Source organism: Paraburkholderia sp. BR10141 (assembly GCF_056155635.1).
Window position 1 is genome coordinate 113,248 of record NZ_JBMIQH010000018.1, and the last position, 57,384, is coordinate 170,631.

A 57,384-nucleotide genomic window follows, 5' to 3' on the forward strand; every position below is an offset into this window, starting at 1 on the left:
CTGCACGACAAGCGCGAAACCGAGAAGAAACGCGATTGGGAGCGCGAAAAGGCGCGCCTGATGCGCTCGGCCACCTGATTCCTCCGGAAGTTCAGATGGACAACGGGCCGCTCATGCGGCCCGTTGTCATTTGCAGCGGCCTGAGCGCTTATGCGCCCTTCGCCGCCCCGGCCCCGCTGATCTGCCCCTCGCGCAGGCCTGCCCGGTTCACGATCGTCAGCGCTGAAGCGATCATCGAGCTTAAGTCGCCCATGTTGCCCGGCACGATCAGCGTATTGCCCTGCTTCGCCAGATTGGCGAAAGCATTCACGTACTGTTCGGCCACCTTGAGGTTGACGGCGTCCATCCCGCCCTGCGCCTGGATCGAGTTGCCGATCTTCTGGATGGCCTGCGCGTTGGCCTCGGCCACTGCGAGAATGGCGGCCGCCTGACCCTGCGCCTGGTTGATCGCCGCCTGACGCTCGCCTTCCGACTTCTGGATCGCTGCTTCGCGCGCGCCGGCTGCCAGGTTGATCTGCTCCTGCTTGCGGCCTTCCGAGGCCGCGATGAGCGCGCGCTTTTCGCGCTCGGCGGTGATCTGCGCCTGCATGGCGTGCAGGATTTCCTTCGGCGGCGTGAGATCCTTGATTTCGTAACGCAGCACCTTCACGCCCCAGTTCGATGCGGCTTCATCGAGCGCCGACACGACGCTATGGTTGATGAAGTCGCGTTCCTCGAAGGTCTTGTCGAGTTCGAGCTTGCCGATCACCGAGCGCAGCGTGGTCTGCGAAAGCTGCGTAATCGCGAACACGAAATTGCTCGAGCCGTACGACGCCTTCATCGGATCGGTCACCTGGAAGTACAGCACGCCATCCACCTGAAGCTGCGTGTTGTCTCGCGTGATGCAGACCTGGCTCGGCACGTCGAGCGGAATCTCCTTGAGCACGTGCTTGTACGCCACGCGATCCACGAACGGCAGCACGATCGTCAGCCCCGGCGTAAGCGTGGCGTGGTAGCGCCCAAGCCGTTCGAGCACCCAGGCATGCTGTTGCGGCACGATCTTGATAGTCTGCGCGATCAGCACGACGACGATCACGAGCAGAATCAGGCCGACGACTGGGACTTGCATACGGGACCTCCGTTCGCTTCTGTGTGGTGTGTTGGTGTGAGGTGAATTCGGCCGGTCACGCGTGGCGCGCGTCGTCGCGAGTGGCGCCGGGCGCATTGGCATCGCGCCGCTCGCGCTTCGCCGCCACGACGAGGCAACTGCCGCGCACTGCCTTGATTTCATAGAGCGGCGCGTCTTCGGGCTCGCCGGGCGCGAGTTCGACGTCCCATTCGGCGCCGCGATACATCGTGCGCGCGCGGCCGTCGTGCCATGCGGCGACAGCAAGCGTCGCGCCAATATCGAGGTTCACGCCCGGATCCGTCGAGGCGTCGGTCATGCGCCGGCGGCGGCCAAAACGCGAGCGCCGCAGCGTGACCACGGCCGCGAGCCCGACCGCCGCCGCGACGAGCAGCTGCCCGTCGAGCGGCCAGCCAAGCTCATAGCTGAGCGCGCCGGCGAGAAAGCCGAGCGCGATCATCAACAAGTAGAAGGTGCCGGTCATCAGCTCGGCGACGATGAGCACGCCAGCGGCAATCCACCAGAACAAACCATGCGGACCCACGACGACCTCCCAAAGTAAAACACCCCGGATAGACCGGGGTGTTATAGCACGAAGCTGACACTTTTTTCCGCAGCGTGCAGTGACGCAGGGGAAGCTGCATCAAGCTCCGTATGTGCCGAAGATTGACGCCCTCGGCACCGCGCTTACTTCGACTGCGACTTCGCCAGCTGCTGCCACGTCTCGACAACCGAGTCCGGGTTCAGCGAGATCGAAGCGATGCCTTCTTCCGCGAGCCACTGGGCGAAATCCGGGTGATCGGACGGCCCCTGACCGCAGATGCCGACGTACTTGTTCAGACGGCGGCAGGTTTCGATCGCGCGCTTGAGCATGAACTTCACGGCCGGATCGCGCTCGTCGAAGTCGACGGCCAGCAGTTCCATGCCCGAGTCCCGGTCGAGGCCGAGCGTGAGCTGCGTAAGGTCGTTCGAGCCGATCGAGAAGCCGTCGAAGTACTGCAGGAACTCTTCGGCGAGAATCGCGTTCGACGGCACTTCGCACATCATGATCAGCTTGAGGTCGTTCACGCCGCGCTTGAGGCCGAACTTCTCGAGCAGACCGACCACGCGCTCGGCCTGCTTGAGCGTGCGCACGAACGGCACCATGATCTCGACGTTCGCGAGACCCATTTCTTCACGCACGCGCTTGAGCGCCAGGCACTCCATTTCGAACGCCTGCGCGAAGTCCTCGGCGATGTAACGCGACGCGCCGCGGAAACCCAGCATCGGGTTTTCTTCGTCCGGCTCGTAGCGCGAACCGCCGATCAGCTTCTTGTACTCGTTCGACTTGAAGTCCGACAGGCGCACGATCACGGGCTTCGGATAGAACGCCGCCGCGATCGTGGCGATGCCTTCCGTGAGCTTGTCGACGTAGAACGCGCGCGGCGAGGCGTGGCCGCGTGCCACGCTTTCCACGGCCTTCTTCAGGTCCGCGTCGACATTCGGGTACTCGAGAATCGCCTTCGGGTGCACGCCGATGTTGTTGTTGATGATGAACTCGAGACGCGCGAGGCCAACACCCGCGTTCGGCAGCTGCGAGAAGTCGAACGCGAGCTGCGGGTTGCCGACGTTCATCATGATCTTGACCGGAATGGCCGGCAGATCGCCACGCTGGACTTCGCTGACTTCGGTTTCCAGCAAACCGTCGTAGATGCGGCCTTCGTCGCCTTCCGCGCACGAAACCGTCACGAGCGCGCCGTCCTTCAGCACGTCGGTCGCGTCGCCGCAGCCCACCACGGCCGGCACGCCCAGCTCGCGCGCGATGATCGCCGCGTGGCAGGTACGGCCGCCACGGTTCGTGACGATCGCCGAAGCGCGCTTCATCACCGGCTCCCAGTTCGGGTCGGTCATGTCGGCGACGAGCACGTCGCCCGGCTGCACGCGTTCCATTTCGGACGGGTCGTGAATCACCTTCACGCGGCCCGCGCCGATCTTCTGGCCGATCGCGCGGCCCGTTGCGAGCACCTGCGACTGGCCCTTGAGCTTGAAGCGCTGCTCGACCTTGCCGGCGGCCTGGCTCTTAACGGTCTCCGGACGCGCCTGGAGAATGAAGATCTTGCCGTCGAGACCGTCCTTGCCCCACTCGATGTCCATCGGACGCTGGTAGTGCTTCTCGATGATGACGGCGTACTTCGCCAGCTCGATCACGTCTTCGTCGGTGATCGAGAAGCGGTTGCGCTGTTCGTGCGAGACGTCGACCGTCTTCACGCGACCCGGCTCGCCCGGCTGCGTGAATTCCATCTTGATGAGCTTCGAGCCGATCGAGCGGCGGATGATCGGAGCCTTGCCCTGCGCGAGCGTGGTCTTGAAGACGTAGAACTCGTCCGGATTCACGGCGCCCTGCACGACCGTTTCACCGAGGCCGTAGCTCGACGTGATGAAGACGGCGTCCTTGAAGCCCGATTCCGTGTCCAGCGTGAACATCACGCCTGCGGCGCCGCGGTCCGAGCGGACCATGCGCTGCACGCCAGCCGACAGCGCGACTTCGGCGTGGGTGAAGCCCTTGTGGACGCGATAGGAAATGGCGCGGTCGTTGTAGAGCGACGCGAACACGTGCTTGAGGCGATCGAGCACGTCTTCGATGCCGACCACGTTGAGGTAGCTTTCCTGCTGACCGGCAAACGATGCGTCGGGCAGGTCTTCCGCCGTTGCCGACGAACGTACGGCGAACGAGAGCTCGGACGGCGAACCGTTTTGCAGCGTCTCGAAACCGGCGCGGATGTCCGCTTCGAGTTTCGGCTGCAGCGGCGCGTCGATGATCCACTGACGGATCTCCTTGCCAGCTTCGGCCAGCGCCTTCACGTCGTCGACGTCGAACGTCTCCAGACGAGCCGCGATCCGTTCGGTCAGGTTGTTATGTTTCAGGAAGTCGCGGAAGGCGAGCGCCGTCGTCGCGAAACCCGTGGGCACTCGCACGCCTGCCTCAGCCAACTGGCTGATCATTTCGCCGAGCGAGGCGTTCTTGCCGCCCACGATCTCGACATCGGTCATCCGCAACTGCTCGAAAGGCACTACATACGCCTGATCCTTGGCAACGGTGTTAGTCATACAAGCCCCTAAGTGTGAAAAAAATTCACGATTGCGCAAGTGGGCTCGAACGCGGTCCGCCCATTGGAGGCGGATTCACGTCTTGCGCAACCTGTTGGAGAAGCAATCGCTCAAGAGCCGAGCGAATTTCCTTTCAATGGAAAAGCACGAAGATGCACGCGATTTCATGCAGTTAGACGGAATCGCTGCAAATTGACACCAGAATGCACCGCGATAGGCGGCGGTTTGGCGCGGTTGCACTGCAATTGCTTATCCAACAGGTTGCCGCTATTCTACCGTGCCGACTCTCGAATTTGTGCCAGTCGGCGAGAATTGCCCCTCGGTCCCGCCGGACGGGGCTTTCCGGGCGCCCAAGCCTGTCCCGAGCGGCCCTGCAGCTCACGTACCCAGCCTCAACCGATGCCGCCTACCGTATTCATCGTCTCCGACGGTACCGGGATCACTGCCGAAACTTTCGCGCATTCGATCCTGTCGCAGTTCGACCAGAAATTCCGCCTCGTGCGCGTGCCCTTCGTCGATTCGTCCGAAAAGGCCTACTCGACCGCCGAGAAGATCAACGAAGCCGCCGTGCAGGAAGGCCGCCGTCCGATCGTGTTCACGACGCTCGTGGACAGCAACTCGAACGAGATCGTCAAGCGCGCGAATGCGCTCGTGATGGACATGTTCCAGACCTTCGTGGAACCGCTCGAGCAGGAGCTGGAGCTCAAGTCGAGCCACGCCATGGGCCGCGGCCACCAGAACGCCGACACCGACGAATACAAGAACCGTATCGAGGCGATCAACTTCTCCCTCGCGCACGACGACGGGCAGTCCGACCGCAATCTCGCCGACGCCGACGTCATCCTCGTGGGCGTGTCGCGCAGCGGCAAGACGCCGACGAGCCTGTATCTCGCGATGCAGTACGGTGTGAAGGCCGCGAACTACCCGCTCATCCCCGACGATTTCGAGCGCGGCAAGCTGCCGAATGCGCTGCTTTCGCATCGCACGAAGATTTTCGGCCTCTCGATCGATCCGCAGCGCCTGACCGAGATCCGCAACGAGCGGCGCCCGGGCAGCAAGTACGCCGCGCTGGAAAATTGCCGCTACGAGGTCAACGAAGCCGAGGCGATGATGCGGCGCGAAGGCATCAAGTGGCTCTCGTCGACGCACAAGTCGATCGAGGAAATCGCCACCACGATCCTGCAGGAAATCCGCATCGACAAGCCGTCGTATTGAAACGCCCGGCCAGAAACGAAAAGGCCCGCATCTGAGCGGGCTTTTTTATTGCTCTCCGGCGCGAGTGTCAACGTGCGTGACGCTGCTGCCGGCATTGCTCGAACACGCACACCGCCGCCGCCGCCGCGACGTTGAGCGACTCCATGCCGCCCGGCTGCGGGATGGTCACGCGCAGCGCGGCCGCGTCGCGCCAAACCTGCGAGACGCCCGCTCCTTCGTTGCCGAACACCCACGCGAGCTGGCCCGTCAGATCGGCCTCGTCGATCGCCTGCGCGCCGTGCGAATCGGTGATGACGACCGGCACGCCGAGCATCTCGACGAGCGCTTCGGCCTCCACGTTCTCGAACACCTGCAAGAGGAAATGCGCGCCCATTGCCGAGCGCAGCACCTTCGACGACCACACATAGGCCGTACCCGGCGTGCAGAACACCGTGTCGATGCCGGCCGCCGCCGCGCTGCGCAGGATCGAGCCGACGTTGCCGGCGTCCTGCAATCCGTCGAGCACGAGGCAGGTCGATGCAACGCGTTCGGGCAACGGCGCTTCAGGCATATCGACGAGCAGTAGCAGCCCTACGCCGTGCACGACGTTCGAGAGCTGCCCGAAGAGTGCATCGGGCAGTGTGATGACGCGGCGCTCGTCGACGCGGGCAACGATCGCCTGCGCTTCTTCGTGCGCGAGCGCGCCTTCGGTCACGACGCAGTACTCGGGCTGTGTGCCGCCGTCGAGCCACGCGCTCGCGAGATGGAAGCCTTCGAGCAAGGCCTGATGGCTGCGCCGCTGTTGATGCGTCGAGCCGGCGAGCGCCTTCAGACGCTTGTAGAGCGGATTGTCGCGCGAGGTAATGGCTTTCACGGGCGGCTCAGGCGTGTCAAATGAGAATCGGGAGATAGAAAAACGGCTGCGCCGGCACCGTGCGAGACGGCGCCGGCTCGCGCGAGACGCCGTCAGCGGCGGCTCAAGGCAGCGGCGCGAAGGCGTCGTCTTCTTGGAGGCCGGCGGCGTCGCTGACCACGGTCGAAGCGTCGGGCAGGACGATGCCGTGCAGCACGTAGGCGTCGCGCACGGGAGCGAACGAGCGCCGGTGATGCTCGCACGGACCATGTACGCGCAACGCTTCGAGGTGCTGCGGCGTGCCGTAGCCCACATGGGCGTCGAAACCGTAATACGGATGGCGTTGGTGCAGATCGATCAGCATGCGGTCGCGCGTAACCTTGGCGACGATCGACGCCGCCGAAATGCTCGGCACGAGCGCGTCGCCGCCGATCACTGCCTCGCTGCGCACCGGCATCACCGGGCAGCGATTGCCGTCGATCTTCGCGAGCGTCGGCACGAGGCTCAAGCCCTCGACCGCGCGCCGCATCGCCAGCATCGTCGCGTGCAGGATGTTGAGCGTGTCGATTTCCTCGACGCTCGCCGATGCGACGCACCACGCGAGCGAGCGTTCGACGATGCGCTCGTAGAGCGTTTCCCGCGCCTGTGCCGTCAGCACCTTCGAATCGTTGAGCCCGCGAATCGGCCGGGCCGGATCGAGAATCACGGCCGCGGCAACCACGGGCCCGGCGAGTGGCCCGCGGCCGGCCTCGTCCACGCCGCAGATCACATCGTCCGGCGATTCGAACAGCAGTCCGGCCTGGCGCGCCGCCTTGCGACGCGCGGCGAGCTTGAGCGCCGCCTGCGACGGCGGTTTTTTCTCCGCCGGCGCTGTCGTGCGCCTGGCCGTGCGCTTGATCGTGCCCTCGCTCATGCCCGCCCCTTTCGGCCTTCGACGATGCTCGCGACCACCTCGGCCGCGCGCTCCGCTGTGTTCTGGCGCAGGGTCAGATGCATCTGCGTGAACACCTCGGTCAGCGTGCGCCGGTTTGCTTCGTCCTGCAACTGCGTGAGCGTCGCGTCGGCAAGCGCGTCTGGCGTCGCGAAGTGCTGCAGAATTTCCGGCACGACGAAGCGCCCCGCGAGAATGTTCGGCAGGCCGACATACGGCAGGTAAGCCTGACGGCGCATGATCTGCCCCGTGAGCCAGGGCACCTTATAGGAGATGACCATCGGCTTCTTGAGCAGCGCCGCTTCGAGCGTGACCGTGCCGCTCTTCACGAGGATTGCGTCGGCGGCCGTCATGGCGAGTTGCGACTGGCCGTCGATGATCGTGAGCGCGAGACCCTGATGCGCGTTCGCGAGTTCCTGCAGCTGCGCGTGGATGGCCGGCGTTGCCGCCGGCATCACGAAACGCAGCGCCGGCTCGCGCCGCTGCATGATCTGCATCGCGTCGAAGAAGGTCGGCCCGATCAGGTTGATTTCCGAGCGGCGGCTGCCCGGCAGCACCGCGATCACCGGGCCGCTTTCCGGCAGGCCCAGCGTGCGGCGCGCACCGGGCATGTCCGGTTCGAGCGGAATCTCGTCGGCGAGCGGATGGCCCACGTACGATGCCGCCACCCCGGCCTTCTCGAGGAGCGCCGTTTCGAACGGAAACACGCAGAGCATGTGATCCACAGCCTTCTGGATCTTCTTGATGCGACCGCCGCGCCACGCCCAGATCGACGGGCAGACGAAGTGGATGGTCGGAATACCCGCGTCGCGCAGCGCGTGCTCGAGGCCGAAGTTGAAGTCAGGCGCGTCCACGCCGATGAAGGCGTCAGGCGGCTCGGCCAGCAGCTGATGCTTGAGCTCGTTGCGGATGCGCAGAATCTCGGGAATGTGCCGCAACGCCTCGACGTAGCCGCGCACCGAAAGTTTTTCCATCGGCCAGTGCGCATCGAAGCCGGCGGCCATCATACGCGGCCCGCCGATTCCGTAGTACTGCGTAGTGTCGGGCAAGCGGGCTTTGAGACCTGCAAGCAGCGACGACGCAAGCAGGTCGCCGGACGGCTCGCCGGCGACCATTGCGAGGCGCAGCGGACGCGTTTGCAGCGCCATCGATCAGCGAATGATGCCGCGTTGCGACTGCTCGACGAAGTCGAGCAGCGCCTTCACGTGCACGTCGCCGTCGCCGCCCGCCTGCGCGAGGTCGGCGAGCTGCACCTTCGCCTCTTCGAGCGAGAGCCCGTTCTTGTAGAGCGTGCGATACGCCGAGCGCAGCGCGGAAATCGCGTCAGCCGAAAAGCCGCGACGGCGCAGACCTTCGACGTTGATGCCGTGCGGCACCGCCTTGTTGCCGGCGGCGATCACGAACGGCGGCACGTCCTGCACGAGCGCCGAGGCGCCGCCGACCATCGAATGCGCGCCGATGCGCACGAACTGGTGCACGCCGGTCATGCCGCCGACGATCGCGTGGTCTTCGACGAACACGTGGCCCGCGAGCTGCGCGTTGCTCGACATGATGACGTTGTTGCCCAGACGGCAGTCGTGGCCGACGTGAACGTAGGCCATGATCCAGTTGTCGTCGCCGATGATCGTGACGCCGGTGTCCTGCACCGTGCCCGTATGCAGCGTCGTGAACTCGCGGATGGTGTTGCGGCTGCCGATTACGAGCTTGGTGGGCTCGCCCTTGTACTTCATGTCCTGCGGACGGCCGCCGATCGACGCGTAGTGGCCGATCGTGTTGTCTTCGCCAATCGTCGTGTGGCCTTCCAGCACGCTATGCGAACCGACCTTCGTGCGTGCACCGATGGTGACGTTCGCACCGATGACCGCGAACGGTCCGATTTCGACCGATTCGTCGATCTGCGCGCCCGACTCGACGACCGCAGTGGGATGGATCCTGCTCATTCGTCCTCGCTCTCCGATTCTGTTTCCGTGCGCCGGCGCCTCGAGGTCAAGGCGCGCTGCGGCATGCGGCGGCGCTGCTTATTGCGCCGCGTCCATTTTCTTGACGGTGCACATGAGTTCCGCCTCGCAGGCCACGGAGCCTTCCACTTCGGCCACCGCCTTGAACTTCCAGATGCCGCGCATGTAGCGCTCGAACGTCACGTTGAGGATGAGCTGGTCGCCCGGCTCGACCACGCGCTTGAAGCGCGCGCCGTCGATGCCCACGAAGTAGTACAGCGTATTCTCGAAGTCCTGCTCTTCCTCCGAGAACGTGAGCAGCGCGGCGGTTTGCGCCAGCGCCTCGAGAATCATCACGCCGGGCATGACCGGACGCTGCGGGAAGTGTCCCGTGAAAAAGGGCTCGTTGACCGTCACGTTCTTCAACGCCTTGATGCTCTTGTGCGGCTCGAGCTCGATGACCCGGTCCACCATCAGGAACGGATAGCGGTGCGGCAGCAGCGTGAGAATCTTGTGGATGTCGAAGTTGAGTTTTTCGATGTTCATGGTGGTTCTGCTCACGCAGGAATTGCGCGTGTGACTTTCGATTTCGATATTCGAGGCGCCGGACCAAACACGCCCGCGCTGACGCGAAGTATGCGCCACGCCCGGGCTCCCGTGCATGCGTATTGCCCCGGGCGGAGGGCCCCCTGCGGGGAACCCCCAGGCGAGCAGCTTTGGCCGTCCGCGACGCAAAGCGGCGCGCCGCTCCCGCGACACGCCGCCCGCTACCTCGATACTGCTTTCTTATTCGCCCTGCGGCTTCTGGGCTACCGCCGCCTCGAGCGCCTTGATACGGTCGCGCAGCTTGTCGATGTTACGCAACAGCGCGGCGCTCTTGTTCCAGTCGGCATGATCGACCGCCGGGAAAGCGCTCGTGTAGATGCCAGCCTTCGGCAACGACTTCGAGACACCCGACTTCGCGGTGACGATCACGTAGTCGCCCAACGTGACGTGCCCCGCGATGCCCACCGCGCCGCCAATCATGCAATGACGCCCGATCGTCGTGCTGCCCGCAATGCCGGCGCAGCCCGCGATGACCGTGTACGCGCCGATCCGGCAGTTGTGGCCGATCTGCACGAGGTTATCGATCTTCACGCATTCTTCGATGATCGTATCGGCCATCGCGCCACGGTCGATCGTGGTGTTCGCGCCGATCTCGACGTCCGGCCCGATGGCCACGCCGCCCACCTGCGGAATCTTGACCCAGCTACCCGTGCGCGCGGCGCCCTCGCCCGTGAAATCGGGGGCGAAACCAAAGCCGTCCGAACCGATCACGGCGCCGGCATGCACGATGGCGCGCGGGCCAAGCTTGCAGCTGTGGTAGACGGTCACGCCCGGATACAGGTGCGAGCCCTCGTCCACCTGGGTGCCGCGGCCGATGAAGACGTTCGCGTCGAGCCGTACGTTTTCCCCGATCACTGCGCCCGCTTCGACCGTGACGTTCGGGCCGATCACCGCGCTCGCGGCAACCTGGGCCTTCGCGTCGACGTGGGCGCTGGCGTGGATGCCCGGCTGCACCTTCGGCGCGGCGAGGTCGATATACGCCTGCGCGACACGCGCGAAGTAAGCATACGGATTCGGTGTGACGATGAAGTTGCGTCCTTCGCGCGATGCGAGCTTCTCGAGGTCGCCGGGGCTGATGAGCACCGCGCCCGCGCGGGTCGTCTCGACCTGCGCGAGATACTTCGGATTGGCGAGGAACGCGAGCTGTTGCGGACCAGCCTGGTCGAGCGGCGCCAGCGAACTGACGCGTTGCGTCGCATCGCCCACCACCTCGCCGCCGAACCGCCCGACGATGTCCTCAAGCGTAAATGCCATGCGCGTGCTGCTCCTGCCTTAGTTGCTTTTCGTTGCCTTAGTTGCTGCTGCTACCACCCGCGCTATTCGCTGCGAGCGCCTTCAGCACCTGGTCGGTGATGTCGATGCGCGGGCTCACGTACACCGCTTCCTGCACGATCAGGTCGTAATGCTGCTGCTCGGCGATCTGCTTGATCACCTTGTTCGCGCGATCGAGCACCCCAGCCAGTTCCTCATTGCGGCGCTGGTTCAGGTCTTCGCGGAATTCGCGCTGCTTGCGCTGGAAGTCGCTGTCGAGCGCGGACAGGTCGCGCTGCTTCGACGCGCGATCGGTCGGCGCCATCGATGGGCCGTTCTTGTCGAGCGAATCCGACATCGACTTCAGGCGCTGCGCCATGTCCTGCAGATCCTTGTCGCGCTTGGCGAACTCGGCTTCGAGCTTGGTCTGCGCGGCCTTCGCGGGAGCGGATTCGCGCAGGATGCGATCGGAGTTCACCGCCGCGATCCTGGCTTCCTGCGCCTGCGCCACGCCCATGCCAAAACCGAGGAGCGCCAGCGACACGGTCATCGCCCCGATCGTCCGTCTGGAAAACATACCCGTTAGCAAAGTCATCCTCTCGTTTCCTGGATTCCGGCGCTGTGCGCTGCGCGCGCAACCATCGCCGGGCAAAACATACGTCAGAACGCCGTCCCGATCTGGAACTGGAACTTCTGGTACTGGTCGCCCGTGTGCTTGGTCACCGGGAAGCCCAGGCTCAACTTCAGCGGGCCGATCGGCGAAATCCACGCGAGACCGAAACCGTAGCTGTAACGCAGGCCGTTGGCGCCAATGCTGTTGCCTTCCGTGCCCCAGACGTTACCACCATCGACGAACGTGAAGACGCGCAGCGTGCGGTCATAGCCCGTACCCGGCAGCGGGAAGGTCAGCTCGATGTTGCCGACCAGCATCTTCGAGCCGCCGATCGGGTCGTTCGTCGTCTTGTCGCGCGGACCCAGCGAGCTCGGCTCGTAGCCACGCACCGAACCGATACCACCGGCGTAGTAGTTCTTGAAGATCGGGTACGGCTTGCCGCTGAGGCCGTTACCGTAGCCGCCCTGGAAGTTCAGGCCCAGCACGAAGCCGCGCGCGAACGAGTAGTAGTACTGCGCCTGAATATCGGCCTTGTAGTACTGCGTACCGCCAACCGGCGTGCCGTACTCGGCGTTCGCCTGCGTGAAGTAGCCCTTGCTCGGTACGAGCGCGCTGTCACGCGCGTCGCGCGACCAGCCCACCGTGAGCGGCACGTTGTTCGACACGCGGCCAAACTGGTTCACGTAGTCGATATAGCTCTGCGGCGTGTTCGAGTCGATGTCGAGCGTGTCCTGCTCGAAGCCGGCGCCGAAGTAGACCGTGTCGACTTCCGAGAACGGGATGCCGAACTTGAGGTCGCCGCCCATCGTGATGATGCGGAAGCTCGAATCGGTCGAGTAGTACAGCGGCTGGTACGTGCGGTAGTAGACGTCGGTAATGCGCTTGATGCCGTCCACCGTGAAGTACGGGTCCACCTGCGTGAGGGCCAGCGTGCGGTACGTCTTCGCGGTGTTCACGTTCAGCGAGAGCGAGGTGCCCGAACCGAATACGTTGTCCTGCGACACGCCCGCCGAGAGCACCACCTTGTCCGTGGACGAGAAGCCCGCACCCAGCGTGATCGCGCCGGTCGGCTTTTCAGCGACCTTCACGTTCACGTCCACCTGGTCGGCCGTGCCTTCCACGGGCACCGTGGTCACGTCGACGTCGGTGAAGTAGCCCAGACGGTTGATACGGTCCTTCGAGAGCGCGAGGCGGTTCGAATCGAACCAAGAGCTTTCGAGCTGGCGCATTTCGCGGCGCACGACTTCGTCGCGTGTGCGCGTGTTGCCCACCACGTTGATGCGGCGCACGTACACGCGGCGGCTCGGATCGACCTGCAGCGTGAGGTTGACCGTGTGGTTCGCCTGATCGATCTGCGGCAGCGCATTGACGGTCGCGAACGCGTAACCGTATTCGCCGAGCTTGTCGACGATGGCCTTGGTCGTGGCCTGCAGCTTCTCAGCCGAGAAGGTGTCGCCCGGCTTGATCTTGATGAGCTTCTTGAGCTCGGCCTCACGGTCGAGCAGATTGCCCGACAGCTGGATGCCCGACACCTTGTACGGCTCACCTTCGTGAATGCCGATGGTGAGGTACATGTCCTTCTTGTCGGGCGAGATCGAGACCTGCGTCGAGTCGATGTTGAACTCGAGGTAGCCGTGGTTCAGGTAGTACGAGCGCACGTTCTCGAGGTCGCCCGTAAGCTTTTCCTTCGAGTACAGGTCGTTCTTCGTGTACCACGAGAACCAGTTCGGCGTGGACAGCTGCATCTCCGAGAGAAGCGTGCCGCTGCTGTACGTCTTGTTGCCGATGAAGTTGATCTGGCGGATCTTCGCGCTCGGACCTTCGACCACCGAGAACAGCAGACCGACGCGATTGCGGTCGATCGGCGTGACCGTGGTCGTGACCTCGGCGGCATAGAAGCCGCGCGTGAGGTACTGGCGCTTGAGCTCCTGCTCGGCCTTGTCGACGAGCGCCTTGTCGTAGTAGCGGCCTTGCGAGAGACCCACCGCGCGCAGCGCCTTCGTGAGGTTGTCCTTGTCGAATTCCTTGATGCCCGCGAAGTCGATCGTGCCGATGGCCGGGCGCTCCTGCACCTGCACCACCACTACGCCGCCTTCGGTGGCGATCTTCACGTCATTGAAGAAGCCCGTCGCATACAGTGCGCGGATGGCCTCGGACGCCTTGTCGTCGGTGAACGTGTCGCCCTGCTTGATCGGCAGGTAGGCGAACACCGTGCCCGGCTCGACGCGTTGCAGCCCTTCGATGCGGATGTCCTGAACCACGAAAGGCGTCGTTGCTGCGTGGGCAACGAGTCCATGTGCGGCGATCGCCGCGGCCGCAACCGTTTTTGGAACCAAGCGATGAGGTCTAAACAACGTGCTTCCCCAATTATGTATAGCTGCATCAGGTCAGGCGGCCCGCCCACGGACGCCGCCAGACATCTTTAAAAATGGATTAACCGAGCCAGATCGTTGAACAACGCGATCGCCGACAGTGCGACGATGCAGGCAAGTCCCGCGCGCTGCAGTACGAGCTGCCAGCGGTCCGAGACGGCTTTGCCCGTTACGGCTTCAACCGCATAATATAACAGATGCCCCCCGTCCAATACCGGAATTGGGAGCAGATTCAATACGCCGAGGCTGATGCTCACGAGAGCGAGGAACGACAGGAACGCCGAGGGACCGAGTCTCGCGCTCTTGCCGGCATAGTCGGCAATCGTCACCGGGCCCGACAGATTCTTCAGCGAGGCTTCGCCCGTGATCATGCGGCCGAACATCCTCAGCGAATACACGGCAATGTCCCACGTGCGATACGCACCGAGCCGCACGCTCTCGAGCGGCCCGTAACGCACGTCCACGGAAGGCGCCTGCGCCGAGAGCGCCGCGCCGATTCGGCCCACTTCCTCACCGGTCTGCGCGTCGCGCTGCAGGGCGGGAGTGACCGTGAGCATGAGCGTCTGCTGCGCGTGCTGGGAAGCGTCGCCGCGCGCGACCGTGAGCCGCACGGGCTTGCCCGCACGCGCCTTCACCCAGGCGATGAAAGTGCTTGCGCTGTCCACGGGCCGGCCATCGACGGCGCGCAACTGATCGCCCGCCTGCAGCCCGGCATGTTGCGCCGCACTACCCGCCTCCACCGCCGCCACCTTGAGCGTGTTGCCGCCCGCCTCGAGGCCGAGCTTCGCCATGAAGTCGTCGTCGATATCCTTGCTGGTCAGTTGCGAGAGATCGAGCGGAAAATCGTAGGTGCCCTCGCCATCGCGCGCGGCAAGGACGACATGGCCCTGGTCGAACGCCGTGGCGAGCAGTTTCCAGCGCAGGTCCGACCACGATCGCACGGGCTCGGTGCGGCTGCCGTTTGCATCGCTCACCGAAAGAATCGTTTCGCCGCCCTGGAAGCCGGCACGCGCCGCTGCCGTTTGCGCGGGCGGCGCCGCGACAATCGCCTTCTGCTCGGTCACCCCGCTCGCGTAGACCACGGAAAAGAGCGCAATGGCCAGCACGAAATTGGCGATCGGCCCCGCCGCGACGATCGCAATGCGCTTGCCAACCGACTGGCGGTTGAATGCATGTGGCAAATCGCTTGCGGGAATCTGATCGGCCGATTCGCGCTCGTCGAGCATCTTCACGTAGCCGCCGAGCGGCAGCGCTGCGATGGTCCACTCGGTGCCGCTCTTTTTGCTGACCCACTGGACGAGCGGCCGGCCAAAGCCGATCGAGAAACGCAGGACCTTCACGCCGCACAGACGCGCGACGCTGTAGTGCCCGTATTCGTGCACGACGACCAGAACGCCGATCGCCACGACGAATGCGACCAGTTCGGTAAGCAGGTTCATGAGCGCCTCCTGGGCTGGAAGCAGCGCACCGGTGCGGGAGCGGCCCCGAGGTCAGGCTCGCGTGCCTGAGGGGCCGCCAGGGCCCTTCCGCAAGCCCCTCGCTGACCTGTCAGGCCGGCACCGGCAGGCTGTCGATGATGGTGTGAGCCGCGCGGCGAGCCGCCGCGTCGGCTTCGAGCACGACTTCGAGACTCGACGCATTGCGGTTCTCGAGCGCGTTCAGTACGGCATCCACCGTCTGGGCGATGGCCATGAAGCCGATGCGCCGGTTCAAAAATGCCTCCACTGCCACTTCGTTCGCGGCGTTCAGTGCCGCGCTCGCCACGCCGCCGGCGGCCAATGCCTGCATCGCGAGTGCGAGACACGGGAAGCGCGCGTAGTCGGGTTTTTCGAACGTGAGCGTCGCGATTTGCGCGAGATCCAGCTGCGCGACGCCGGAATCGACACGGTCCGGATACGCCAGCGCGTGCGCGATCGGCGTGCGCATGTCGGGGTTGCCTAGTTGCGCGAGCACCGAACCATCGGCGTACGAAACCATCGAGTGGATCACGCTCTGCGGGTGAATCAGCACGTCGATGCGCTCGCCCGGCAGGTCGAACAGGTAGTGCGCCTCGATCACTTCGAGGCCCTTGTTCATCATCGTGGCCGAATCGACGGAGATCTTGCGGCCCATCGACCAGTTCGGGTGCTTGCAGGCCTCGTCGGGCGTCACATTCACGAGCGTCGAGGGCTCGCGGGTGCGGAACGGGCCGCCGGAGGCGGTCAGGATGATCTTCGTGACGCCGTCGCGCTCGGCGTTTTCGCGCGGGAAGCACTGGAACACGGCGTTGTGCTCGCTGTCGAGCGGCAGCAGAACGGCGCCGCTGTCGCACACGGCATCGATGAAGATGTCGCCCGACATCACGAGCGCTTCCTTGTTGGCGAGCAGGATCTGCTTGCCGGCCTTCGCCGCTGCGAGCGTGGGCGCGAGACCCGCCGCACCGACGATGGCCGCGACCACGGTGTCGCAGCCGTCGCTCTTCGAGACTTCGACGAGCGCCTGCGGCCCGTAGGTCACGACGGTCTTCGAGCCGGCCGCGCGCAGCTTGCGCTCGACCTGTGCGGCGGTGTCGGCGTCGCCGACCACGGCCACTTCGGGGGCGAAGCGCAGGCATTGTTCGACGAGCTTCTCGCCGTTGCGATGCGCAGTGAGCGCATAGACCGAGAAGCGTTGCGGATGACGCGCGACGACGTCGAGCGTGCTGTCTCCAATCGAGCCCGTGGAACCGAGCAGTGTGAGTCGTTTTTGCATATTCAAATCTCTAACCTGGCGTCCCGGCCAGACGCCTTTAGCCGAGCAGCAGCATGGCGAGCGGCAGCACGGGCAGCAGTGCGTCGATGCGGTCGAGGACTCCGCCGTGGCCCGGCAGAAGCCCGCTCGAATCCTTCACGCCGGCCTGGCGCTTCATCATCGACTCGAACAGATCGCCGATCACGCTGAACGCGACCAGCACGGTAAGTACGAAAAGCGCACGGCCGAGCCCGATCTGGGCGGCGAGCGCGGAATACAGCGTGGGTTCGAACGCGTGCAGCGCGATTGCCGCTCCGGACACCACCATCACGGCGGCCCAGCCGCCCACGGCGCCCTCCCAGGTCTTGCCGGGGCTGATCGCAGGCGCAAGCTTATGCCTTCCGAATGCCTTACCTGCAAAGTATGCGCCGATATCGGCCAGCCAGACCACGAGCAACAGGGACAGAACAAACGCCACGCCGGCCGTGCGCGCGGCCACCAGGGCGTGCCAGCAGGCCGCGAAAACGACGAGCCCGGCGGCCAGCAGGAAGGCGCGCCAGGCGCCGGCGGCGAGCACCGGCTTGCGCAGCAGCACGTAAGGGCCGGCAATGATCCAGAACACGCCCGCCGCCTGAAAGAGCGGCCGGGGCGCCGGCAGGCGCGTACTGAGCGCCACGGCGGCCGCCGCGATCACGGCGTAGACGATCGAGCCGGTCGCGCCCGCCTTCAGCAGACGCGCCCACTCCCATGCGGCGAAGACGACCACGACGCCGATCAGCGCACCGAACGCCGCCACAGGCGCGAACAGCGTGATCGGCAGGAAGACTGCCAGCAGGACGAGCGCCGTAATGACGCGGGTCTTCAGCATGAAAGCGAATCGGCGTTCTGGGCGACGACCTGCGCGCTCGTGCGGCCGAAGCGGCGCTCGCGCTCCGCATACGAGGCAATGGCGCGGCTGAGCGCTTCGGCGTCGAAATCCGGCCAGAACGTATCGGTGAAATAGAACTCCGCGTAGGCGAGTTGCCAGAGCAGGAAGTTGCTCACCCGCTGCTCGCCGCCCGTGCGAATGAAGAGATCCGGTTCGGGCGCGTACGCCATGGCCAGATGCTGGGACAGCGTGTCTTCGGTGACGGGAACCGGCTGGCCCGTGGCCGCGGCTTCCTCGACCAGCTTGCGCGTGGCCTGCAGGATATCCCAGCGGCCGCCGTAGTTCGCGGCGATCGTGAGGGTGAGACGGGTGTTGCGCGCGGTTTTGGTTTCCGCGCGGCGAATCAGGTCCTGGATGCGCTCATTGAACATCGACAGGTCGCCGACCACGCGCAGGCGGATGCCGTTCGCGTGCAGGCGCGCCACCTCGCGCTCGAGCGCAGTGACGAAGAGGCGCATGAGGAACGACACTTCGTCGGTCGGGCGGCGCCAGTTCTCGGAGCTGAACGCGAAGAGCGTTACGTATTCGACGCCGCGCTGCACGCACGATTCGACGACCGAGCGCACGGCGTCGACGCCACGCGTGTGGCCCGCGACGCGCGGCAGGCGCCGCTGGGTTGCCCAACGGCCATTGCCGTCCATGATGATCGCGATGTGGCGCGGCACGGCCGCCACGTCGGGCACGCGAACGGTTGAGCTGGTATAGGTCATGGCCGTCGGACTGTAACTGCGATAAGAAAGGGAAACCGCCTGGAATCTGGCGAATCTGGAGGCCTGAGGCCTCAGACCGTCATGATCTCGGCTTCCTTCGTCTGGACGAGCTTTTCGATCTCGGTCACGAAGCGGTCGGTCAGCTTCTGGACTTCGTCGCCGCCGCGGCGCTCGTCGTCTTCGGAAATTTCCTTGTCCTTCACGAGCTTCTTGAGCTGCTCGTTGGCATCGCGACGCAGGTTGCGCACGGCGACCTTCGCCGTTTCACCTTCATTCTTGACGACCTTCGTGAGCTCCTTGCGGCGTTCTTCGGTCAGCGCGGGCATCGGCACGCGGATCAGGTCGCCGTGCGTGGCCGGGTTCAGGCCGAGATCCGACTCGCGGATCGCCTTTTCGATGACCGGCACCATCTTCTTTTCCCACGCCTGCACGCCGATCGTGCGCGCGTCGACAAGCGTGAGGTTCGCGACCTGCGAGATGGGCACGGGCGAGCCGTAGTAGTCGACCTGGATGTGGTCGAGCAAACCGGTATGGGCGCGGCCCGTGCGGATTTTCGCCAGATCGCTCTTGAACGCTTCGATCGAGCGCTGCATTTTCTGCTCGGCGCCCTTCTTGATGTCAGCCACAGCCATTTTGATACCTCCGAACCTTCATAACGGAACGGGCCCGCCGGCGCGCTGATGGGCGGCGCGGCCCGTGTTCGAACCTCTCGTGAAACGAGAGTTTACACGTGGACGAGCGTACCTTCGTCTTCGCCCAGAACGATGCGCTTGAGCGCACCCGGCTTGACGATGGAAAAAACCCGGATCGGCAGCTTCTGGTCGCGGCACAGCGCGAACGCGGTGGCGTCCATCACCTGCAGATTGCGGCCAATTGCCTCATCGAAGCTGATCGTCGAGTAGCGCGTGGCGGTCGGGTCCTTCTTCGGGTCGGCCGAATAGACGCCGTCGACCTTGGTGGCCTTCAGCACGACTTCGGCGCCGACTTCCGAGCCACGCAGCGCAGCAGCCGTGTCGGTGGTGAAGAACGGGTTACCCGTGCCGGCGGCGAAGATCACGACCTTGCCTTCTTCGAGCTGGCGAATCGCGCGGGGGCGGATGTACGGCTCGACGACCTGGTCCATGCGCAGCGCCGACTGCACGCGCGCCTCGATGCCCGCGTGACGCATGGCGTCCTGCAGCGCGAGCGCGTTCATCATCGTGGCCAGCATGCCCATATAGTCGGCCGTGGCGCGGTCCATACCGGCTGCGCCGCCCGCGACACCGCGGAAAATGTTGCCGCCGCCGATCACGACTGCGAGCTGGGTGCCCAGACGCACCACCTCGGCCACGTCTGCCACCATACGTTCGATCGTGGCGCGATTGATGCCGAAGGCATCATCGCCCATCAGGGCTTCGCCGGAAAGTTTGAGCAGGACGCGTTTATAGGCGGGTGTGGGCATGGAGGTATCCAGGATCGCGCGCAAAGGGCAATAACTTGAAACTGTAGGGGTGAAATACGGCTTCGGGCAAGCGCCGCCAGAAATAGCGAAGATTTCCGACGCCGCGCACGGCGGGGGACTACCATGCGCGTCGCCGCTACGCTGCCCGCCACGGCGGATTGCTCCGCCACGGCTTACCACTGAACAAACTGCGGTGCTGCAACAACTGCAGTCGCCGCCTGCCGCGCTGGGCGCGGCGAGACGGGCTGACCGATCTTTATTGCTGCTTTGCAGCAGCGACTTGCGCGGCCACTTCGGCAGCGAAGTCGTCCTGGCGCTTCTCGATGCCTTCGCCGACCACGAAGAGGGCGAACTTCTGCACCGTCGTGCCAGCAGCCTTGAGCATCTGCTCGATCGTCTGCTTGTCGTTCTTAACGAACGGCTGGTTCAGCAGCGAGACTTCCTTCAGGTACTTCTGGACCGAACCTTCGACCATCTTCGCGACGATCTCAGCCGGCTTGCCCGATTCCGCAGCCTTCTGCTCGGCGATGCTGCGCTCCTTGGCGATCAGGTCGGCAGGCACGTCGTCCGACGACAGCGAGACCGGCTTCATCGCGGCGATGTGCATCGCGACGTCCTTGCCCACTTGCTCGTCGGCACCCGTGTACTCGACCAGCACGCCGATGCGCGTGCCGTGCAGGTACGCAGCCAGCTGGTTGGCGGTTTCGAAACGCGCGAAACGGCGGATCGAGAGGTTTTCGCCGATCTTGCCGACCAGTGCGAGGCGCACTGCGTCGACCGTCGAACCGTCCAGCGCCAGCGCCGACAGAGCGGCGACGTCAGCCGGGTTTTGCGTGGCGACGAGTTCGGCGATCTTCTTCGAGAAGCCGATGAAGTCATCGTTCTTCGAAACGAAGTCGGTTTCGCAGTTCAGTTCGACGATCGCGCCAGCGCCGCCGCCGATGAACGACGAGATCACGCCTTCAGCCGTGACGCGCGAAGCGGCCTTGCTGGCCTTGTTGCCGAGCTTCACGCGCAGCAGTTCTTCGGCACGCGCGAGGTCGCCGTCGGCTTCCGTCAGCGCCTTCTTGCATTCCATCATCGGCGCGTCGGTCTTCGCGCGCAGTTCTGCCACCATGCTTGCGGTAATTGCCGCCATCATTCGCTCCTTGAGTCTGTCTGGTACACGCCGCCCGCCTTTCGACGCGGCCGGCAGAAATTCGTTTCCGTTTCCGCCTGCGGTGAAACGCTTTTTTACAGCTGCTTCTACAGGGCTACGGTGCCGCTCATATGACGCGGCGACGAAAGTCGCGGCTTAAAAAAAAGGGGCCTATGGAAAGCCCCCTTTTCTTGCCGGACACGGGGCAGCTTACGCCTCCGGGTTGACCTCGACGAACTCGTCGTCGCCGTCGTTGCCGCGCGCAGCGACAACCACGTCGTTGACCGCGTTCGCACGGCCTTCGAGGATCGCGTCAGCCACGCCTTGCGTGTAGAGCGCAACGGCCTTGCTCGCGTCGTCGTTGCCCGGGATCACGTAATCGATGCCTTCCGGCGAGTGGTTCGTATCGACCACGGCGATCACGGGGATGCCCAGCTTGTTCGCTTCCGTCACGGCAATCTTGTGGTAGCCGACGTCGACCACGAAGATCGCGTCCGGAATGCCGCCCATGTCCTTCACGCCGCCGATCGACTTCTGCAGCTTGGCGATTTCGCGTTCGAACAGGAGCGCTTCCTTCTTGCTCATCTTCTCGAGCTCGCCCGCTTCCACGGCTGCTTCCATGTCCTTCAGGCGCTTGATCGAAACCTTCAGCGTCTTGAAGTTGGTCAGCATGCCGCCGAGCCAGCGTGCGTTCACGAACGGCATACCAGCGCGTTGTGCCTCTTCGGCGATCGTGTCGCGCGATTGACGCTTCGTGCCGACGAACAGGATCGTGCCGCGGTTCGCTGCCAGTTGACGCACGTACTTCAGCGCGTCGTTGTACATCGGCAGCGTCTTTTCGAGGTTGATGATGTGAATCTTGTTGCGATGACCGAAGATGAAGGGGGCCATCTTCGGGTTCCAGAAGCGCGTTTGGTGACCGAAGTGGACACCGGCTTCCAGCATTTGGCGCATGGTAACTGCCATGAGAAATTCTCCGCTAGGGTTTGGGTCTGAAGCCGGCTGCCGTATCGGTGCGCCCTCCCATTTCCGGAGATCGACGCGCCCGACACCCTGGGTGCGCCGGCTTGCGAGTGTGCTGCCTGAAGAAGATGCTTCCGAATGTTCTTCGCGCACCCGCCAAAATGCGTTTTTGGCAAAGCGCTCCGCGGCAACGGCGGATTCAGCCACTTCCACGAACTCCGAACGCGAATCCGAAAGATATGGGAAGCGACTTAGCCGAAGAGTATAGCACGCAAACTGCCCCTTACTCAAGACAGCTATTACCCGCGGAATACGGCGCCATCAATGGCAATGCGGCGCGCGCCGCATTTGCCATTGATGGCGCCCCGCCTTCTCAAAAGTCAGCGACCCCTGGCATTAGGTGCGATAATTCGATATTCGACTGCATTTCCGGGCGCATACCATGGCCATTTCGATCAAGAACGAACAAGACATCGCGCAAATGCGCGTCGCCTGCCGGCTGGCGAGCGAGGTGCTCGACTACATCACGCCGTTCGTCACCGCGGGTGTGACGACGGGTGAGCTCGACCGCCTTTGCCACGAGTACATGACCAACGTGCAGGGCACGGTGCCCGCGCCGCTGAACTATCAGCCGCCGGGCTATCCGCCCTACCCGAAGGCAATCTGCACCTCTGTGAACGACGTGATCTGTCACGGTATTCCCGGCGACAAGGCGCTGAAGAACGGCGACGCGCTCAATATCGACATCACCGTCATCAAGGAAGGCTATTTCGGCGACACGAGCCGCATGTTCATCGTCGGCGAAGGCTCGATCCTCGCGAAGCGCCTCGTGCAGACCACCTATGAATGCATGTGGCTCGGCATCGACCAGGTGCGTCCCGGCGGCCATCTGGGCGACATCGGCCACGCCATTCAGCGCTACGCCGAAAGCCAGGGCTACAGCGTGGTGCGCGAATACTGCGGCCACGGCATCGGCACGGTGTTCCACGAAGATCCGCAGGTCCTGCACTACGGCCGCCCCGGCACCGGCATCGAGCTCGTGCCCGGCATGATCTTCACCGTCGAGCCGATGATCAATGCCGGCCGCCGCGACATTCGCACCATGCCGGACCAGTGGACCGTCAAGACGAAGGACCGCAGCCTCTCGGCACAGTGGGAACACACGGTACTCGTGACGGAAACCGGCTACGAAGTCCTGACGGTCTCGGCGGGTACGCCCGCCAAGCCTGCCATCGTCGCGCAGATGGCGGGCACCGCGGCCTGAGCGCCCGAAAAAGTGCCGGAAAGCGCTTCGTGGCGCGATCCGGCGCAAAATGGATAGGCTCGTAGAACATCGGCCTGCGGCCTCGAGGCAGTACGTCCAGCGCGAGGATGCACCCAATGCGGACGCCGCCCGGCGCCAGCAGCACGATGAGGCAGCCCGCAAAGCAGCCGACGCATTAACCGACGAACCAACGCGGCCAGCCGCCATCGCGAGGCGCGCCGCGCGCACGACCAGCCGCCCGCCCAACCACGCCAGACACGACCCGAGCCCATGAGTGTTCCCGCTGTCGCCGTTCCCGATACGTCGTCGCTGAAGTCCGACTACAAGGCCGCCAAGGCCCAGTTGCTCGAGCGTTTCAAGACCGCGACCAATGTCGACTCGCTGATGCGCGCCCTCGCCCGCATCACCGACGACACCTTGCGCAGCGCCTGGGACCGGTGCGAGCTGCCGGCCACGCTGGCGCTCGTGGCGGTGGGCGGCTTCGGGCGCGGCGAGCTTGCGCCCTGGTCCGACGTCGACATCCTCGTGCTGCTGCCGGACGACGAGCCGCTCGCGCCGCTCGAAGAGCGCATCGAGCGTTTTATCGGCCTTGCATGGGATCTCGGACTCGATATCGGCAGCAGCGTGCGCAGCGTCTCGCAATGCCTCGAAGAAGCCGCCAATGACGTCACCGTGCGCACGTCGCTCCTCGAGGCGCGCCGCATCACGGGCAGCGCGACGCTGTTCGGCGACTTCGCGCAGCGCTATCGCGACGCCATGGACCCGCGCGCATTCTTCCAGGCGAAGGTGCTCGAAATGCGCCAGCGCCACGCGCGCTTCCAGGACACGCCCTATTCGCTCGAACCCAACGTCAAGGAAAGCCCCGGCGGCCTGCGCGACCTGCAGCTGATCCTCTGGATCACCGAGGCTGCCGCCTTCGGCAGCAGCTGGAAGGAGCTGGACCAGCGCGGCCTCATCACCGGGCGCGAGGCGCGCGAACTGCGCCGCAACGAGGCATTTCTCAAGGCGCTGCGCGCGCGCCTGCATGTGATCGCGGGCCGCCGCCAGGACATCCTCGTGTTCGACCTGCAGACGGCCGTGGCCGAAAGCTTCGGCTACAAGGCGAGCAGCGCGCGGCGCGCGAGCGAGCAGCTCATGCGCCGCTACTACTGGGCCGCGAAGGCGGTCACTCAGCTTTCTACCATCCTGATCCAGAACATCGAGGCGCAGCTCTTCCCGAGCACGAGCGGCATCACGCGCACGCTCTCGGAGCACTTCGTCGAGAAGCAGGGGATGCTGGAGATCGTCAGCGACGACGTGTTCGAGCGCGAGCCGCACGCAATCCTCGAGGCGTTCCTGCTCTACGAGCAGGTGCCCGGCGTGAAGGGCCTGTCGGCGCGCACGCTGCGCGCGCTCTACAACGCGCGCGAGACCATGGACCAGAACTGGCGCCGCGACCCGGAAAACCGCCGGCTCTTCATGGAGATCCTCAAGCAGCCGGCCGGGATTACGCACGCCATGCGCCTCATGAACCAGACGAGCGTGCTCGGGCGCTATCTGCTGAATTTCCGCCGCATCGTCGGGCAGATGCAGCACGACCTCTATCACGTCTATACGGTCGATCAGCACATCCTGATGGTGCTGCGCAATATGCGCCGCTTCGCCGTGGCCGAGCATGCGCACGAGTATCCGTTCTGCAGCCAGCTCATCGCCAACTTCGAGCGTCCGTGGGTGCTCTACGTCGCGGCGCTGTTCCACGACATCGCCAAGGGCCGCGGCGGCGACCACTCGCAGCTCGGCATGGCCGACGCGCGGCGCTTTTGCCGCGAGCACGACATCACCGGCGACGACGCGGACCTGGTCGTCTGGCTCGTCCAGCAGCACCTGACGATGAGCCAGGTCGCCCAGAAGCAGGACATCACCGACCCTGAGGTCGTGAAGCGCTTCGCGGAGCTCGTCGGTACGGAGCGGCGTCTTTCGGCGCTCTACCTGCTGACGGTCGCCGACATTCGCGGCACGAGCCCAAAGGTCTGGAACAACTGGAAAGGCAAGCTGCTCGAAGACCTCTACCGCTCGACGCTCGCCGTGCTCGGCGGCGCCAAGCCCGACGCGCACTCGGAGCTCAAGACGCGTCAGGAGCTGGCGCTTGCGCTGCTGCGTCTCGAGACCGTGCCGGAGCACGCGCACCGCGCGCTCTGGGACAAGCTCGACGTCGGCTACTTCCTGCGCCACGACGCCGCCGATATCGCCTGGCAAACGCGCGTGCTCTACCGCCACGTCGAGGCGCCGGAGCCGGTCGTGCGTGCGCGCCCGTCGCCGATCGGCGAGGCGCTGCAGGTGCTCGTCTACGCGCAGGACCGCCCCGACCTGTTCGCGACGATGTGCGCGTACTTCGACCGCAGCGGTCTTTCCGTGCTCGACGCGCGCGTGAGCACCACGCGCCACGGCTACGCGCTCGATAACTTCATCGTCGCCCACACCGAGGGCGACGTGCACTACCGCGACATCGCGAACCTCGTCGAGCAGGAACTCGCGGCGCGCCTGAAGGCGACGGGCAATGCACTGCCCGAGCCGTCGAAGGGCCGTCTCTCGCGCCTGTCACGCACCTTCCCGGTGACGCCGCGCGTCGACCTGCGGGCCGACGAGCGCGGCCAATACTACATCCTGTCCGTGTCGGCGAACGACCGGCCGGGCCTCCTCTATTCCATCGCGCGCGTGCTCGCGGAGCATCAGGTCGGCGTCCATGCGGCGCGGATCAATACGCTCGGCGAACGCGTGGAAGACGTGTTTCTGCTCGACGGCTCGGGGCTCTCCGACAACCGCCAGCAGATTCATGTCGAAACCGAATTGCTGCGCGCGATCGCAGTGTGAATGACCCAAGCGAAATACCAGATCCATGCGAGCCAAACTGACAGCCAAACATCCGCGCCCGACTACTCCGGAACGCGCCCCCGTCCGCCGCGGCAGTACGACCGCGCGTAAGCCGGTGCGGCCGGCGGAGGTGCGGGCGACGGACGCTCGGCCGACATCGGCCGCGAAGACTTCCGCCGGGAAGCCCGTGCGCGCCTCAACCGGACGCACCGCGCCTCGCACTGGCGATACGCGCCCGGCGCGGCCGGCTCGCGAAGGCGGATTCGGCGACGAGCGCCGCCCAGCCCGTCGCTCCGGCGATGAGGCGCGTGGATTTGCACGCGGCCGTGACGAAGGTGGTGCACGCCCCTTCGCGCGCCGCGCCGAGGGCGACGACCGCCGCCCGCCACGCAGCCGCGACGAAGGTGGCGCACGCCCCTTTGCACGCCGCCCCGAGGGTGATGATCGTCGTCCGCCGCGCAGCCGTGAAGAAGGTAGCGCACGCTCCTTCGCGCGCCGTGCCGAGGGTGATGATCGTCGTCCGCCGCGTAGCCGTGAAGAAGGTGGCGAGCGTCGCTTCGAACGACGCACCGAGGGCGATGATCGCCGCACCGCACGTGGCCGCGATGAAGGCGGCGCACGCCCCTTCGCGCGGCGTGCCGAGGGCGACGACCGACGCCCGCCGCGCAGCCGCGAAGATGGTGGCGACCGGCGCTTCGCGCGTCGTACCGAAGGCGATGACCGCCGCCCGCCGCACAGCCGTGAAGACGGCGGTGCGCGCCCCTTCGCACGCCGCCCCGAGGGTGATGACCGCCGCCCGCCGCGCAGCCGCGAAGACGGTGGCGAACGTCGTTTCGAACGACGCACCGAAGGCGATGACCGTCGCCCCGCACGCGGCCGCGACGAAGGCGGTGCACGCCCCTTCGCGCGTCGTACCGAGGGCGATGACCGCCGCCCGCCACGCAGCCGCGAGGAAGGCAGCGAGCGTCGCTTCGAACGGCGCAGCGAAGGCGATGATCGCCGCCCGCCGCGTAGCCGCGGCGAAGGCAGCGAGGGACGCTTCGAACGGCGCAGTGACAGCGACGACCGCCGCCCCGCACGCACCCGCGACGAGGGCACGGATCGCCGTTTCGCGCGCCCGGTGAAATCCGCCTGGAGCGATGACCGCGGCGGCGCTGCGCCGCGCGCTCGCCGCAGTACCGAAGAAGGCGGTGGCAGCCGCAAGACCGCCAGCCCTGTCAAACCGGTTGGGAAGCCCCCGCGCCGCACCGACGACGCCGAAACCGCACCGCGCCGCACACCGCGCGAAGAAGTCGATGGCGACAACACCCTGCGCCTTTCCAAGCGCATGTCCGAACTGGGCCTGTGCTCGCGCCGTGAAGCCGACGAATGGATCGAAAAAGGCTGGGTTTATGTGGACGGCGAAGTCGTCGACACGCTCGGCGCCAAGGTCACGCCGAATCAGCGCATCGAAGTCGATCCGGCCGCGCTCGCCGCGCAGGCGCGCCAGGTGACGATCCTGCTGCACAAGCCGGTGGGCTACGTGTCGGGCCAGGCCGAGGACGGCTATGAACCCGCCGCCACGCTCATCACGGGCGAGAATCATTGGGACGGCGACCACTCGGGCATCCGCTTCTCGGCGAAGCATCTGCGCACGCTCGCGCCGGCCGGCCGCCTCGACATCGACTCGACCGGCCTGCTCGTGCTGACCCAGGACGGTCGCGTGGCCAAGCAGTTGATCGGCGAGAGCTCGGACATCGACAAGGAATACCTCGTGCGCGTCACCTACAACGACATCGAGACCGAAATCGACCAGCACTTCCCGCCCGAGTTGCTCGCTCAGCTGCGCCACGGCCTGTCGCTCGACGACGTGCCGCTCAAGCCCGCGCAGGTGAGCTGGCAAAACGGCGAGCAGTTGCGTTTCGTGCTGCGCGAAGGCAAGAAGCGCCAGATCCGTCGCATGTGCGAACTGGTCGGCCTCAAGGTCGTGGGCCTCAAGCGTGTGCGCATGGGCCGCGTGCTGCTCGGCGCACTGCCGCAGGGCCAATGGCGCTATCTGGCCGCCAACGAAGCGTTCTAGCGCCACATCGGCGTCGAACGCTGCACTGTATGAAAAACGGGAGCCAGATGGCTCCCGTTTTTCTTGATGCTTCGACTTTCAGTCGTCGCGGTTCGGGTCGAGTTCCGGAAACAGGACCTCCGTAAAGCCGAACTTCGAGAAGTCGGTAATGCGCATGGGATACAGCTTGCCGATCAGGTGATCGCATTCGTGCTGGACGACCCGTGCGTGAAAGCCCTCCGCCACACGTTCGATGGGCGTGCCGTACTGATCGAAGCCGTCGTAGCGGATCATCGAATAGCGGCTCACGGCGCCGCGCAGGCCCGGCACCGAGAGACACCCCTCCCAGCCCTCTTCCATGTCGTGCGACAGCGGATGGATGACCGGGTTGATGAGCACCGTCTGCGGCACGGCCGGCGCCTCGGGATAGCGCTCGTTCTGCTCGAAACCGAAGATCACCACCTGCAAATCGACGCCGATCTGCGGGGCGGCGAGTCCGGCGCCGTTCGCCGCATGCATGGTGTCGAACATATCGGCAATGAGTTCGTGCAACTCGGGCGTATCGAAGTGATCGACCGGCCTCGCAATGCCAAGCAGGCGCGGATCGCCCATTCTGAGAATTTCGCGAATCATGTCGTTTGCCCCTCCAGGAGCTTGCGCATTCCTTCTTCGTCGAGCACCGGCACGCCGAGTTCCTCGGCTTTTGCGAGCTTGCTGCCCGCGTCGGCGCCCGCCACCACGTAATCGGTCTTCTTCGATACCGAGCCGGCGACCTTCGCACCGGCTGCTTCGAGCATCTCCTTTGCCTCGTCGCGCGAGAGCGTGGGCAGCGTACCCGTGAGCACCACCGTCTTGCCGGCCAGCACGCCCACCGGCGCCTTGGGCGCGGGCGGCCCTTCCGCCCATGTCACTTTGCCCGGCGCGCGCAGTTGCTCGATCACTGTGCGGTTATGCTCTTCCGCAAAAAACTCGTGGATCGCAAGCGCGACGATAGGGCCCACATCGTTGACTTCGAGCAATTCCTCGACCGTCGCGTTCATGATCGGATCGAGCGAGCCGAAGTGCTTCGCAAGATCCTTCGCTGTCGATTCGCCCACGTGCCGGATGCCGAGCGCGTAAACGAAGCGCGCAAGCGTCGTGTTTTTGGCCTTCTCGAGCGAGTCGAGCAGGTTCTGCGCCGACTTGTCCGCCATGCGCTCGAGTTGCGCGAGCGTGCCGAAGCCGAGATTGAACAGATCGGCGGGCGTGCGCACGAGGTTCTGGTCGACCAGCTGGTCGATGATCTTCTCGCCCAGGCCGTCGATATCGAGCGCGCGGCGCTGGGCGAAGTGCCAGAGCGCCTGCTTGCGCTGGGCCGGACAGAACAGTCCGCCCGTGCAACGCGCGATTGCCTCGTCGGGCAGCCGCTCGATGCGCGACCCACAGACCGGGCATTCGGTCGGCATCACGAACTCGTGGGCGTCGGCCGGACGGCGGTCCATGAGCGCACTGACCACCTCGGGAATCACGTCGCCGGCACGCCGCACGATCACCGTGTCGCCGATGCGGATGTCCTTGCGCCGCACTTCGTCTTCGTTGTGCAGCGTGGCGTTGGTCACCGTCGCGCCGCCGACGAACACCGGCTCGAGCCGCGCGACCGGCGTAATCGCGCCCGTGCGGCCCACCTGGACGTCGATCGCCAGCAGCTTCGTGAGCGCTTCCTGGGCCGGGAACTTGTGCGCGAGCGCGAAGCGCGGCGCGCGCGAGACGAAGCCGAGCGCATCCTGCTCGTCGCGGCGGTTCACCTTGTAGACCACGCCGTCGATGTCGTACGGCAGGCCGTCGCGCTTCTCGCCCACCGTGCGGAAAAATTCCAGCAGACCGTGCGCGCCCTTCACGACCGCTCGCTCGGCATTGACTGGCAGGCCCATTTCCGCGTACCAGTCGAGCAGTTCGCTATGGGTGGCCGGCATCGGCTCGCCCTCGAGCACGCCAATGCCGTAAGCGAAAAACGAGAGCGGCCGCTGCGCCGTGATTTTCGGATCGAGCTGGCGCAGGCTGCCCGCCGCCGCGTTGCGCGGGTTCGCGAATTCCTTGTGGCCGGCATCGCGCTGACGCTGGTTCATGCGCTCGAAGTCGCGGCGGAACATCAGCACCTCGCCGCGCACGTCGAGCACCTTCGGCACGCGCTTGCCCTTCAGGCGCAAGGGCAGCGAGCGGATCGTGCGCACGTTCTCCGTGACGTTCTCGCCGGTCGCGCCATCGCCGCGCGTGGAGGCCTGGACGAACACGCCGTCGACGTAGCGCAGCGAGATGGCGAGGCCGTCGAACTTGAGTTCGGCGGCGTATTCGACCTCGACGACTCCGGCGCCTTCGATCTTGCCGAGCGCATCGGCCACGCGCTTGTCGAACGCGACGATGTCTTCGTCGGCAAAGCCGTTGTTGAGCGACAGCATCGGCACGTCGTGGACCACGGGCTCGAAGCCCCCGGCGACTTCGCCACCCACACGCTGCGTGGGCGAATCGGGCGTGATGAGGTCGGGATGATCGGCTTCGATTTGCTGAAGTTCGCCGAACAGCTTGTCGTATTCCGCGTCAGGCAGCTCCGGCTGGTCGAGCACGTAGTAGGCGTGATTCGCACGCTCGAGTTCGGCGCGCAACCACACCGCGCGCTGTGCAGCGGTGGCTTCTTCGGGGGGACGGGCGGAAGTACGGACCATGCCTTGGGCATCTCGCTGTTGAAAATGATTTCGGACGTCAGATTATCTCAGGAAGCCGCGCGTGTCGCATCGGGCGAGCGGCTATCTGCGTGCGCCGCCGAACGGGTCTCGCCAGCGTCCTGGCCGAATGGCCAACGCTGCGTGCGTCGCTCTGGCATCCAGGGCCCGGTGGGCTGAGCTCCAATGCACTGCAACACGCGTGCCGATGCCCTCTGCGCTGTACCGCCTGCGCGCAAAAAAGGCGCGGCGCCTTTACGGCGTCGCGCCTTGTCTGCAGGCCCGCTGCACGCCTTCGGCGTTACTGGCTGAACAGTCGCCGCGTGGCCGGCGAGCCCGCCGGAATACCGGCCTGCTCCAGCTTCGCGTAGAGCGTCATCAGCTGCTTGTCGATCGACTGCAACACCGATTCCGGCAGCGGCCGGCGCTGGTCGTCGACCACGCGCCCGCCAATGCGCTCGGCAAGCGATTTCGCGTAGTCGCACATCAGGCGGAACGGCAGGATGTCTTCGTCGGCCACGGGCACGTCGAGGACCAGCGTGATCAGTTCACCGCCCTTGTACGTGAGGTCGTCGCGCAGGAAGTTGGTGTCGCCGAACTGCAGCATGAAAACGGGGCTCTGCTTCGCATCGAGCTTGACGAAGCGCGTGCCGTCGCGCGAAAGCAGCAAGCCGTCCTGCGCCGCCACCGCCTGCACGTAGTTTGCCGACCACGGCGCGCCGTCCGACATCACGTTCACGGAAAGCTGGGCGTCGCATTGCGCCGCGAAGCCGTCCAGTTCGCGCGCCATGGCGACCGTCTCCATCATGTCCGGAAACTCGGGCGCGGCGTCGAGCGCGTCGGCGAATTGCTGCACGCCGGTCACGAATTCCGAGAACTCGAGTTCGTTGAGCGGGCCGTTGCGATTCGCGAGTTGCGCAGCCGCGCGCAGTTCTTCGTAGCGCACGCCGCTCTGGAGCAACTCCCAGCCGTCGCCCCCTTCGGGTTTGCCTTCGATATGAACCGGCTTGCTGCCCGCGCGGCGCAATCGCTGCGCAAACGGAATCACCCGCTCGCCTGCCACCGGCGCACCAAGCCGGATCGGCACGATGCAGTCGATGCGACGGTCGACCACGGCGGGCGGCGCCGAAGAGATCGTCGTGGCCGCCGGCATGACCGGCTCGATGCGCTCCGCTTCGTCGCCATCGTCCTTTGCGGATTGCGGGGCAGCCGCAGTTGCAGCCGGCGCCTTGTCGGCAGCCTTCTCGGCAACTTCGTGCGCGTCGGATTCAGCTTCCGGAAAGCCGTTGGGTGTCGTCGTTTCCGCCTGGATGTCGGCTGGCGTGTCGAGCGGCGCAGCAGTGCCGAAACCCGGCTCCACGCGCCCGGCTTGCGTGCTGCCCGCGAGCGACGGCTCGCGGCGCGACGGAGCATGGGCCGGTTCGATGAACGGGCTCGGCTCCTGGAACTCGTCGCGCTGCGGCGCTTCGACTGCCTCTTCGGGCATCGGGCGCGGCATGCGCCGGCGCACTCTCGCGCCCTGCCACGCGTTGTACACCACCACGCCCCCGACGACCACGGCGCCCGCGCCGATCAACCCGAGAGTCAATTCATCCATGCATGCTCCATCAGCAATTCTTTTTCGACGGCGTGCTCATTGCATGCGCCGTTGCTCTGGCGCGCGCATTGCGCGCGGCGGCTGCCTCACTGATGGCGCCGCCGGCCGCGCATCGCGCGCCGTCCGTTAGACCGTATAAATCGATTAGACCGTATTTTGGGCGAAACCCGCTGCCGTTTCCATGTCGACCGCGACGATGCGCGAAACGCCCTGCTCCTGCATCGTCACGCCAATGAGCTGCTGCGCCATCTCCATGGCGATCTTGTTGTGCGAAATGAACAGGAACTGTGTTTTGTCCGACATCGCGCGAACAAGGTTCGCGAAGCGCTCGGTGTTCGCGTCGTCGAGCGGTGCGTCCACTTCGTCTAGCAAGCAGAACGGCGCCGGGTTGAGCTGGAACATCGCGAACACGAGGGCCGTGGCCGTGAGCGCTTTCTCGCCGCCGGAGAGCAGGTGAATCGTCGAATTCTTCTTGCCGGGCGGTTGCGCCATCACCTGCACGCCGGCGTCGAGAATCTCGTCGCCGGTCATGATGAGCTTCGCCTGACCGCCGCCGAACAGGCGCGGGAACAGCTCGCCGAAATGACGGTTCACCTCGTCGAAGGTGCCCTGCAGCAGCGTGCGCGTTTCCTGGTCGATCTTGCGGATCGCGTCTTCGAGCGTCTCGATTGCGCTCGTGAGGTCGGCCGACTGCGCGTCGAGGAAGGTCTTGCGCTCCTTCGCCGCGGCCAGTTCGTCGAGCGCGGCCATGTTCACGGGCCCAAGCGCCGTAATCGCGTTGTTGATGCGCGTAACCTCGCCTTGCAGATACGACGGCTTCATATCGGCCGTGAGCTTTTCCTGCAGCGCGGCCTCGTCGACGCCCGCAGCCTGCAGTTGCTCGACGAACTGCTCGCCGTTCAGGCGCGCGGCCTGCTCCTTGAGCTGAAGCTCCGTGATGCGGTCGCGCAACGGCTGCAACGCGCGCTCCGCGGCGAGGCGGGTTTCGTCGGCGGCCCGCAGCTTCGCGCTCAGATCGTCGAGTTCGGCGCGCGCGGCACGCAGCGTATCTTCCTTCTGGGCGCGAATTTCCAGCGCGTCCTGCAGGCCCGTGTGCGCGGTCTGCTCGTTGATCGTTTCCAGCTCGGCGCGCGCGTCTTCGAGCGACGCGGCCACGCGTTCGCTCTGATCGTGCGCGACCTGAATGTTGCGCTTCAACTCTTCGATGCGGTTCGCCATGTTGCGCGCGGCAAAGCGCGCGTCGGCCGCCGCACGTTCGAGGTCGCGCGCCTCATTGCGCGCCGCGCCGAGTTCCTCGTCGAGCGACTCGAAGGCGAGCTGGTTGTCCTCGAAGCGGGCCTGCAGTTCGGCGAGTTCCACATCGTGGCGCTCGAAGTTCGCTTCCGATTCTGCCCGCAATGCGCGCTGCTCTTCGATCTGCGTGCGGATCTCGTCGAGCTCTTCGCGGATCTGCGTGCTGCGCGCCGTGTAGCGTTCATGCGCCTGCGTCAGCTTGAGCACATCCATCTGCAGCGCGTGCACGCGCTGGGTCGCGCGCTCGGCCTGCTGGCGCACATCCGTGAGCACCTGGGCGGCCTGCGTGTGCGCCGCTTCCGCGCGCACGACAGCCGTGCGAGCATCGTCGGCGAGCAGCGTCTGGGCGCGCACCTGGCGCTCGAGATTCTCGATTTCCTGCTGACGCGCGAGCATGCCGGCCTGCTCGGTGTCGGCGGCGTACAGCTGCACGCCTACGCGCGTCACCGTATGGCCAGCCTTCACGACGAACGCGCCGCTGCCTGGCAGCTGCGCACGCTGGGCGAGCGCTTCGGCGAGATCGTTCGCAACGTAGGTCGAGCCGAGCCATTCGGTGAGCACCGCGCGCAAGCCTGCATCGTCGATACGGACGAGCGAGAGCAGCGGCGTGAGTCCCGCGGCCGCAGCGCTTGCCTGACCCGCGGCCGGCGGCGAATAGAACGCGAGCTTCGCAGGTGGAGCGTCGCTCGCGAATGCCTTCACCCAGTCGAGGTTCGACACCTCGAGCGCGGCGAGCCGCTCGCGCAACACCGATTCGAGCGCCGTTTCCCAACCGGCTTCGACGTGCAGCTTTTTCCACAGCCGCGGCAACGCGCCCAGTTCGTGACGTTCGAGCCACGGCTGGACCTTGCCTTCCGTCTGCACGTTTTCCTGCAGTTGCTTGAGTGCAGCGAGACGGGCTTCGAACTGGTGGATCTGTACGTTTTCCGCCTGCACGCGCTCGTGTGCGGCGCGGCGTTCCGCGTCGAGGCGCGGCACCGTTTCCTGCGCGTCGGCGAGGCGCGCCTGCGCTTCGTGAAGGACTTCCTCCTGCTCGGCCAGCTGCATGCGCAGCTCTTCGAGCTGAGCTTCGTCCGGCGCGTCGAGGCCGCCTTCCTCCGACTTCAGACGCTCGTGGCGCTGCTGAAGCTGCTGAAGCATCTGGTCGGCGTTGCGTTGATGCGCGGCTTCGAGCTTGATGGCCTGCTCGGTGCGCGCGATGCCCGCGCGCTCGTCGTTCAGTTGCGCCTGCGCGTCGCGCCAGCGGTTTTCGAGCGCGGGCAGCGCTTCCTGCTTCGCCGCCGCATCTTCCTCGGCCAGCGCAGCCTTTTCCTCGGCGATCGCCAGTTGTTCTTCGGCGTCTTCGATGTCGTCCTGTGCCTTCTGCGCCTGGACCTGCCATTGCTCGCGCTGCGCGGTGAGCGCGGCGATCTGCGCCTGCACGCGGTTGCGCGACTCGACGATGAACTTGATCTCGGCCTCGAGACGGCTCACCTCGGCGTTCGCTTCGTAAAGCGCGCCCTGCGCGCCCTGCATGGCGTCGCTTGCCGAGTAGTGGGCCACGCGCAGCGTTTCGAGCTGCGCTTCCACTTCGCGCAGCTGCGCGGTATGGCGCTCCAGGTCGATCTGCGCCTGCTCGATCGCGCGCTGCTGGCGTTGCTGCTCGCCCGCTGCCTCGTTCTTGCGCAAGAGCCACAGAAGGCGCTGCTTTTCCTCGCCCTCGGCCTGCAGCTCGCGATATTTCGTGGCAACGACCGCCTGGCCCTCGAGCTTTTCCAGGTTGCTGGACAGCTCGCGCACGATGTCCTCGACACGCGTCAGGTTCTCGCGCGTGTCGTGCAGGCGGTTCTCGGTCTCGCGGCGGCGTTCCTTGTATTTCGACACGCCCGCGGCTTCTTCGAGGAACACGCGCAGCTCTTCGGGCTTCGCCTCGATGATCCGCGCGATCATGCCCTGCCCGATGATCGCGTAGGCGCGCGGGCCGAGGCCAGTACCCAGGAAAATATCCTGAATGTCGCGCCGGCGCGCCGGCAGGTTGTTGATGTAGTAGCTCGACGTGCCGTCGCGCGTGAGCACGCGCTTCACGGCAATCTCGGCATACTGGCCCCACTGCCCTGCGGCGCGGCCGTCCGCATTGTCGAACACCAGTTCGACGCTCGCGCGGCTGCCCGGCTTGCGCGCGGTGGAACCGTTGAAGATGACGTCCTGCATCGACTCGCCGCGCAGCTCGGACGCCCGGGATTCACCCAGCACCCAGCGCACCGCGTCGATGATGTTGGATTTCCCACAGCCGTTTGGCCCGACCACCCCGACGAGTTGGCCCGGAACCTGGAAATGCGTGGGATCGACGAATGATTTGAAGCCAGCGAGTTTAATCGAGGTCAGACGCACGGCGATATCGCTGTTTGAATAGTGGTGAACGGGACCGCCCGTGCCGTACGTCGCTTGCCGCCGCGCATCCGGTATCGATCGCGCGACGGCGGAGTGCGCACTGGGCAGCCGCCACGGCTCGCCGTACGAACGCGCATGCACGCGTGCGGCCGGCGGGAATCAGCGGCAATCATACCATCGCACGCGCGCCATTCCGCGCGCGGGAAGGCCCTGGGCCCGTTCCGCCGCCTGCGCTGCCATCGCCATTGCCGCCGCCGTTGCCATCATCGCCGCCGGGGCCGCTGCCGTCGGCGTCGTCCGCGTCATCGGTGCGGCTGGCGTCGGCGTGGGTCATGACGCTCGCATCGGCGCTCGCGTGCGCGCCGCCCTTGCGCGCATCCTGCGCCCGGTGCACCCAGCTCGACAACAGGGAAGCCAGCACGATGCAGGCGCCGCCCGCCCATTCGCGCGGGCCCGGCGTCTCGCCGGCGAAGAGCCACGACGTGAGCGCCGTCACGACGATCTCGAACAGCATGATGATCGAGGCGCGGTTTGCCGGCACGCGGGCGAGCCCGTACTGGACGAGCATGTTGTTGCTGCCGAGCACGATGCCGAGCGCGAGCACGAGCAGCACGACGCGTGCGAGATGCTCGCCCGCCGGTGCGGCCGACATCGGCTCGAAACAGGAGGTCAGCAAGCCGAACAGCGCCGCGCCCGCGAAGATCACGGCCGTGCGCATCTCGGGCTTCATGTGCGGCAGCACGCGGCTCGTCTTTACGACGAGCACGTTGCTCATCGCGAAACCCATGCCGCCGATGAGACCGGCCCATTCGGCCGCGTTGGCGGGCAGCGGCACGCCGAGCCGCGGCGACCAGAGCATCAGCACCGCCCCCAGCAGCGAGAGCGCCGCCAGCGCGCCGCCCGCCCAGTTCAGGCGCTCGTGCAGGATGAAGTGCGCGAAGATCGCCGTCCACGCCGGGGTCAGATAAAAGAGCAGCAGCACGCGCATCACTTCGCCGTGGATTGCGCCCCACACGAACCCGACGTTGGTCACGCCCGCGGCGAGTCCGAGCATCGGCAGCACCCAGTGCCAGCGCACGCTCGCGAGCGAGCGCCAGCGCAGCACCAGCACGAAGAGACAGCCGGCCGCGCTCGTTGCCGCGCTCGAGGCCGTACCGGTGAGCCCGGCGGCCGCCAGCATGCGCAGCGGATACCAGACAAAACCCCAGACGGACGCGCCAATCATGATGGCGAGCGTCGGCCAGGCGGCGCGCAAGCCCGTGCTCTGGCTCATGGCTTGCGCTGCCCTTGGCCCGGCCGCGCGTTCGCAGCGCCTGCGCCTTGGTTCGAAACGTCGTTCGAAGCTTTCATGCTTTTCCTTTATTTCGTCGCCCGGCAGGCACCGGCCGCGCCAGGGCGGGATCCGGCCGGCGCCCGCAGCAGCAGCGGCGCCACGCTATAATCGACCGCTTGCAGCCGCAAGGCCGCGCCGTTCATCGGTGTTTGTACGCCGAGCGCGGTGCAACCGGCTCGCCGGCCCGCAGTGGCCACCCGAATCCTGCGCGCCATGCCATCCGTCTTTCGCCCACGCCTGTCCAGCCCCAAGTGAATCCGCTACTCGATACCCTTCAGTCCTATCCCTTCGAAAAGCTGCGCGTGCTCTTCAAGGACATCACGCCGAACGCCGGCCTGCGCCACATCAGCTTCGGGATCGGCGAGCCGAAACACCCCACGCCGGCGCTGATCCGCGACGCCATCATCGCTTCGCTCGACGGCCTCTCGTCGTACCCGGCCACGGCGGGCACCCCGGCGCTGCGCGAGTCGATTGCGAACTGGGTGAAGGCGCGCTACGGGCTGCCGGCCATCGATGCGAACACGGAAATCCTGCCTGTGTCCGGCTCGCGCGAGGCGCTGTTCGCGCTCGCGCAGGCCGTGGTCGACCCGACAGCGGGCGTGAAAGACCCCGCAAAGCGGGCGATCGTACTCTGCCCGAACCCTTTCTACCAGATCTACGAAGGCGCCGCGCTGCTCGGCGGCGGCGAGCCGTACTTCGTAAATAGCGATCCGGCCCGCAACTTCGCCTGCGACTATTCGCAGGTTCCCGAAGAAGTCTGGGCGCGCACGCAGCTGCTGTACGTGTGCTCGCCCGGCAATCCCACGGGTGCCGTGATCACGCTCGACGACTGGCGCGAGCTGTTCGCGCTCTCCGACCGCTACGGCTTCGTGATCGCCTCGGACGAGTGCTACTCGGAGATCTACTTCGACGAGGCCACGCCGCCGCTCGGCGGTCTCGAAGCGGCGCACAAGCTGGGCCGCGGCTTCGAGCGCCTCGTCATGCTGTCGAGCCTTTCGAAGCGCTCGAACGCGCCGGGCATGCGCTCGGGGTTCGTCGCCGGGGACGCCGCCATCCTCAAGCAGTTCCTGCTGTACCGCACCTATCACGGCGCGGCACTGTCGCCGGTCTGGCAATCCGCCAGCATCGCGGCATGGGGCGACGAGGCGCACGTCCGCGAAAACCGCGCGAAATACGTGAAGAAGTTCTCGACCGTCACACCCATGCTCGCCGACGTGCTCGACGTGAAATTGCCCGACGCCGCGTTCTACCTCTGGGCCAACGTCGCGCGCACCGGCCTCGCGGACACCGCGTTCGCCCAGCGTCTCTACGCCGACTATAATGTGACGGTTCTGCCCGGCTCGTTCCTCGCGCGCGAGGCGCATGGCACGAATCCGGGTAAAGACTTCGTGCGCATGGCGCTCGTCGCCGACGTCGAGGAGTGCATCGAAGGCGCGCAGCGCATCGTCGAGTTCTGCCGCTCGCTCAAACCGTAAAGCCTTTTTCGTGCGCGCCGCGGTCCCGCCCCTTGCGGCGCGCAACACCGCTTTCAACCATCAATCTCACGAAATCACCACCATGTCGCAACAACTTCAGCAGATCATCGACACCGCCTGGGAAAACCGCGCCGACTTCTCGCCCAGGTCGGCTCCGAACGACGTGCGCGAAGCCGTCGCCCATGTCATCGCCGAGCTGGACAAAGGCGCGCTGCGCTGCGCCGAGAAGAAGGACGGCGACTGGGTCGTCAACCAATGGGTGAAGAAGGCCGTGCTGCTGTCGTTCCGCCTGGAAGACAACGCACCGATGCCCGCGGGCGGCTACAGCCAGTTCTACGACAAGGTGCCCTCGAAGTTCGCCAACTACACGGCCGAAGACTTCGCCGCCGGCGGCTTTCGCGTCGTGCCGCCGGCCATCGCGCGCCGCGGCTCGTTCATCGCGAAGAACGTCGTGCTGATGCCGTCGTACACCAACATCGGCGCCTATGTCGACGAAGGCACGATGGTCGATACGTGGGCCACGGTCGGTTCGTGCGCGCAGATCGGCAAGAACGTGCACCTTTCGGGCGGCGTCGGCATCGGCGGCGTGCTGGAGCCGCTGCAGGCCAACCCGGTCATCATCGAAGACAACTGCTTCATCGGCGCGCGCTCGGAAGTCGTGGAAGGCGTGATCGTCGAAGAGAACTCGGTCATCTCGATGGGCGTCTACCTTGGCCAGTCGACCAAGATTTACGATCGCGAAACCGGCGAAGTCTCGTACGGCCGCATCCCGGCAGGCTCGGTCGTGGTCGCGGGCAACCTGCCCTCGAAGGACGGCTCGCACAGCCTGTACTGCGCCGTGATCGTCAAGAAGGTCGACGCCAAGACGCGCGCCAAGGTCGGCCTGAACGAGCTGCTGCGAGGCGACTGATGGCGAAGTCCGCCAAGACCGTCGTCTACGGCATTCCGAACTGCGACACCGTGAAGAAGGCCCGTGTGTGGCTCGAAGAGCATGGCGTCGAGTTCGAGTTTCACGACTTCAAGAAAGCTGGCGTCTCGAATGCGCTCGTCCAGGACTGGCTCAAGGACGTGTCGCTCGATCAGCTGATCAACAAGCGCGGCACGACCTGGCGCGGCCTGTCGGACGTGCACAAGGCCGAAGCCGACACGACCGCCGGCGCGATCGCGCTGATGATCCACAAGCCGTCGATCATCAAGCGGCCCGTCGTCGTGGTGAACGGCCGCGTAAAGACGCTCGGCTTTTCCGCCGACCAGTATGCGGAGCTGTTCGCTTGAGCGCCGCATGAGACCGGTGCGTCTGAACTGCTTGATGGCAGCTTGGGCGCACATGGTCATGACACGTTGTTGCCGGCCCCTGCTCCATCAGCGGCGCCGGCATTTTTATTGAAAGTGGTCTTTTTATGTCCGCCACCCTCGCCCTTACCGAAGCCCTGATCGCGCGCGCGTCCGTCACGCCCGACGACCAGCACTGCCAGCGCATCATGACCGAACGCCTTGGTGCGCTCGGCTTCGCGTGCGAAACGATCGAATCCAACGGCGTGACCAACCTGTGGGCCGTCAAGCGCGGCACTGCGGGCGCGCAAGGCCCGCTGCTCGCCTTCGCGGGCCACACCGACGTCGTGCCCACCGGCCCCATCGAGCAATGGAGTTCGCCGCCGTTCCAGCCCTCGCATCGCGACGGCATCCTCTACGGCCGCGGCGCCGCCGACATGAAGACTTCGCTCGCGGCCTTCGTGGTGGCGAGCGAAGAGTTCGTGGCGACGCATCCGCAGCATCGCGGCGCCATCGCGTTCCTCATCACGAGCGATGAAGAAGGCCCGGCCACCGACGGGACCGTGAAGGTCGTCGAGGCGCTGCAGGCGCGCGGCGAGAAAATGGATTACTGCATCGTGGGCGAGCCGACTTCGACGCATACGCTCGGCGACTGCGTGAAGAACGGCCGCCGCGGCTCGATGTCGGGCAAGCTCGTCGTGAAGGGTGTGCAGGGGCATATCGCCTATCCGCATCTCGCGAAGAACCCGGTGCATCTGCTGGCGCCCGCGCTCGCCGAACTCGTCGCCGAAAAGTGGGACGACGGCAACGAGTACTTCCCGCCCACCACGTGGCAGGTGTCGAACATGCACAGCGGCACCGGCGCGAGCAACGTGATTCCGGGCCACGCTGATGTGATGTTCAACTTCCGCTTCTCGACCGCGAGCACGGTGGAAGGCCTGCAAAAGCGCGTCCACGCGATCCTCGACAAGCACGGCCTCGAATACGACCTGCACTGGAGCGTGAGCGGCCTGCCCTTTCTCACGCCGCGCGGCGCGCTCTCGAATGCGCTCGAAAAAGCGATCCACGACGAAACCGGCGTCACGACCGAGCTTTCGACCACAGGTGGCACATCCGATGGCCGCTTCATCGCCCGCATGTGCGAGCAAGTCGTGGAGTTCGGGCCGCCGAACGCCAGCATCCACAAGATCGATGAGCATATCGAAGTGAAATTCATCGATCCGCTCAAGAACGTCTATCGCCGCGTGCTCGAACAGCTGATCGCCTGACCGGCCCACCGAACACGCTCTGGAGTCCAGAACATGACCCATCCGCTCGCCGCTACCTTTGCCACCGTTCGCGACCTGCTGCGCTACGGTGTCTCGCGCTTTTCGGCCGCGCAACTCGCGTTCGGCCACGGCTCGAACAACGCCTACGACGAAGCCGCGTACCTGATCCTGCACACGCTGCATTTGCCGCTCGACCTGCTCGACCCGTTTCTCGACGCGCGCCTCACGAGCGAGGAAATCGACAAGGTGCTCGGCGTGATCGAGCGCCGCGCGACCGACCGCGTCCCCGCGGCCTACATCACGCAGGAAGCGTGGATGCACGGCCTGCGCTTCTACGTGGATGAGCGCGTCATCGTGCCGCGCTCGTTCATTGGCGAGCTGCTCGCAGACGGCCTGCAGCCCTACGTGGAAGATCCCGAACAAGTCACGGCGGTGCTGGAGCTATGCACCGGCTCGGCGAGCCTTGCGATTCTCGCGGCGCACGCGTTTCCGAACGCCGACATCGATGCGGTCGATCTGTCCGCACCCGCCCTCGAAGTGGCGCGGCGCAACGTGCACGAACACGATCTCGACGAGCGCATCGCCCTCTTCGAAGGCGACCTGTACGCGCCGCTGCCCGAGCGCCGCTACGACGTGATCATCACCAACCCGCCGTACGTGAACGCCGACTCGATGCAGGCGCTGCCGCCCGAATACCGCCACGAGCCGGAACTGGCGCTCGCGGGCGGCGCGGACGGCATGGACATCGTGCGCCGCATCGTCAAGGACGCACGCAACTGGCTCACCGACGACGGTGTGCTGGTGATCGAAATTGGCAACGAACGCGAGAACGTGGAAGCGGCGTTCGGCGGCCTCGATCTCGTCTGGCTCTCGACGAGCGCCGGCGACGACCAGGTCTTCCTGATCCAGGCCTGCGATCTGCCGGTCTGATCGTCCTGTGCGAAAGAGCCGCGGCGCCTGTGCGCCGTGCCTCGCCGCGCGCAGGACCGGGGCGCTCGCCGTCATCGCAGCGGGTTCGGTAAGATTGAGCCCTCCGGCCGTGCGCTTCCCGGCGCGGGCCGGTCCTGCGTCCGGCTGAAGGAGCGTCCCACGCATCTATGCGATTCGACTGGTCACATCTCGGCACGCTGCTCGCGATCATCCATTTGCTCGGACTGATCGCAGCGTGCCACGCCATCCTCAACACGCGCACCTCGCAAGGCGCGATTGCCTGGGCCGTCTCTCTCGCGACGATGCCCTACCTCACGCTCGTCCCATATCTCTTTCTTGGCCGCAGCAAGTTCGCGGGCTATGCGGACGCGCGGCGGCTGCGCAACGAAACCTTGCGCTCACGCGCTCACGCGCCCGACTGGGACAAGCTCGTCCGCGCGGGCGAATGGCCTGCCGACGAGCTGGGCGTACGCGTGATCCGCACGTTCGCGCGCCTGGGCGGGATGCCGCTCGTGCCGGGCAACGCCGTGCGCACGCTCGTGAATGGCGAAGCGACCTTCTCCGCCATCTTCGATGCGATCGAGCAAGCCCGGCACTACGTGATCGTGCAGTTCTTCATCGTGCGCGCCGACGCGCTCGGCGACATGCTCAAGGATGTGCTGCTCGACTGCACGAAACGCGGCGTACGCGTGTACTTCCTCTACGACAGCATCGGCTCGTTCGACCTGCCCGCCAGTTACGTGCACGAGTTGCAGGACGGCGGCGTGGAAGTGCACCCGTTCTCGACGAAACGTCACTTCGTGAATCGCTTCCAGCTCAATTTCCGCAACCACCGCAAGATCGTCGTGGTGGACGGCCAGCACGCATTCGTGGGCGGCCACAACGTGGGCATCGAATACCTGGGCGCGAACACGCGCCTTTCTCCGTGGCGCGACACGCATATCGAACTGCGCGGACCGGCGGTCGCCAACGTGCAGTTCGCCTTCACCGAGGACTGGTACTGGGCCACCCAGCAGTTGCCCGGCTGCGAGCCGCCCACGGTCGTGCCGCGGGACGGCGACGACATGTACTGCCTCGTTCTGCCCACGGGGCCGGCCGACCGCCAGGAGACCTGCTCGCTCTTCTTCGTCGAGGCGATCAATGCCGCGAAAAAACGCCTGTGGATCACGACGCCCTATCTCGTGCCCGACGAAGCCGTGTTTTCGGCCCTGCGCCTCGCGGCCCTGCGCGGCGTGGACGTGCGCATCATGATCCCGAGCCGGCGCGACCATTACGTGGTCTTCGAGGCGTCGATGCTGTACGCCTTCGATGCGGTACGCGCGGGCATCCGCATCTTTCGCTACAAGCCGGGCTTCCTGCACCAGAAGGTCGTGCTGATCGACGACGTGGCTGCGGCGATCGGCAGCGCGAATCTGGATAACCGGTCGTTTCGCCTGAACTTCGAGATCATGGTGCTGACCGTGCATCGCGGCTTCGCGGCCGAAGTCGAAGCGATGCTGCTGCGCGATTTCGACGAGGCGTTCGAGATCGATCGCAGCGAATACCGCGACGCGCCCGCGTGGCGCAAGATCACGATGCATCTCGCGCGGCTCTTCGCGCCGATTCTCTAGCGCGCCTGCGCCGCCAGGCTGCGCTCAGAGCTGCTTTTCGATGTCCGCTGCAATCGCCTCGGGTTTCGTCATCGGCGCATAGCGCTTCACCACATCGCCGTTGCGGTCGACCAGGAACTTCGTGAAATTCCACTTGATGCCGCCGAGCCCGAGCAGCCCCGGCGCCTCGCCCGTGAGCCAGCGATACAGCGGATGCGCGTTCGCCCCTTTCACGTCGATCTTTTCGAACATGGGGAACGTGACGCCGTAGTTCTTCTCGCAGAAGCTGCCGATCTGCGCGGCGTCGCCGGGTTCCTGCTTGCCGAACTGGTTGCACGGAAAGCCGAGCACCGCGAGCCCGCGCGCGGCGTACTGGTCATACAGCGTTTGCAGGCCCGCGTACTGCGGCGTGAATCCGCATTCGCTCGCGGTATTGACGATCAGGAGCACCTTGCCCGTATAGCGCTCGAGGCTCACCGGCTCGCCGCCGCCGAGCGGTTGCGCCGAAAACGAATAGATCGATGTCATCTGGCTCTCCCGTGGAAAAGCGCCAGTCTACGTGAGAAAACGCGCAATTAGCACTCGACCAGGCGGCTAGCCGTTCGGCCAATGCCGGCCTGAGCGCGCCCAGGCTGCGCGCCCCGGTTTAAAATAGCGCTTTCTTTCGTTTTCTTCCTGCCGGCGCCGTCGTGATCCGCTTCAACCAATTCAGTCTTGCCCGCGGCACCAAGCCGCTTTTCGAACAGACCTCGTTCACGCTGAACCCCGGCGAAAAGGTCGGTCTCATCGGCGCGAACGGCGCGGGCAAATCGACCCTGTTCGCCGTGCTGCGCGGCGAACTGCACGCCGACGCCGGCGACTTCTCGCTGCCGCCGTCCTGGCGCATCGCGCACGTCGCGCAGGAAACGCCGGCGGTCGAGCGCACCGCGCTCGACTACGCGCTGGACGGCGACGCCGCGCTGCGCGAAATCGAGGCCCGCATCGCCGCGGCCTCGGCGGCGCACGACGGCGCGGCGGAAGCCGAAGCGCACGGTGCCTTCGCCGACGCCGATGGCTACACGGCTCCCGCGCGAGCCGAAGCGCTGCTCCTCGGCCTCGGCTTCACGCTCGAGCAAACGCGCCAGAGCGTCTCGAGCTTCTCGGGCGGCTGGCGCATGCGCCTGAACCTCGCGCAGGCGCTCATGTGCCGCTCCGACCTGCTGCTGCTCGACGAGCCCACGAACCACCTGGATCTGGACGCGATCGTCTGGCTCGAAGACTGGCTGCACCGCTATCCCGGCACGCTCGTCGTAATCTCGCACGACCGCGAATTCCTCGACTCGATCTGCAACGTCACGCTGCATCTGGAGAACCAGCAGATCAAGCGTTACGGCGGCAATTACTCGCAGTTCGAGATCCTGCGCGCGCAACAACTGGCGCTCCAGCAAAGCGCCTATGAAAAGCAGCAGCGCACCGTCGCCCATCTGCAAAGCTTCATCGACCGCTTCAAGGCCAAGGCCACCAAGGCGCGCCAGGCGCAAAGCCGCGTGAAGGCGCTGGAAAAGATGGAGTTGATCGCACCGGCGCACGCCAGTTCGCCGTTCACGTTCGAATTCCGCACGCCCGACTCCGCGCCCAACCCCATGCTCGTGATGGAAGACGTGCGCTGCGGCTATCGGGCTGAAGATGGCAGCGAAACGCCCATCGTCGAGCGCGTCACGCTCTCGATCCAGAACGGCCAGCGTATCGGCCTGCTCGGTGCGAACGGCCAGGGCAAGTCCACGCTCATCAAGACGCTCGCGGGCACGCTCGCGGCGCTCTCCGGCGAGATGGGCACGGGCAAGGGCCTGCAAATCGGCTATTTCGCGCAGCACCAGCTCGAAACGCTGCGCCCGGACGACTCGCCGCTCCAGCATCTCGCCCGTCTCGCACCCGACACGCGTGAGCAGGAGCTGCGCGACTTCCTCGGCGGCTTCAACTTCCCCGGCGAAATGGCCACGGCGCCCATCGCGCCGTTCTCGGGCGGCGAGAAGGCGCGCCTCGCGCTCGCGCTCATCATCTGGCAAAAGCCCAACCTGCTGCTGCTCGACGAGCCGACCAACCACCTCGACCTCGAAACGCGGCATGCGCTCACCATGGCGCTCGCGCAGTTCGAAGGCACGCTGATCCTCGTGTCGCACGACCGGCATTTGCTGCGCGCCACGACCGATCAGTTCATGCTGGTGGCGAAGCACCGTCTGCAGCCGTTCGACGGCGACCTCGACGACTACCGCGACTGGCTGCTGCAACACGCGGCCGAGCAACGCGCGGCGCTCAAGGAGGCCGCTTCCGGCACGGCGGATGCGGCAAATGGCGCAGGTGCCGCCGATGGCGTCAATCGCAAGGAACAGCGCCGCCAGGAAGCCGGGCAGCGCCAGAAGGTTGCGCACCTGAAGAAGCCGTTACAGGCGAAAATCGGCAAGATCGAAAAGGAAATGGATGCGCTCAACAGCGAAAAGAGCACGCTCGACACCTTCGTCGCCGACCCGGCGAGCTACGAGCCTCAGCAGAAGAGCCGCCTGACCGACGCGATTCGCCGCCAGGCCGAAGTCGCCTCGCGCCTCGAAACGCTCGAAGCCGAATGGCTCGATGCGCACGAGGAACTCGAGCAGATCGGCTAGCGCAACGCTGCTTCACCATCGCGCCACCAGGCGCTTTCGCCAGGTATTTTCGCCAGGGAGCCACGAGTGTCGTCACCCGCCGCATTGCAGGGCCTTCGCGTACTGGATCTGACCCGCCTCTTGCCTGGGCCCGTGGCCACGTTGCGGCTCGCGGAAATGGGCGCCGATGTCCTGAAAATCGAGCCGCCCGGTGCAGGCGACGCGGCGCGCGTGATGATGCAAAGCGCAGTGGACGAAGTGGCCGCGCGCCCCGGCGCGTTCTATCGCCTCGTCAATCGCGGCAAGCGCGAAACGCGAGTCGATCTGAAGACCGAGAGCGGCCGTTCGGTGTTGTTTGCGCTTGCCCGCGACGCCGACGTGCTCGTCGAAAGCTTCCGGCCCGGTGTGATGGACCGCCTCGGCGTAGGCTACGAGGCATTGCGCAAGGTCAATCCGAAACTCGTCTACTGCGCGATCACGGGCTACGGCACAACCGGCCCGTTCGCCGGCCATCCTGGCCACGACATCAACTATGTCGCCTATTCGGGCGTGCTCGACCAGTTGGCCGCGCGCGACGGCGTGCCGGTGCTGCCCAACTTCCAGATTGCCGACCTGCTTGGCGGCGCACTCAGTGCGGTCACCCAGATTCTCGCGGCGCTCTGGCAGGTGGCGCGCGGTGGCGAAGGTCGTTTCGTCGATGTTTCGATGGCGCACGCGAGCTACGCGCACAACGTGGTCGCCCAGGTCGCGCTCGCCAACGACGACGCCGCGGCGCTGCAGCCGGGCGGCGGTCTGCTCAACGGCGGCGTGCCCTGCTACAACCTCTATCGCACACAAGACGGGCGGTGGCTCGCCGTCGGCGCGCTCGAGTTGAAGTTCTGGCAGACGCTGTGCCGGGCCATTGGCCGCGACGACTGGGCCGAACGCCACTGGAGCCTCGGTCAGGCGATCGGCGGCGCGGATGCCGCGGCGCTCACGCGCGAGTTGGCGGCCATCATCGAGTCGGAGTCGCTGCAGACCTGGATCGACCGTCTGGAGGCGATCGACACCTGTGTATCGCCCGTCCTCACGCCAGGCGAGGCGTCGCGCCATCCCCTCTTCAACGCCGACGTGCTGCAAGCCATGATGGACGAAATGGCCGCGAGGCAAACGCAGCAGGCCACGCCCGGTATGCAGGCGGCGCCTTTTCAGCCAGGTGTTCACCCGCAAGGTACGCATGCCGCCCAACCTGCCCGACCGGTCCAACCCGCCCAACCAGGCCAAGGCACCGACACGCCGGGCGCGCCTGGCGGCAAGAAGCCCTTCACTTACGGCCCTTGGGGCTAGTCCTCGCCGTAACCCGCATGCCCCTGAGCATAATGAAAAATGGGCGCATCGCAGCGCCCATATTGGTTTAGCGTCGCGGCAGCGTTTGCCGCGGCGACCGCTCGTCGTCGTACATGACGTACTTGCGGCCTTCCACGTGGTGCGCAATGGTGCTGCGCACTTCGGCCGCCGTCACGTCTTCTGCTACCACGCGGCGCGAAATGCGCCCGTCGCCATCGATCCACTCGACGATGCGGCACGTGCTGCCCCAAGGTTGCATGAGCGGCTCGGACACCCGGCAGCCGCGCACGACGATCGAACGACCGCCGAAGGACGTATCAGTCTGTTTCAAGTCGCTATCCTTTCCGCTCGACACGGGTTGAACACCGCGCCAAGGATAGGGAAATCGCAGTCTGAAATGGTTACAGCCGGAACCAGGGTTGTTACTAATCATTACGCGCCAGTACAGGCCTTCTGCACGTGCGCGGCCCGCTCAATCCAGTTCGCGTATCCGGTCGATCGCTTCCTCGAGGCGCTCCACCGCAATCACCTGTAAACCTTCGATCGGCTGTTTCGGCGCATTGGCGCGGGGAATCAGGGCGCATGAAAACCCGAGCTTGGCGGCTTCCTTCAGACGATCCTGCCCGCGCGGCGAGGGTCGGATCTCGCCCGCGAGCCCGACTTCGCCAAAAACGATCAGACCCTTGGGCAACGCCTTGTTACGCATCGAAGAATGAATGGCGAGCAGCACGGCGAGATCGGCGGCCGGCTCCGTGATCTTCACGCCGCCCACGGCGTTGAGGAACACGTCCTGATCGAAGCACGCGATGCCGGCATGGCGATGCAGCACCGCCAGCAGCATGGCGAGCCGGTTTTGTTCGAGGCCGACGGCGAGGCGTCGCGGATTCGGCACGTGCGCCGTATCGACGAGCGCCTGCACTTCGACGAGCAACGGACGCGAGCCTTCCTGGGTCACGAGCACGCAGGAGCCCGGCACGCTCTGCTCGTGCTGTGAGAGAAAGAGCGCCGAGGGATTCGCCACGCCGCGCAGGCCCTTCTCCGTCATCGCGAACACACCCAGCTCGTTGACCGCGCCAAAGCGGTTCTTGAACGCGCGCACGAGCCGGAACGACGAATGCGTGTCGCCTTCGAAATACAGCACGGTGTCGACGATGTGCTCGAGCACGCGCGGACCCGCCAGGTTGCCCTCCTTCGTCACGTGGCCGACCATGATGATCGCCGTGCCCGACTGCTTCGCGATGCGCGTGAGCTGCGCCGCGCACTCGCGCACCTGCGCGACCGAGCCGGGCGCGGAAGTCAGCGCTTCGGAGTAGATCGTCTGGATCGAGTCGATGACCGCGACGTCGGGCTTCTCGGCCTCGATCGTCGCCTGGATCTTTTCGAGCTGGATCTCGGCGAGCAGTTGCAGCTCGCTCGCCATGGAGCCGGGATCGAGCAGCGCCAGTCGTTGCGCGCGCAACGCGATCTGCGCCGCCGATTCTTCACCGCTCACATAGAGCGCACGACGCTCAGCCGCGATTTGCGCGAGCGACTGCAAGAGTAGCGTCGATTTGCCGATCCCGGGGTCGCCGCCGATCAGCACCACGCCGCCTGCGACGAGGCCGCCGCCCAGCACGCGGTCGAACTCGCCCACGCCGGTCGTGAAGCGCGGCACGTCGGACGCCTCGATATCGGCGAGACGCCGCACCGGGGCGCTCTTCGCGAGCGACTGGAAACGGTGGCTGCTCGCCGTTTCCGCAACGCCCTCCACGAGCGTGTTCCACGCGCCGCACGCGGGGCACTGGCCTTGCCACTTGGGAGCCTGCCCGCCGCATTCGGTACATGTATACAGTGTCTTGACCTTCGCCATGCTCTTTGCCATGGCGTTATTCGGCCCGCACGGGAACACGCGGCGCAACGGCGCACATCAGCTCGTAGCCGATCGTGCCGCAGGCTTTCGCGACGTCGTCGATGGGCAGATTGTTGCCCCACAGCTCCACGCGCGCGCCCACGCCCGCGGTGTGCACTGGCGTAAGGTCGACGGTAAGCATGTCCATCGAGACGCGGCCCACCACATGCGTGAGCACGCCGTCGACGATCACGGGCGTGCCTTCGGGCGCGACGCGCGGATAGCCGTCGGCGTAACCGCACGCCACCACGCCGATGCGCATGGGCTTGCGCGCCGTGAAAATCGAGCCGTAGCCGACGGTCTGTCCTTCAGCCACATGCTGCGTGGCGATGAGTTCCGACGCGAGCGTCATGGCCGGTTGCAGGCCTGTGCCTTCGAGCGCCGAGGCGAAACCCGATGGCGAAGCGCCATACAGAATGATGCCGGGGCGCACCCAGTCGAAGTGCGTCGAAGGATGCCACAGCGTGGCGGCCGAATTGGCGAGGCTGCGCGCGCCGGCAATGCCTTGCGCGCCGCGCTCGAACGTTTCCATTTGCTCGCCGACGCCGCGCGGCGTGTCGGCGTCGGCGAAGTGCGTCATCAGCGTGATCTGGCCGATGCCTGCACAGGCACGCGCACGCTCCCATGCGGCGCGGTACTTCTCCGGCGTGTAGCCGAGCCGGTTCATACCGCTGTTCATTTTGAGCTGGACGTTGACCGGCTTCGACAGACGCGCCATTTCGAGCATGCGCATCTGCTCGTCGCTGTGCACGACGGTCGTGAGGCTGTAGCGGTCGATCACGTCGATGTCGGTCGGCCGGAAGAAACCTTCGAGCAGCAGGATCGGCCCCGCCCAGCCGAGTTCGCGCAGCTTCACGGCCTCCTCGAGGTCGAGCAGGCCGAAACCGTCGGTTGCGCGCAGGCCGGGGAACGCGCGCGCAAGCCCGTGCCCGTAGGCGTTGGCCTTCACCACGGCCCAGATTTTCGACTTTGGCGCGTACTGGCGGACGACGGCGAGGTTATTGGCGAGAGCGGCGGTGTGAATCGTTGCTGAGAGGGGGCGCGGCATGGGAGATTTTTTCGCAAAGACGCTTTCGAATCAGGAGCTTACAGGGTGTTTTCAGCGCCCCGCAGGCCCGCCTGACGGGCGCTCAAGGATTGTGCTAGTCCGAATACACCTATTTTCGTGATATAAAGCCCTGCGCACAACCCATTTCGAACGTAATAAGCCCGGATGCCTCCCACCCGTCCGGGGCGGACGGACCGCAGCGAGGAAAGCATCGCATCAGATGAAAAAAGGCTTTTACACCATCATGGCCGCGCAGTTTTTTTCGTCGTTGGCCGACAATGCGCTCCTCATCGCTGCAATTGCACTGCTGAAAGACCTCCACGCCCCGAACTGGATGACGCCGCTGCTCAAGCTGTTCTTCGTCCTCTCCTACGTCGTTCTTGCCGCCTTCGTCGGCGCCTTCGCAGATTCCCGCCCTAAGGGCCGCGTGATGTTCATCACGAACACGATCAAGGTCGTGGGCTGCGCCATGATGCTGGCAGGCACCCATCCCTTGTTCGCCTATGGCGTTGTGGGTTTCGGGGCTGCGGCTTATTCTCCCGCCAAGTACGGCATCCTGACCGAACTGCTGCCGCCTGAGCGCCTCGTCGCCGCCAACGGCTGGATCGAGGGCACGACAGTCGGCTCGATCATTCTCGGCACCGTGCTCGGCGGCGCGTTGATCAGCCCCCACATCGCGTCGCATGTGCTACGCCATACGCCCGCCGCGATCAGCACGCCCGCCGAAGCCGCGATGGTCGTCATCATGGTGATTTACGTAATCGCCGCCCTCTTCAATCTGCGCATTCCCGACACCGGCGCACGCTACCCGCGCCAGCAGCACGGTGTCATCCGCCTCATCAGCGACTTCGCCGACTGCTTCAACACGCTCTGGCGCGACAAGCTCGGGCAGATCTCGCTCGCGGTCACGACGCTCTTCTGGGGCGCGGGCGCGACGTTGCAATTCATCGTGCTCAAGTGGGCCGAAGTCTCACTCGGCATGTCGCTCTCCGAAGGCGCTGTGCTGCAGGCCGTGGTGGCCGTGGGCGTGGCGGCCGGCGCCATGATCGCGGCCGCGCGCGTGCCGCTCAAGAAGTCGCTCTCGGTGCTGCCGGTCGGCATCATCATGGGTCTTGCGGTCATGCTCATGGCGTTCTACACGCGCCATCTCTTTCCGCCGCATTGGGGCCTGCATATCGGCCACATGCGCATTCCCGGCTACCTGATTTTTGCGTACATCTTCCTCATGGTCGTAGGCGGCCTTTCGGGCTTCTTCGTCGTGCCGATGAACGCGCTGCTCCAGCACCGCGGCCACGTGCTGCTCTCCGCGGGCCACTCCATCGCCGTGCAGAACTTCAACGAGAACCTCTCGGTGCTCGTGATGCTGTGCCTCTACGCCGTGCTCGTCTGGCTCGACGTGCCGGTGACGATCGTGATCGTGCTGTTCGGCACGTTCGTCTGTCTGATGATGTGGCTCGTGATGCGCCGCCACCAGGCGAATCAACGCTCGTTCGACTCGGTCGCGCTGATCGGCGAAAATCACAGGCATTGATGGGCGCGCCTGACTGCACACCGTCCGGCCAACACCTCTGCTGAATCGTTCCTTCCCTGCGCACGCGCGGCACGTCTTGTCGACCGGCCGCGCGCGACGCGCACCTGACGCTGCCATGACTTCACCGATTTCCAACGTTCTCACGATCGCCGGCTCCGACTCGGGCGGCGGTGCGGGCATTCAGGCCGACCTCAAGGCGTTCTCCGCGCTCGGCGCGTACGGCGCGAGCGTCATCACGGCGCTCACCGCGCAGAACACGCGTGGCGTCACCGCGATCCACGCGCCCGACGCGGGCTTCGTCACCGCGCAGCTCGACGCCGTGTTCGACGACATCCGCATCGACGCCGTGAAGATCGGCATGCTCGCCAACGCGCAGATCGTGCGCGCCGTCGCCGACGCGCTGCGCCGCCATCAGCCGCCGCGCGTCGTGCTCGACACCGTGATGATCTCGAAGAGCAATCACGCCCTGCTCGCGCCCGAAGCCGTCGCTGCGCTGCGCGAGGAGCTGCTGCCGCTCGCGGGCGTCGTCACGCCGAATCTGCCGGAGGCCGCGGCGCTGCTCGGCGTGCCGCCCGCCGCAGACGAAGCCGCGATGGTCGAGCAAGGCGAAGCGCTGCGCGCGCTCGGGGCGCAGGCGGTGCTCATGAAAGGCGGGCATCTGGGCAGCGCGGACAGCCCCGATTGGCTCATCGAAGCCGGCGGCACGCTGCGCCTGGGCGGCCCGCGCGTGCCGGTCACGAATACGCACGGCACGGGCTGCACGCTCTCGTCTGCGATTGCCGCACTGTGGCCGCAGCGCGGGACGCTCGCAACGGCCATTGGCGAAGCCAAGCAGTATCTGACGGCGGCGCTCGAGGCCAGTGAGCGGCTCGACGTCGGTCATGGCGTCGGACCCGTGCATCACTTCTGGCGCTGGTGGTGAGCGTGCTTGCGCGCGCTTATTGACGTGCAAATGCCGCGGCGCGCGCAGGCCAGTCGTCGGGAACGATGAAGCCGCGCGACTGTTCGCGGTAGCCGCCTGCGCTGTCGGGCGTGAATGCCGCAATCAGCGCGGGCTCGTCTGGCCGGGCTAACGCATCGAGTAACGCGTTGGGGTCGACGCAGGGCGCGTCCGCCAGCCTGCGCGGCGCGAGCCATGCGAGCCTCGGCAGGACGCTCCAGCCATCGGCGGCCTGTTGCCCGGCGAACGCCGGCCAGTCCGAGCACGTCACCCACCAGCCACGCCCATGATCCGCGGTCAGCTCGGAGGCGTCCTCCACCCGTGACGGCGCCCCCTCTCCCGCCCGGTAGAAGAGCCAGCCTTTCACGAACATCTGCGCGAGCCAATGGCCTTCGTAGCCCAGCGAAGCGAATTCTTCGTGTGCGCTTAAACGCAGTTGACGGTCGCGCAGATGCGTCAGTTTCAGATCAAAGCGATCGCGCAGATTCGGCCCGACGAATTCGGCGAGCGACGCACGTGCGTCACCGCCCGGTCCTGCGTGCAGGTAGCACTTCACCGCCAGCTCCCAATGCAAACGTTCGCCGGCCCGCGTGCGCACGAGAAAATCGCACTCGCCGAGCGTGAGCCCCGCACGGCGTAGCGGCACGTTCTGCGCGACGAGCTGCGCCGCCGGTCCATGCGCGAGAAACCATCCCAGCAGATTTTCGGCATAGCGGCCGAGGCGGTGCGTCGGCGCGGCCATGAGCGCTTCATGCAGCCGCGCCGGATCGCGATCGAGTTGCGCGAGCCAGTCGCGTGTGGCGCGCGCTTCATCGGCATCGGCGCACCATTGCGCCAATGGAGCTAGCGGTGGTTGCGCACGCAACAGATCCGCGCTGAAAAGCAGCCACGCGAGATCGCGCACGGCCGGATCGGCGAGGCGATCGAGTATGTCGCGGTTCGCGCCGCTACCAGGCACACGCTGAGACCCAGCATCGTCTTGCGGCCCGCCGTCGCCCCCGGCACATTGGGCGCCGGATACGTTCGCGGGCCGCGCGGCGTTCATTGCTCGCCGCCGGACGCCGCACGCCAGGTGTCGCGGGCGAGACAGAGGTCGGTCCAGGCCTTCGCCTTGTCGTGCAGGCTGCGCAGCAAATAAGCGGGGTGATGGGTGACGATGACGGGCACGCCCTCGTATTCGTGGACGCGTCCGCGCAGCGACGCGATGCTGCCATCGGTCTTGAGCAGGCTTTGCGCCGCGAAACGCCCGAGCGCGACGATGATCTTCGGCTTCACGAGCGCCACCTGCCGCTGCAGATACGGCTCGCAGCGCGCGACCTCGTCGGGTTCCGGATTGCGGTTGCCGGGCGGGCGGCACTTGATGACGTTCGCGATATAGACGTTCTCGCCACGGGCGAGCGAGAGCGCGCGCAGCATGTTGTCGAGCAGCTTGCCGGCCTGCCCGACGAAGGGCTCGCCCTGGCGGTCCTCGTTCTCGCCGGGCGCCTCGCCGATCAGCATCCAGTCGGCCGCGCGATCGCCTACGCCGAACACGGTGTTGGTGCGTTTCTCGCACAGGCGGCAACGCGTGCACGAGGCCACGCATTCGGCGAGCGCGTCCCAGTCGAGCGTCGCGACATCGTTGCGCGGTGCGCCGTCAGCCTGCGCCGGCTCGGCGTCGTGAGGCAGAACCGGCTGGGCCACTGTGTCGAACCAGGCGAAATCTTCGTCGGTGAGGGGCGGCGGTTCGTCCGATGAACGCGGTGCGGGCGTCGATGGCGAAGCAGCGCGCGCAACGGGCTGCGGTGCTTGCGAGCGCTCCGCGGCGGCCGGGTGTATCTCGGACCGCTCCGCCGCAGCGACCGGACGATGCACGACCGGCACCACCGGCGCCGCCGGCGCCTCGGCTTGCGCGCGTGTCACCGCGGACGACGGCGCAGCGGCCTCATCTTCGCGCGCTGCTTCGAGCGGCGCAGCACCCCGCGCCCCTTTGCGCACCCAGCGCGGCGCGAGCCCAAGCTCCTCCAGCGCGATCTCATCGAGCGACATCCGCGCCCTCCCCTGCAAAAGAAAAACGCATTACGAGTGCGTCCTCGCGGCTGTGGTGCCGGGCCGGATAGTAGTTCTTGCGGCGGCCGATCGTGACGAAGCCGAACTGTTCGTACAACCGGATTGCCCGGTGATTCGAAGGCCGGACTTCGAGCAGCAGGCCTTCGAGCCCCTGCGTGCGCGCAATGCGCACCGCCTCGCGCAGCATGGCGAGCCCCGCGCCCGCGCCCTGCGCCTGAGGCGCAACACACAGATTCAGCAGATGCATCTCGTCGACCACGGGCATCAGCACGCAATAACCGATCAGCGTGCCGGTGACATGGCGCATGCACAGCCCGTAGTAGCCATTGCGCAGCGAATCCTCGAAGTTGCCGCGCGACCACGGAAACTCATAGGCGGAACGCTCGACGATCGCGACTTCGTCCAGGTCGCTTTCGGTCATCGGCGACAGGTAGCGGTCCGTCATGAGCACGCCGCTCATTGCGCGCCCTCTCCGCCTGCGCCACCGTGAGCGGCAGCCTTCGCGGCCAGGCGCTCGGCCGTGGTCTGCGCGACCTTGTTGCGCACGTATTCGGGCGCAGCCTGGTCGGCGGGTTGCGTGCGGCCCGCGCGATACGCGCGCAACGCCGCGTGCGCCAGCGGCAGCGCGTGCGGGAGCGCCTCGGCGTCGATCGTGCGCGCGGCGGCGGCGGCCGTCAGGCGCGCGCCGAACGCTGCGGCGGCGTTGCCCGCCAGCGTGAACGGCGCGTCGGGCGCGGCGATATGCTCCGGCGCGTCGAGCGATGCGGCCTGCAGCGTGCGCCAGTCGCCGGCTGCGGCATCCCACGCGTAGTCGGCCCAGTAGGCTTCATCCATGCGCGCGTCGAGCGCGGCCAGCACGCGGGTCGCGGCGGGATCGCGCAGCCTCGCGCTCTCCGCACACACGAGCAGCGTGCCCACGGGCACCACCGGGATATCGAGGCCGAACGCAAGCCCTTGTGCCACGCCCGTCGCCGTGCGCAGCCCCGTGAAGGAGCCCGGGCCCGCGCCGAACGCGATCGCGTCGCAGTCGGCGAGCGTGAGGCCGGCTTCGTCGAACAATTCGCCAATGGCCGGCAGGAGCCGCGTGCTGGAGACGGCACCGGTGGCTTCGTGGCGCACCCAGACGCTGACTTCCGAGCGCGACGCGGTAGCAGCCTCGCCGCCGGTAGAGGGAGAAAGATCTGCGCCGCCAGGGGCGACGCGAAGCAGCGCGACCGAGCAATATTCGGTCGAAGTATCGAGGGCAAGCAGCACGGTTTCGGTCATGAGCGCTATTGTAATGCCCCGCCCTCCGCGCGGGCCCAGGGCTCTCGCCAACCGGCGGATGCACAAGGGTCAGGCGTCATGGCCTCCTCTGGCCCACCCGTGCCCGGCACGAGTGGAGGAATCGCTCCAGCTTTTCCGGGGTTTGCGCTGCTACCATCGGCGCGCTGACCTGAACCACTATGCGGAGGAAACAATCATGAGCGACGTGAACACTCAGTTCGCCCAAGCCCAGCAAGACGTGCAGCAACTGCCGGAGCGCCCCGGCAATCTGACGCTGCTGCGCCTCTATGCACTCTTCAAGCAGGCCACCGAAGGCGACGTGCACGGCGACAAGCCCGGCTTCACCGATATCGTCGGCAAGTACAAGTACGAAGCGTGGGCCGCGCTGCAAGGCACCGCGCAGGAAACGGCCAGGCAGCAATACGTAGAATTGGTTGAATCGCTCAAGAGCGGCGCCACGAGCTGAACGCGCGCAACTGACAAGGCGCGCGTGACGAGTTGAGGCGCCCCGCCCACTGCGTCACACCGCCGCAGCCGTGCCCTCGCGGTGCGTCGCTCTGGCGCGTCGCAACAAAACGAGATATACTGCGCGCTGCGTTGTGCTCCGGTCGCTCGTTCGATCAGCACAACGCCTCGTAGCGTTAAGCTCCAATCCAGTTTAGAACCTGTCCCCCCCTGCCATGGCCCTTTTTTTGGGGCCGTCAATATCAGGCTGGCGGCTGGCCAATCCCGGCCTGAGCCGCACCCAAAACAGCTTCTAACGAAAAATCCGCCATTGTGTGCGGATTGCCCCCGTTTTTCGATTTGTTCGCAAAATCCGACGACTTGGGTATGCCGATTGGCGCCGACGTTCTATTTCCTGTGTAACAAGGATTTTCATGACTTCGAGCAATACCCAAAGCCCC

The 57,384-nt window shown here is 65.8% G+C and carries 51 protein-coding genes and 1 pseudogene (2 of these 52 cut by a window edge); 19 read left to right on the top strand and 33 right to left on the bottom strand.

From position 1 onward, the window contains the following. A protein-coding gene (gene smpB, locus ACOJB8_RS24010) for an SsrA-binding protein SmpB (RefSeq protein ID WP_368617633.1) crosses the window boundary here: on the top strand, positions 1-78 show its 3' end. The gene continues 369 nt to the left of window position 1, outside the view; only the last 78 of its 447 coding nucleotides appear in the window; the start codon falls outside the window, past its left edge; it ends in the stop codon at positions 76-78. A 70-nt stretch (positions 79-148) separates the two neighbouring features. On the opposite strand, the gene ACOJB8_RS24015 is transcribed toward smpB, so the two are convergent. The 3 genes from ACOJB8_RS24015 to ppsA all read right to left on the bottom strand — a co-directional run bounded on the left by ACOJB8_RS24015 (position 149) and on the right by ppsA (position 4,192). Next, entirely contained in the window at positions 149-1,108 is a 960-nt protein-coding gene (locus tag ACOJB8_RS24015) for an SPFH domain-containing protein (protein ID WP_069265629.1), read from the bottom strand. Between the two features lie 55 nt (positions 1,109-1,163). Further along, a complete protein-coding gene (locus ACOJB8_RS24020; protein WP_475014697.1) occupies positions 1,164-1,649 on the bottom strand; it encodes an NfeD family protein in 486 nt (161 codons plus the stop codon). Positions 1,650-1,792: 143 nt separating this feature from the next. After that, a complete protein-coding gene (ppsA, locus tag ACOJB8_RS24025) occupies positions 1,793-4,192 on the bottom strand; it encodes a phosphoenolpyruvate synthase (protein WP_069265628.1) in 2,400 nt (799 codons plus the stop codon). A gap of 399 nt (positions 4,193-4,591) precedes the next feature. Between ppsA and ppsR the strand changes: the two genes are divergently transcribed. Beyond that, entirely contained in the window at positions 4,592-5,407 is an 816-nt protein-coding gene (gene ppsR / locus ACOJB8_RS24030) for a posphoenolpyruvate synthetase regulatory kinase/phosphorylase PpsR (protein ID WP_028204047.1), read from the top strand. A 67-nt stretch (positions 5,408-5,474) separates the two neighbouring features. On the opposite strand, the gene ACOJB8_RS24035 is transcribed toward ppsR, so the two are convergent. From ACOJB8_RS24035 to rpsB, 16 genes are all read right to left on the bottom strand, one after another. Beyond that, positions 5,475-6,260, bottom strand: coding sequence for a TrmH family RNA methyltransferase (locus ACOJB8_RS24035; RefSeq protein WP_368683003.1), 786 nt, complete (start codon positions 6,258-6,260; stop codon positions 5,475-5,477). Between the two features lie 103 nt (positions 6,261-6,363). Next, a complete protein-coding gene (gene rnhB, locus ACOJB8_RS24040) occupies positions 6,364-7,152 on the bottom strand; it encodes a ribonuclease HII (protein ID WP_475014700.1) in 789 nt (262 codons plus the stop codon). Beyond that, entirely contained in the window at positions 7,149-8,318 is a 1,170-nt protein-coding gene (lpxB, locus tag ACOJB8_RS24045; protein ID WP_368605422.1) for a lipid-A-disaccharide synthase, read from the bottom strand. The genes rnhB and lpxB overlap by 4 nt, the downstream gene beginning before the upstream one ends. 3 nt (positions 8,319-8,321) lie before the next feature. Then, positions 8,322-9,110, bottom strand: a complete 789-nt coding sequence (gene lpxA / locus ACOJB8_RS24050) for an acyl-ACP--UDP-N-acetylglucosamine O-acyltransferase (protein WP_342921362.1) — start codon at positions 9,108-9,110, stop codon at positions 8,322-8,324. A 78-nt stretch (positions 9,111-9,188) separates the two neighbouring features. Beyond that, positions 9,189-9,653, bottom strand: a complete 465-nt coding sequence (gene fabZ / locus ACOJB8_RS24055) for a 3-hydroxyacyl-ACP dehydratase FabZ (protein ID WP_028204052.1) — start codon at positions 9,651-9,653, stop codon at positions 9,189-9,191. Positions 9,654-9,893: 240 nt separating this feature from the next. After that, complete coding sequence (gene lpxD, locus ACOJB8_RS24060; RefSeq protein ID WP_475014702.1) at positions 9,894-10,967, bottom strand: UDP-3-O-(3-hydroxymyristoyl)glucosamine N-acyltransferase; 1,074 nt, start codon at positions 10,965-10,967, stop codon at positions 9,894-9,896. A 37-nt stretch (positions 10,968-11,004) separates the two neighbouring features. Beyond that, positions 11,005-11,553 (bottom strand): OmpH/Skp family outer membrane protein, encoded by a 549-nt coding sequence (locus ACOJB8_RS24065; RefSeq protein WP_475014739.1) that lies wholly within the window; start codon positions 11,551-11,553, stop codon positions 11,005-11,007. 71 nt (positions 11,554-11,624) lie between these two features. Then, entirely contained in the window at positions 11,625-13,931 is a 2,307-nt protein-coding gene (gene bamA / locus ACOJB8_RS24070) for an outer membrane protein assembly factor BamA (RefSeq protein ID WP_342945832.1), read from the bottom strand. 68 nt (positions 13,932-13,999) lie between these two features. Further along, positions 14,000-15,388, bottom strand: a complete 1,389-nt coding sequence (gene rseP / locus ACOJB8_RS24075) for an RIP metalloprotease RseP (protein WP_475014704.1) — start codon at positions 15,386-15,388, stop codon at positions 14,000-14,002. A 109-nt stretch (positions 15,389-15,497) separates the two neighbouring features. Further along, positions 15,498-16,679: a 1-deoxy-D-xylulose-5-phosphate reductoisomerase gene (locus ACOJB8_RS24080; RefSeq protein ID WP_042265799.1), complete on the bottom strand. Its 1,182-nt coding sequence runs from the start codon at positions 16,677-16,679 to the stop codon at positions 15,498-15,500. 37 nt (positions 16,680-16,716) lie between these two features. After that, on the bottom strand, positions 16,717-17,526 hold the full coding sequence (locus ACOJB8_RS24085) for a phosphatidate cytidylyltransferase (protein ID WP_069265620.1): 810 nt from the start codon (positions 17,524-17,526) through the stop codon (positions 16,717-16,719). Continuing rightward, a complete protein-coding gene (locus ACOJB8_RS24090; protein ID WP_069265619.1) occupies positions 17,520-18,296 on the bottom strand; it encodes an isoprenyl transferase in 777 nt (258 codons plus the stop codon). The genes ACOJB8_RS24085 and ACOJB8_RS24090 overlap by 7 nt, the downstream gene beginning before the upstream one ends. A gap of 71 nt (positions 18,297-18,367) precedes the next feature. Then, positions 18,368-18,928 (bottom strand): ribosome recycling factor, encoded by a 561-nt coding sequence (gene frr / locus ACOJB8_RS24095; protein WP_069265618.1) that lies wholly within the window; start codon positions 18,926-18,928, stop codon positions 18,368-18,370. Positions 18,929-19,020: 92 nt separating this feature from the next. After that, entirely contained in the window at positions 19,021-19,737 is a 717-nt protein-coding gene (pyrH, locus tag ACOJB8_RS24100) for a UMP kinase (protein ID WP_028204061.1), read from the bottom strand. A 256-nt stretch (positions 19,738-19,993) separates the two neighbouring features. After that, entirely contained in the window at positions 19,994-20,875 is an 882-nt protein-coding gene (gene tsf, locus ACOJB8_RS24105; RefSeq protein WP_069265617.1) for a translation elongation factor Ts, read from the bottom strand. A 210-nt stretch (positions 20,876-21,085) separates the two neighbouring features. Further along, positions 21,086-21,841, bottom strand: coding sequence for a 30S ribosomal protein S2 (rpsB, locus tag ACOJB8_RS24110; protein WP_069265616.1), 756 nt, complete (start codon positions 21,839-21,841; stop codon positions 21,086-21,088). 439 nt (positions 21,842-22,280) lie between these two features. Between rpsB and map the strand changes: the two genes are divergently transcribed. Together map and ACOJB8_RS24120 are read left to right on the top strand one after the other, a co-directional pair. Further along, on the top strand, positions 22,281-23,102 hold the full coding sequence (gene map / locus ACOJB8_RS24115) for a type I methionyl aminopeptidase (RefSeq protein WP_069265615.1): 822 nt from the start codon (positions 22,281-22,283) through the stop codon (positions 23,100-23,102). Between the two features lie 270 nt (positions 23,103-23,372). Further along, a complete protein-coding gene (locus ACOJB8_RS24120; protein WP_342945835.1) occupies positions 23,373-25,952 on the top strand; it encodes a [protein-PII] uridylyltransferase in 2,580 nt (859 codons plus the stop codon). Between the two features lie 196 nt (positions 25,953-26,148). On the opposite strand, the gene ACOJB8_RS24125 is transcribed toward ACOJB8_RS24120, so the two are convergent. Then, positions 26,149-26,688, bottom strand: a complete 540-nt coding sequence (locus ACOJB8_RS24125; RefSeq protein WP_475014710.1) for a hypothetical protein — start codon at positions 26,686-26,688, stop codon at positions 26,149-26,151. A gap of 49 nt (positions 26,689-26,737) precedes the next feature. On the opposite strand from ACOJB8_RS24125, the gene ACOJB8_RS24130 reads away from it, so the two are divergent. From ACOJB8_RS24130 to ACOJB8_RS24140, 3 genes and pseudogenes are all read left to right on the top strand, one after another. Further along, complete coding sequence (locus ACOJB8_RS24130; protein ID WP_475014711.1) at positions 26,738-27,076, top strand: hypothetical protein; 339 nt, start codon at positions 26,738-26,740, stop codon at positions 27,074-27,076. Positions 27,077-27,279: 203 nt separating this feature from the next. Further along, positions 27,280-27,342: pseudogene (locus tag ACOJB8_RS24135) on the top strand (hypothetical protein); the annotation flags it as partial. 99 nt (positions 27,343-27,441) lie between these two features. Continuing rightward, positions 27,442-28,011 (top strand): pseudouridine synthase, encoded by a 570-nt coding sequence (locus ACOJB8_RS24140; RefSeq protein ID WP_324153263.1) that lies wholly within the window; start codon positions 27,442-27,444, stop codon positions 28,009-28,011. Between the two features lie 78 nt (positions 28,012-28,089). Here ACOJB8_RS24140 and def read toward each other — a convergent pair whose 3' ends face one another. The 5 genes from def to ACOJB8_RS24165 form a co-directional block, all read right to left on the bottom strand. Next, positions 28,090-28,623 (bottom strand): peptide deformylase, encoded by a 534-nt coding sequence (gene def / locus ACOJB8_RS24145; RefSeq protein WP_069265612.1) that lies wholly within the window; start codon positions 28,621-28,623, stop codon positions 28,090-28,092. Continuing rightward, positions 28,620-30,689 (bottom strand): NAD-dependent DNA ligase LigA, encoded by a 2,070-nt coding sequence (gene ligA, locus ACOJB8_RS24150; protein ID WP_475014714.1) that lies wholly within the window; start codon positions 30,687-30,689, stop codon positions 28,620-28,622. The genes def and ligA overlap by 4 nt, the downstream gene beginning before the upstream one ends. Positions 30,690-30,987: 298 nt before the next feature. Then, positions 30,988-32,283, bottom strand: a complete 1,296-nt coding sequence (locus tag ACOJB8_RS24155) for a cell division protein ZipA C-terminal FtsZ-binding domain-containing protein (RefSeq protein WP_475014716.1) — start codon at positions 32,281-32,283, stop codon at positions 30,988-30,990. A gap of 144 nt (positions 32,284-32,427) precedes the next feature. Next, positions 32,428-35,946, bottom strand: a complete 3,519-nt coding sequence (gene smc, locus ACOJB8_RS24160) for a chromosome segregation protein SMC (protein ID WP_475014718.1) — start codon at positions 35,944-35,946, stop codon at positions 32,428-32,430. Positions 35,947-36,115: 169 nt separating this feature from the next. After that, a complete protein-coding gene (locus tag ACOJB8_RS24165) occupies positions 36,116-37,219 on the bottom strand; it encodes a DMT family transporter (RefSeq protein ID WP_342945839.1) in 1,104 nt (367 codons plus the stop codon). Between the two features lie 311 nt (positions 37,220-37,530). Between ACOJB8_RS24165 and dapC the strand changes: the two genes are divergently transcribed. From dapC to cls, 6 genes are all read left to right on the top strand, one after another. Then, on the top strand, positions 37,531-38,754 hold the full coding sequence (gene dapC / locus ACOJB8_RS24170) for a succinyldiaminopimelate transaminase (RefSeq protein WP_475014720.1): 1,224 nt from the start codon (positions 37,531-37,533) through the stop codon (positions 38,752-38,754). Between the two features lie 82 nt (positions 38,755-38,836). Next, positions 38,837-39,664 carry a 2,3,4,5-tetrahydropyridine-2,6-dicarboxylate N-succinyltransferase gene (dapD, locus tag ACOJB8_RS24175; protein WP_069265609.1) on the top strand — a complete coding sequence of 276 codons (828 nt, stop codon included), beginning with the start codon at positions 38,837-38,839 and terminating at the stop codon, positions 39,662-39,664. After that, on the top strand, positions 39,664-40,029 hold the full coding sequence (locus ACOJB8_RS24180) for an ArsC family reductase (RefSeq protein ID WP_028204073.1): 366 nt from the start codon (positions 39,664-39,666) through the stop codon (positions 40,027-40,029). The genes dapD and ACOJB8_RS24180 overlap by 1 nt, the downstream gene beginning before the upstream one ends. A gap of 125 nt (positions 40,030-40,154) precedes the next feature. Beyond that, complete coding sequence (gene dapE, locus ACOJB8_RS24185; RefSeq protein WP_069265608.1) at positions 40,155-41,294, top strand: succinyl-diaminopimelate desuccinylase; 1,140 nt, start codon at positions 40,155-40,157, stop codon at positions 41,292-41,294. A 33-nt stretch (positions 41,295-41,327) separates the two neighbouring features. After that, on the top strand, positions 41,328-42,224 hold the full coding sequence (gene prmB / locus ACOJB8_RS24190) for a 50S ribosomal protein L3 N(5)-glutamine methyltransferase (RefSeq protein ID WP_342945841.1): 897 nt from the start codon (positions 41,328-41,330) through the stop codon (positions 42,222-42,224). Between the two features lie 167 nt (positions 42,225-42,391). Next, the gene (gene cls / locus ACOJB8_RS24195; protein WP_342945842.1) at positions 42,392-43,834 is read left to right on the top strand and encodes a cardiolipin synthase; all 1,443 of its coding nucleotides are present in this window, start codon (positions 42,392-42,394) and stop codon (positions 43,832-43,834) included. 24 nt (positions 43,835-43,858) lie between these two features. Here the strand turns inward: cls and ACOJB8_RS24200 are convergent, their stop codons facing one another. Next, on the bottom strand, positions 43,859-44,341 hold the full coding sequence (locus tag ACOJB8_RS24200) for a glutathione peroxidase (protein WP_069265605.1): 483 nt from the start codon (positions 44,339-44,341) through the stop codon (positions 43,859-43,861). Positions 44,342-44,502: 161 nt separating this feature from the next. Between ACOJB8_RS24200 and ACOJB8_RS24205 the strand changes: the two genes are divergently transcribed. Together ACOJB8_RS24205 and ACOJB8_RS24210 are read left to right on the top strand one after the other, a co-directional pair. Further along, on the top strand, positions 44,503-46,452 hold the full coding sequence (locus tag ACOJB8_RS24205; protein ID WP_069265604.1) for an ATP-binding cassette domain-containing protein: 1,950 nt from the start codon (positions 44,503-44,505) through the stop codon (positions 46,450-46,452). A gap of 66 nt (positions 46,453-46,518) precedes the next feature. Beyond that, positions 46,519-47,757: a CaiB/BaiF CoA transferase family protein gene (locus ACOJB8_RS24210; RefSeq protein ID WP_342945844.1), complete on the top strand. Its 1,239-nt coding sequence runs from the start codon at positions 46,519-46,521 to the stop codon at positions 47,755-47,757. A gap of 67 nt (positions 47,758-47,824) precedes the next feature. On the opposite strand, the gene ACOJB8_RS24215 is transcribed toward ACOJB8_RS24210, so the two are convergent. The 3 genes from ACOJB8_RS24215 to alr form a co-directional block, all read right to left on the bottom strand. After that, positions 47,825-48,088, bottom strand: a complete 264-nt coding sequence (locus ACOJB8_RS24215; RefSeq protein ID WP_042265827.1) for a DUF2866 domain-containing protein — start codon at positions 48,086-48,088, stop codon at positions 47,825-47,827. Between the two features lie 141 nt (positions 48,089-48,229). Next, positions 48,230-49,606, bottom strand: coding sequence for a DNA repair protein RadA (gene radA / locus ACOJB8_RS24220; protein ID WP_069265603.1), 1,377 nt, complete (start codon positions 49,604-49,606; stop codon positions 48,230-48,232). A gap of 16 nt (positions 49,607-49,622) precedes the next feature. Further along, the gene (alr, locus tag ACOJB8_RS24225) at positions 49,623-50,693 is read right to left on the bottom strand and encodes an alanine racemase (protein ID WP_069265602.1); all 1,071 of its coding nucleotides are present in this window, start codon (positions 50,691-50,693) and stop codon (positions 49,623-49,625) included. Positions 50,694-50,913: 220 nt separating this feature from the next. On the opposite strand from alr, the gene lplT reads away from it, so the two are divergent. Beyond that, on the top strand, positions 50,914-52,224 hold the full coding sequence (gene lplT, locus ACOJB8_RS24230) for a lysophospholipid transporter LplT (RefSeq protein WP_069265601.1): 1,311 nt from the start codon (positions 50,914-50,916) through the stop codon (positions 52,222-52,224). Between the two features lie 115 nt (positions 52,225-52,339). Then, entirely contained in the window at positions 52,340-53,146 is an 807-nt protein-coding gene (thiD, locus tag ACOJB8_RS24235) for a bifunctional hydroxymethylpyrimidine kinase/phosphomethylpyrimidine kinase (RefSeq protein ID WP_342945846.1), read from the top strand. Positions 53,147-53,162: 16 nt separating this feature from the next. Here the strand turns inward: thiD and ACOJB8_RS24240 are convergent, their stop codons facing one another. From ACOJB8_RS24240 to tsaB, 4 genes are read right to left on the bottom strand one after another with little or no spacing between them, the layout of a single operon-like run. Then, positions 53,163-54,209 (bottom strand): DUF1853 family protein, encoded by a 1,047-nt coding sequence (locus ACOJB8_RS24240; protein WP_475014727.1) that lies wholly within the window; start codon positions 54,207-54,209, stop codon positions 53,163-53,165. Then, on the bottom strand, positions 54,206-55,192 hold the full coding sequence (locus tag ACOJB8_RS24245) for a uracil-DNA glycosylase (protein ID WP_475014729.1): 987 nt from the start codon (positions 55,190-55,192) through the stop codon (positions 54,206-54,208). The genes ACOJB8_RS24240 and ACOJB8_RS24245 overlap by 4 nt, the downstream gene beginning before the upstream one ends. Continuing rightward, positions 55,179-55,673: a ribosomal protein S18-alanine N-acetyltransferase gene (gene rimI, locus ACOJB8_RS24250; RefSeq protein WP_069265597.1), complete on the bottom strand. Its 495-nt coding sequence runs from the start codon at positions 55,671-55,673 to the stop codon at positions 55,179-55,181. Before rimI ends, ACOJB8_RS24245 begins: the two co-directional genes overlap by 14 nt. Continuing rightward, entirely contained in the window at positions 55,670-56,479 is an 810-nt protein-coding gene (gene tsaB, locus ACOJB8_RS24255; RefSeq protein WP_342945849.1) for a tRNA (adenosine(37)-N6)-threonylcarbamoyltransferase complex dimerization subunit type 1 TsaB, read from the bottom strand. The genes rimI and tsaB overlap by 4 nt, the downstream gene beginning before the upstream one ends. Before the next feature lie 196 nt (positions 56,480-56,675). Here tsaB and ACOJB8_RS24260 point away from each other — a divergent pair, with 196 nt between their 5' ends. Further along, entirely contained in the window at positions 56,676-56,945 is a 270-nt protein-coding gene (locus tag ACOJB8_RS24260; protein ID WP_028204087.1) for an acyl-CoA-binding protein, read from the top strand. 412 nt (positions 56,946-57,357) lie between these two features. After that, positions 57,358-57,384, top strand: partial view of a DEAD/DEAH box helicase gene (locus tag ACOJB8_RS24265; protein WP_475014732.1) — the 5' end (the start) only. The gene runs 1,695 nt beyond the window's last position; only the first 27 of its 1,722 coding nucleotides appear in the window; its start codon is at positions 57,358-57,360; its stop codon lies off the right edge, out of view.

Bases quoted from the DNA above. Each gene is read 5' to 3' on its own strand.
- fabZ (WP_028204052.1), bottom strand. From the start codon at position 9,653: ATGAACATCGAAAAACTCAACTTCGACATCCACAAGATTCTCACGCTG.
- ACOJB8_RS24245 (WP_475014729.1), bottom strand. From the start codon at position 55,192: ATGTCGCTCGATGAGATCGCGCTGGAGGAGCTTGGGCTCGCGCCGCGC.
- ACOJB8_RS24090 (WP_069265619.1), bottom strand. From the start codon at position 18,296: ATGACCTATACCAGCTCAACCGTTCGCGTGCCCGACGTGGCGGCCGTG.
- lpxA (WP_342921362.1), bottom strand. From the start codon at position 9,110: ATGAGCAGGATCCATCCCACTGCGGTCGTCGAGTCGGGCGCGCAGATC.
- ACOJB8_RS24120 (WP_342945835.1), top strand. From the start codon at position 23,373: ATGAGTGTTCCCGCTGTCGCCGTTCCCGATACGTCGTCGCTGAAGTCC.
- ACOJB8_RS24080 (WP_042265799.1), bottom strand. From the start codon at position 16,679: ATGCAAAAACGACTCACACTGCTCGGTTCCACGGGCTCGATTGGAGAC.
- rseP (WP_475014704.1), bottom strand. From the start codon at position 15,388: ATGAACCTGCTTACCGAACTGGTCGCATTCGTCGTGGCGATCGGCGTT.
- lplT (WP_069265601.1), top strand. From the start codon at position 50,914: ATGAAAAAAGGCTTTTACACCATCATGGCCGCGCAGTTTTTTTCGTCG.
- prmB (WP_342945841.1), top strand. From the start codon at position 41,328: ATGACCCATCCGCTCGCCGCTACCTTTGCCACCGTTCGCGACCTGCTG.
- ACOJB8_RS24130 (WP_475014711.1), top strand. From the start codon at position 26,738: ATGACCGCCGCCCGCCGCGCAGCCGCGAAGACGGTGGCGAACGTCGTT.
- frr (WP_069265618.1), bottom strand. From the start codon at position 18,928: ATGGCTGTGGCTGACATCAAGAAGGGCGCCGAGCAGAAAATGCAGCGC.
- lpxB (WP_368605422.1), bottom strand. From the start codon at position 8,318: ATGGCGCTGCAAACGCGTCCGCTGCGCCTCGCAATGGTCGCCGGCGAG.
- ACOJB8_RS24180 (WP_028204073.1), top strand. From the start codon at position 39,664: ATGGCGAAGTCCGCCAAGACCGTCGTCTACGGCATTCCGAACTGCGAC.
- lpxD (WP_475014702.1), bottom strand. From the start codon at position 10,967: ATGGCATTTACGCTTGAGGACATCGTCGGGCGGTTCGGCGGCGAGGTG.
- rpsB (WP_069265616.1), bottom strand. From the start codon at position 21,841: ATGGCAGTTACCATGCGCCAAATGCTGGAAGCCGGTGTCCACTTCGGT.
- ACOJB8_RS24200 (WP_069265605.1), bottom strand. From the start codon at position 44,341: ATGACATCGATCTATTCGTTTTCGGCGCAACCGCTCGGCGGCGGCGAG.
- ligA (WP_475014714.1), bottom strand. From the start codon at position 30,689: ATGGTCCGTACTTCCGCCCGTCCCCCCGAAGAAGCCACCGCTGCACAG.
- cls (WP_342945842.1), top strand. From the start codon at position 42,392: ATGCGATTCGACTGGTCACATCTCGGCACGCTGCTCGCGATCATCCAT.
- rimI (WP_069265597.1), bottom strand. From the start codon at position 55,673: ATGAGCGGCGTGCTCATGACGGACCGCTACCTGTCGCCGATGACCGAA.
- ACOJB8_RS24165 (WP_342945839.1), bottom strand. From the start codon at position 37,219: ATGAGCCAGAGCACGGGCTTGCGCGCCGCCTGGCCGACGCTCGCCATC.
- rnhB (WP_475014700.1), bottom strand. From the start codon at position 7,152: ATGAGCGAGGGCACGATCAAGCGCACGGCCAGGCGCACGACAGCGCCG.
- thiD (WP_342945846.1), top strand. From the start codon at position 52,340: ATGACTTCACCGATTTCCAACGTTCTCACGATCGCCGGCTCCGACTCG.
- ACOJB8_RS24155 (WP_475014716.1), bottom strand. From the start codon at position 32,283: ATGGATGAATTGACTCTCGGGTTGATCGGCGCGGGCGCCGTGGTCGTC.
- tsaB (WP_342945849.1), bottom strand. From the start codon at position 56,479: ATGACCGAAACCGTGCTGCTTGCCCTCGATACTTCGACCGAATATTGC.
- ACOJB8_RS24085 (WP_069265620.1), bottom strand. From the start codon at position 17,526: ATGCTGAAGACCCGCGTCATTACGGCGCTCGTCCTGCTGGCAGTCTTC.
- alr (WP_069265602.1), bottom strand. From the start codon at position 50,693: ATGCCGCGCCCCCTCTCAGCAACGATTCACACCGCCGCTCTCGCCAAT.
- ACOJB8_RS24260 (WP_028204087.1), top strand. From the start codon at position 56,676: ATGAGCGACGTGAACACTCAGTTCGCCCAAGCCCAGCAAGACGTGCAG.
- dapD (WP_069265609.1), top strand. From the start codon at position 38,837: ATGTCGCAACAACTTCAGCAGATCATCGACACCGCCTGGGAAAACCGC.
- ACOJB8_RS24240 (WP_475014727.1), bottom strand. From the start codon at position 54,209: ATGAACGCCGCGCGGCCCGCGAACGTATCCGGCGCCCAATGTGCCGGG.
- ppsA (WP_069265628.1), bottom strand. From the start codon at position 4,192: ATGACTAACACCGTTGCCAAGGATCAGGCGTATGTAGTGCCTTTCGAG.
- tsf (WP_069265617.1), bottom strand. From the start codon at position 20,875: ATGGCGGCAATTACCGCAAGCATGGTGGCAGAACTGCGCGCGAAGACC.
- def (WP_069265612.1), bottom strand. From the start codon at position 28,623: ATGATTCGCGAAATTCTCAGAATGGGCGATCCGCGCCTGCTTGGCATT.
- ppsR (WP_028204047.1), top strand. From the start codon at position 4,592: ATGCCGCCTACCGTATTCATCGTCTCCGACGGTACCGGGATCACTGCC.
- dapE (WP_069265608.1), top strand. From the start codon at position 40,155: ATGTCCGCCACCCTCGCCCTTACCGAAGCCCTGATCGCGCGCGCGTCC.
- radA (WP_069265603.1), bottom strand. From the start codon at position 49,606: ATGGCGAAGGTCAAGACACTGTATACATGTACCGAATGCGGCGGGCAG.
- pyrH (WP_028204061.1), bottom strand. From the start codon at position 19,737: ATGCCCACACCCGCCTATAAACGCGTCCTGCTCAAACTTTCCGGCGAA.
- map (WP_069265615.1), top strand. From the start codon at position 22,281: ATGGCCATTTCGATCAAGAACGAACAAGACATCGCGCAAATGCGCGTC.
- ACOJB8_RS24015 (WP_069265629.1), bottom strand. From the start codon at position 1,108: ATGCAAGTCCCAGTCGTCGGCCTGATTCTGCTCGTGATCGTCGTCGTG.